We start from the raw sequence: 57,671 nt of genomic DNA on the forward strand, positions 1-57,671 counted from the left end.
GCAATTTTCCGGGTGTGGCAGCGGCTGGTAATATCTTGCCCACCTTTGCCCTGACCTATGGCCTGGTGTTCGTGACCTGCCCGGTAGAGCCGATGGCTTACCAAATCGGGAGGATGATATCATTCGCTTAGAAGACACCTACAGTCGCGTTCGAGAAACCGCCGGAGAAGTACAATGACCAGGAAGATCGCACTCATCACCGGCATCACTGGCCAGGATGGCGCCTATCTGGCGGAACTTTTGCTGGCAAAGGGCTATGACGTCCACGGTATCAAGCGGCGTTCATCGTCGTTCAACACGGGTCGCATCGATAATCTCTACCAGGATCCGCATGAGAAGGACGTAAGGCTGTCGCTGCATTATGGCGATATGACCGACGCGACGAATCTCATCCGTATCGTCCAGGAAGTGCAGCCAGACGAGATCTATAATCTCGCGGCGCAATCGCATGTTCAGGTGAGCTTCGAGACTGCAGAATATACGGCGAATGCTGACGCGATAGGTACACTACGCCTTCTGGAAGCCATCCGGCTGCTTGGTTTGACAAAGAAGACGCGCTTCTATCAGGCATCAACTTCTGAGCTTTACGGGAAGGTTCAGGAGATCCCACAAAAGGAAACGACGCCCTTCTATCCGCGATCGCCCTATGCCGCAGCAAAGATCTATGCCTACTGGATTGCGGTAAATTACCGGGAGGCTTACAATATCCATGCCTCCAATGGAATTCTGTTCAACCATGAAAGCCCGATGCGCGGGGAAACATTTGTGACACGCAAGATCACACGCGCGGCTGCCGCGATCAGCCTGGGCCTCCAGGACAAACTCTATCTCGGCAATCTGTCTGCCGAACGAGATTGGGGCCATGCCCGCGACTATGTCGAAGGCATGTGGAGGATCCTTCAGCAGGATGCGGCCGACGATTATGTCCTCGCTACTGGAATGAAAAACTCGGTCCGCCGATTCGTCGAGCTTGCATTTGGCGAGGTTGGGACCGAGATCCAATGGGTCGGTTCCGGCATCGACGAAAAAGGCATTGATGCAAAATCCGGCAGCGTTCTGGTCGAGGTGGATCCGCGGTACTTCAGGCCCACCGAAGTGGAGCTTTTGATCGGCGATCCCTCAAAAGCAGAGCGCATTCTCGGGTGGAAGGCGACAACGTCGCTAGCTACAATGGTCCAGGAAATGGTCCAGTCGGATCTCAAAACGGTAAGACGAGAATCCGAGCACCGGCGCTTGGACGAGGATCGCATTCGTGTTGCGGCACAGTGAGGAGCGTTGGACCGAGTCGACATGAAAATCTCGGTTTTAACGGTCTGCTGGAACTCGGCCGCAACAATCAGGTACACGATCGATAGTTTCTTTGCCCAGGACCATCGGGACAAAGAGTTGGTGGTCGTCGATGGGGGGTCGGCGGACGAAACACTGACAATCGTTCGATCGTATCCCCAAGACCAGATTCAGTTGCTCAGCGAGCCTGACCGCGGCATGTATGATGCATTGAATAAAGGGCTGCGCCTGTATACCGGACAAGCAGTAGGCGTGCTGAATTCTGATGATTGTTTCCACGATCACACGGTGCTGAGTCGGATTTCGGCAGGCCTCGAACATGCCGATATCGTGCATGGCAATCTGAATTTTGTCGAAAACCATTTCAACAAGCGGGTCGTACGACGTTGGCGTGCTGTTGCCAGGCCGGCCAAGGGTTTTCGGACCGGCTGGATGCCAGCGCATCCGACGTTCTACGTCCGGCGAAAGGTGGCCGATGCGGTAGGTGCGTTCGACGTTAACCTGAAAGTCGCGTCGGATTACGATTGGATGTTGCGTGCTGTTGAGCTCTACGAATTCAAATCTGCGACGAGCGATCATATTTTGATAGATATGATGGTTGGGGGGGCCAGCACGAACAGCATCATGTCGTACGTCAGGCACAACATGGAGGCGTTACAATCGAGACGCCGATGGCTCGGATCAGGTACGATTGACTACGCATTGGTCGCGAAGCCGGCGCGCAAGTTTGGCCAACTTGTTTTCACTCTTAGGGCCAAAGGCTAAGATCGATCGCAACCTGACAATCAGTTCCAGTTCCCGCCCTGCGGATTCTCCACCAACTTCAGCTGGCCGCAAATCATTCACCACCCATTTTGTTAGCGTAGAAAGCCTCCCAGAGACTACATGTGTGTCTATCCAAAACCTCGTAGTCAGCCCGAAAAAGCCCGGCGCTGGTATCAGCTTCCTGAGGGTTAGTGAGTCCTCTCAAGTGAAGTCAAAGACCTGCGTACAATGTATAGTCAAAATTCAGGATGGAAATTGACGTGAGAAAACTGTATAATAGTAGAAAGCGGATCCTGGTGACTGGCGGTGCAGGTTTTCTTGGTTCGCATTTAATAGACAGATTGCTCGGTGAGGGGGATGAAGTTGTTTGCGTTGACAATCTCTTTACCGGAAGCAAGAGAAATATAGACCATTTACACGGGAATCCTAGGTTTGAATTTCTTCGGCATGACGTTTGTTTTCCGCTTTACGTAGAGGTCGATGAAATATACAACCTTGCTTGTCCAGCATCTCCGATTCACTACCAGCATGATCCGGTACAGACGACCAAAACGTCTGTACATGGCGCGATCAATATGCTTGGACTCGCGAAGCGGCTTAAATGCAAGATTTTGCAGGCTTCGACGAGTGAAGTTTATGGAGATCCCGCCGTGCATCCGCAGATTGAAGAGTATTGGGGTAACGTAAACCCCATTGGGCCCCGCTCGTGTTACGATGAAGGCAAACGGTGTGCGGAAACTCTATTCTTCGATTACCATCGACAGCATGATTTGAAGATAAAGGTAATGAGAATATTTAATACATACGGGCCTCGTATGCATCCGAACGACGGTCGCGTTGTTTCGAATTTTATAATGCAGGCGCTGAAAGGTGAGCCCCTAACTATTTACGGCGAAGGCGACCAGACCAGATCGTTTTGTTATGTCGACGATCTAGTTGACGGGATGATTCGCCTGATGAACTCTAGTGATGATATCACTGGGCCAATTAACATTGGTAATCCGGTCGAGTTCACTATAAAGGAGCTTGCGAAGGAGATTTTAGAAAAAGTTGAATCAAAATCGTCTCTTGTTTTTGTACCACTTCCTCTCGATGATCCAAAGCAACGGCAGCCGGACATTTCCAAAGCTAAGGAATTACTCAACTGGCACCCGAAAATTCGGCTAACTGACGGGATAAAGTCTACAGTCAGTTATTTTGAATCGTTGCTCGACAGGGCAGCTAATTAAGAATGGTAAAAGCGAGGCCTCTAGGCAGTGGACTAGTTAAGAGATATCCATGCGCTCAGTTCTGAATACGATAAATTTTATTGTGGCACATCCCCTTTGCTCAGGGAGGCCACTGAGCGCGCTATGGCGATATGTAAGATGGCAAGCCGAAAGCGCGATACGCCACGAGCTAGAGTTCCAATGGATAGCGGGAGCGAAGTTGGTAGTGCGAAAAGGTATGACCGGCGCTACTGGCAATATCTATTGCGGCCTGCACGAATTCTCAGATATGGCGTTCGTCCTCCATTTCCTGCAACCACTCGATAACTTTGTAGACGTTGGCGCTAACGTTGGGAGCTATTCTGTCTTGGCGTCGGCTGTATGTGGAGCGCGAACGGTTGCACTTGAGCCCGACCCGACCACGATTGAATTTTTAACGCGCAATGTGAATGTCAACAGAATTCAAAGCCGTGTTACAATCATTGACGCCGCGTTGGGTGCAACACAAGGGACAGCAGATTTCACCATCGGACGCGACACTAGAAACAAAATGGCTAAAGCAGACGAGCATGAAACACGCGTTGTCAGAGTTGATACCCTAGATGAAATTGTTCGCGATGCAACGCCAATATTGGTGAAGATTGATGTCGAGGGCTTCGAGGCCGATGTTATCGCGGGTGCCAAAAATACGCTTGGAAGGCCAGAATTAATGGCAATCCTGATTGAAACTGTTGATGACGATGTTCGCCATACACTAAATTCCCACGGTTTTGTCGAAGTGCACTATGAGCCTCGCTCCAGAGTCTTATCTCAAACAGAAGATCAGGCTGGGAGAGGGGCGAATTTCCTTTTTGTGCGCTCCATAGAGGCTTGCACTGAGCGTGTAAAACGTGCGCCCCAGCGACAAATTCTCCACCAACTAATATGAATTAGGGCAATCCGATGCTAGTTCATCTGTAAGCGATTTTGTCCATGAAGGACAACAAGCTGGACGCGTCGATCCTTGAGGCCTACATCGAGTCCGAATTCCTTGAGACGCAGCACGGCCATGGGTCGCCTTGACCGGCCCGATCCAACTGGAAGGGCCGGGTTCTCGCTGCCATCATGAATGGCGAGATCCCTGTCGACCTCGACGCAAGGGACCTCGTCGCAATCGCATAGCCGTTAGTCGTACTCGGTCGTGCGTGCAATTGTTGCAAAGTCGGCTCTCGGGGTTTCACCCAAGAGTGCGGTAGCCATTGTTGGAGCCGCAGGATGTCGGTAGACGTGGCAGTGGAAAACTGTTGGTGGCCTTTGCGGATGATCGGTTAACTGGTTAATGGCTTCGGGAATTTGAATACCTCCACTATCAACCTGCCGAACCAGAGGCATCTTCTGCTTCGGATGCGCTTTCAGTTGCTTGGTGGATTGACGTTCGCGATCTTGCTCCCCGCGATCGTCCGTATGTCGTTTGATCAACAAGTGATCTGGTCAACGAATATGCAAGTTACGATTTTCGCTGCGTTCGTCGCTCACACGTCGGGCTACCTGCTTTACAAGCGCATCGGCAATTTTCCGGGTGTGGCAGCGGCTGGTAATATCTTGCCCACCTTTGCCCTGACCTATGGCCTGGTGTTCGTGACCATCTTCTTTTTCAGGTTTGACTATAGCCGGTTCCAGGCCGCCGCGAGTTTCTTTCAGTCGACATTGTGGTATTTTGGTCTGAGCTTGGCCACGCGACGGCTCGACCCCTACCGGTTGGCAGTGATCCCCGGTGGGAACGTCGATAGGCTGGAGAGCATACCTGGTGTCAGTTGGCACAGGATTCATTCGCCCGAGACGATCGTCGAATATGCTAGCGGTGTAGTGGCCGATCTTCGAGCCGATCTTTCGGATGAATGGGAACGATATATCGCTGATCGCGCGCTCTCGGGAACGCCGGTCTATCATGTCAAACAAATCAGTGAGTCGCTCACGGGCCGAGTGGAAATAGAGCATCTTTCCGAAAATACTCTGGGGTCATTGAATCCAAACCACGCATATTTGAAAATAAAGCAGGTTATTGATTGGACTTCAGCTCTATTCATACTTCTCCTTCTCTCACCATTGCTTTTGTTTGTTGCAATATTTGTAAAACTGGATTCTAAAGGTCCTGTTTTATTCAGGCAGAAGAGGATGGGGTACAGAGGAAATATCTACGAGGTCTACAAGTTTCGGACGATGATATTCAGTGCCACTGTTGGCGATGAAAAGGAAGAGGCCATCACAAAGGCAGGCGATACGCGGATCACTCGCTTAGGACAGTTCTTGAGGAAATCCAGGATCGATGAGTTGCCGCAAGCCATCAACATCTTGCGCGGCGAGATGAGCTGGATCGGGCCGCGTCCGGAGGCCCTCGTTCTGTCAAAATGGTATGAGGCAGAGCTGCCATTCTATCGGTATCGGCACATCGTCCGGCCTGGCATTACCGGATGGGCGCAAGTCAACCAGGGCCATGTTGCCGCGGTGGACGACGTTCTGGAAAAGCTTCACTATGACTTCTACTACATCAAGAATTTTTCTCCTTGGCTCGATGTGCTGATCGTGTTTCGTACTGTCCGAACCATGCTGACAGGGTTTGGTGCACGTTAAATCGTCGGGTAGTGTTTCTCCCTGGTGGTTGCAAGCAGCGGGGTGGGGTGGTTACAAGGTCCAGCTCCTTATGCGGGCCGTGTTGTAGTTCGTGGCGCGGAAAACAGTAATAGGTTGGAATATGCAAACCCTATATCTTATGCAATCGATGGATGTTCCATCGGGTGATTGGAGCCTATTGCAGAGCGCGTTGCACGGTTCGTGGACTGGTATCTCGACCACCATGGAGATAAGCCGGTTAAGAAGGCGGTGTCATTCGGTCCAAGAAAGAACTCGCTTGGGATGTCAATTGCTGACCGAGTTCGGTGCAAGATAATGCTCCACTCGCAATCAGAGGAGGTCGCTTTCTCGTGGCATGGACTTCCGCAATACGCGGCTCGACTCATACGCGCGGCTGCGGCACGGCTGGATAGGCCATGCGTGGTCGTGGGGTCCCGCCCGGTGGTCCCAATTGATGGAATGGAGCAGGTGCTCGGCCGACCGGTCCAGTGGATAGACCCGGGAAAGCCTACTTCCTGGTCTGAGATCGGCCTGAAAATTCCGAAGTTCTATATCCAGTCCGGCTGGTCTTATCCTGCTTTTTCAGCACTTGGCCGCGAGGTCAAGGAGGCTGGCGGATGCGTAATCGGGCTGAGCGATGCAAACTGGAGGGGTGATCTCCGCCAGCTTCTGCTTGGCCCGGCCGCTTTTCGGCTTCGCCACCGCCGGCACTTCGACGCAATTATAGTGCCCGGGCACCAGGGAGAGCGCCTTCTGCGTTATTTTGGGATGCCGCGTCACCGCATCCGCATGGGATTGTATGGCGCTGACCCCACGCTTTTCTCCCCGGGGCCGCCGCTTGCTGAACGGCCACCCGAGTTCTTGTTTGTCGGACAGCTAATCCGCCGCAAGGATATTCTCGGTTTGACGAGCGCATTTGTCGAATTTTGCCGACAGCGGCCCGAATGGACGTTGCGAATCTGCGGGAGCGGCGAGCTGAGGAACCAAATACCCGTTCATCCCAAAATTATTGTCGAGGATTTCGTACAGCCCCAGGAACTCGTCAGCCGCTATTATTCGGCACGGTTTTTGGTGCTGCCGTCCCTGGTTGAAGCTTGGGGGCTCGTGGTTCACGAAGCTTCGCTCAGCGGTTGCGGTTTGGTTTTGAGTGATGCTGTTGGCAGTGCCGACGACCTTGCATCGGATCGCAACGCGATGCGATTTCGAGCCGGGTACGAACGAGAAATACTGGCCGCACTTCATTCGGCGGCAGACTCAAGCCCTGACTGGCTCGTCGGAGCCGGATTTGAATCGAGAGCATTGGCGCAGAACTTCGGTCCGGAGCGCTTTGCTGTGGAGGTGTCAAGTCTGATTTCGTCTTTCGCCGGCAATAGCTTTTGATCGGGAATCCGGCGAAGGCCTAGCGTGTTCTCGGCTGGAAAGCCTCCATTTCCTTCGAAAGCATTGTTAGCGAGATGGTGGAAACGGACCTCCAGGCGGTCAAGCGGGAGGCGCAGCACCGGCGACTTGAGCGCAGTCGACGCCGCGCAGTAGCGCTAGGTCGAAGCTCGTGAAGATTTCAGTCGTCACCGTTTGCCGGAACGCCGCCGCTACGATCCGGCATACGCTCGACAGCTTCTTTGCCCAGCACCACGAGGACAAGGAGCTAGTCATCATCGACGGAGTGTCGACCGATGAAACGCTTTCGATAGTGGCAATAAGAAAATGACATTGCTTAAAGCACGCTTGGAGAAGTTAGATTGTTAACAATAGCTGTGGAGAATTCTACGTGGAACAATATGGGGGATGCATTCTATCAGACATCTTTACAACGCCTTTTACAGGCGCAATTGCCGCAACATCGAGTTGTCTCGTTTGATGGGCCAATAAAACGCGGGTTTCGGCCAGGACGTTTTGGGCGGCATAGCTTCGATGTAAGGACTTGGACCCACGCCGATCACTATGTCTTTTCTGGTCCGATTTTTCACCGCTTCGTTGAAACATATGGTGATTTAATAAAAGCGATAGTTGATAAAGGATCGACCTACAGCTTTATAAGTGTTCATTCAAATACATATGACTGGGAGCTGCCGAACCTTCGATCTTTCTTGACGAGTTACCCTCCAAAAGCGATTCATACCAGAGACCGTTATACATATGATAAAATTGGAGACTTAGCAAAAGAAAGCTTGGATGGAATATGCTTTGCCTTTTTTGTCAGGTACTTGGACGGTATACCTGACTTGGCTCCAAGAGATCCATATTTATGCTCAAGCTTTCATAGTATTAGAGAACCGGTGCTAACGTGCGATCCCGCGCCGGCTGAAAAGAGCTTTGTTGGATCGGGGGTGTCATTTGAGTTGAAGAAGGCCAATATACCTTGGCGATGGGATCGCCACCTGGACTTCAAGCGAGCTTACCCAATCAAGCTCGGTCATTGGAGTATAATAAGGCCAGTGCATGGCCTTTACGGGTTCTCGCATTTGGTTTTTAGCCGTCCTAATTCGTATGTTACCTACAATCCTCTGAATTTCCTATCTATTTACAAGCACTGTGACGGGGTGTTGACCGACCGCGTGCATGCCGGCGTGGTCGCCCTCTCCTTTGGTCGTCCTGTGCGCTTGTTGGCGGTTGACAAGAGATCTGAATTGTTTTCGAACGCACCAATAACCCGCACTGACGGTATATTCGAAATTGATAATAGCGAGCTCGCAAAGCAGTATGAGCGACACACTGATTGGATTCGAAACAATCTTTTGAGCGCAATATTGACGTGAGTAGGCCCATCAACTCAGCGGCATGGGCGCGATTCATCTTCGGATCATTTGTTGCCTCCGGTGTTGTGCTCCTACTGACCCTCGTGTCAGGGATGGTTACGGCTCGCGTATTAGGCCCAGAAGGGCGAGGTATTTTGGCGATTATTTTGACCTGGTCTGGCTTGCTTACGGCCTTGGTACAATTGCCTATTTCAGATGCCATTGTTCTTATCAGTGATCCCAAGGCGAAGAGCTCGGTGGAAGCCTCTGGGCTTTATATCTCCCGCGCGCTATCGATCTTGCTTGCGTTGTTGTGCGGCGTTATAATGTACGGCGCAATGAGCAGATACGAAGCCGTTCCTGTACTAGTCGCATCACTATTCGCGTTCTCTTCATCAATGGCGGGTATTATTGGTGACGTTTATAGAGGTATATTAAGGTCTAGGGGAAGGTTTTTCGCACTGCAGGCGTTCTACGTCTCTCAGCCGTTTATATATTGTGGGCTATGCTTGCTGTCGGTTTTTATTTCTCCTACTGTAAATTATTTCGTTATTTCACAGATGGTTAGTATAGTCCTGATATTTATCATTCGGGCCGCCATTATAAGTATACCGGTCAGGGAATGGTGGGACTGGCGCATCGCGCAGCGTTTGTTGGCGGTCGCTACACCGCTTCACGTAAGCGCTGTGGTTAGGATGTTTACAGGTCAAGCTGATAGATTTGCTGTAGTGCTGATTGGGCAACCCGAGGCAGTCGGACAATATGCTGTAGCGATTACGCTCTCGTCGCTGTTCGGTGGGGTTTTTAGTACTGCGATAAGGTCCGTGGCCCTTCCTGCGCTGGTTAACAGGACAGACGCGGAACTCTCCAGAATTATTCTTAGAGTTATGAGGCTTACGTGGCTTGCCTCCATCGTTGGAACGGTCGCCACTTGCCTATTTGCACCCTTGGCTGCACCACTTCTATTTGGAAAGGCGTTTGTAGTTGCTGGGACGTTGGCGTCTTATCTGGCTATAGCCTACTTATTTACACCGGTGAAAGACGTACTATTTGAAGCCTGCAAGCTAGCTAGCCTGAATCGGGTTATTATCACGTCGCATATCATATTCATTTCTTTGTTTGCGGGAGTAGTAGCGACGCAGTACCGATATATAGGGATATATGCTGTAATTGTTGCTTTTTTCGTCGCCAACTCTGTTAGTCTAGTCTATGTGTCGGAGCGCCTCGGTAGACTGTTGCCTGCGGTGAGAATTAGAAACTGGATACTGCCGACTTTTTACACACTGCGTGAGTGCTTCACGATGTTTGCAGCCATGTTCGGTTGGAAGCGATGACAGGAGCGAGCACCGATGCCCCATAGCGCGCCAAGCCCACGCCAGCCTCGAGACTTAATAGGACGTGAGTTGCACCGGTTCATTCCCCAAGCCCAGCTCGCTATTGTGATTGCCGACCCCGGAAACTCGCAGTAGGACGCGTCATTATGATGGCCGAATCAGTATCCTTCCTTATCTTGCTAGTCACGACATGCGGAATCCTAATTGGGGCATTCATCCAGCCCCATGGTTATCTTAAACTGCCTCCGTTGTGTGCGGCTGTATATGCCGGCTGGCTCCTTCCTCAGCTGTGGCAGTTGCGAGGGCAGCTCGGCAACTTGGATGCGACGTATTTAGCTATATTGAACCTGTTCTTCGCCGCTTGCTTGTTTAGCGTTCACATCGGCTGGCATTGGGGCGTCCGCGCGGAAGCGTATCAACTCGCGAGGACCCCGGTGCGGGTATTCGCGTCTCAGAGAGATATTAATCGCGTGACGGGCTTGGTGACCCTGGTGGCATGGTCAATGTGGATCGCCATGGGCATGCGCAGTTTGGATGAACGCAATGAGACGATGTGGAGCGGTCCTTTAACAATTATGTACTTTTTCCTCAATTTGAAAATGCTTTCGATGTTTCTTTCCACTTACCTCCTTCTACGGTTTAAGAGTCGCGTGGCAGTGCTACTTTTCCTGGCCAACGCCGCACTGTACTTTCCTCTGGTTCTCGTCTATTTTCGGCGAAGGGCTATGTTAGAGCTGTTTATAGCTCTTTCACTTGCATTCTGGTTTGCAAGACGCGCCGTTCTGCCGCGTGTAGGCGTACTGCTCGGAATGCCGGTCGGAACTATTGTTGTTTTCGCTGTAGGTGCATTGAGAGGACTTGCGCGCGGGGACGGGACATTGGAATGGAGAATGCCCAGCTTTGCAGATATATCTGCAATTGATTTTTGGTCACAAACTCCTTTTGTTTCGGACCAACAGTCTCCGGAGGTGACGAACGCCTTCTATCTTGTACGTCTATCTTCGGAACTAGGATATCACACCTTTGGTGCCTCAAGTTGGAACAGGTTGGTATTTCAATGGGTTCCGGCGCAAATCGTCGGAGCAGATCTGAAGAATGCCCTAATGATTGACGCCGACGTCGGAAGGGCTTTGGTTAATACGTTTAACTACGGCGGGCGCACTGGCTCGACGTCGACCGCTATGGCGCAAGCATATGTGGAATTCGGTCCGTTTGGGATCGTTTTTTTCGTAGCAACTGCTTACGTATTGGCGAGGTGGTGGGTGAGAGCGAACCGAGGGAGCGTTTGGGCGATGACGCTCTATGCTTGCGCTCTTCCATTAGCCGTCATCATGCCGACATCCTATCCCATTGTAGTTCTCAACTTTATGCTTCTCTACGGCGGCGCTCTCTGGGTGACCCGCTTTATGATGACAGACAGCAGCTCTGAACGGAGGCACCAGAGGCATGTCGGTCGAGAATATTGCGATGTTAAATAGTCAATTGACGATTTGTTACTTTTCGCAACCATCGGTTGCTCCGCATCAGAATATGATGCTTCGCTATTTGAAAGAGGCGCATTCAGGGCACCGACATCGGGTCGAAGAGATTCCCATACCTACGTCCAGGCGGATGATGGGCGTCATTGGGTTCGTTTGGACTGTCATAAAGAAATGCGCCTTTGCGCGGCACCAGGTGTTGTATTTTTCAGGATTCGCGAGTGCTCGATATGCATTTCTCGCGTACATGCTGCGACACCCTCGCATAGTATATCATTCGCAAGATTGGATATTAGACCGGCGAGACTTTAGAGCTTTCGCTGAAAGGCGTGTCGTTAGGAACGCAGCACTTGTAGTCTGGAACGAGCGAACCCGCGCGAGAGCCGCGTCGCGGCTAGCGAGACGGACGGGTAAGCTGCTCATCGTCCCCACGTACTTACCCTGCACATATCCGCTTCCAAATCCTGACCTTGGCTTAAGGGAAGCTATTCGCAACCGAGGAATCAGTTGTACGGATGATACCCCAATTATTTTCGCTGGAGGGTATTCTGACGAACGATTATCTCCCACTCTATTACAAGCGGCACATGGCCGGAATTGTGTTATTGTGTTTACTGGCCCTAACCGAGTGCCGGAGTCTGCTCCGAGAAACGTTGTGGACTTGGGTAACCAAAGTTTTGAGAGGATGCTGTCAATAATGGCTGCTTCAGATATTGGTGTTTTACTGTATGACTACAGGAGAAGCTTTGGTAATAGGTTTCAGCAGCCTGGTAGGCTAACGGAATATCTTCGCGCGGGACTCGCTGTGATTTCGACCCCATTTCCCAGCGCTAAGAGAATTGAGCGAGACCTTACTAGCTATGTATGTGTCGGTGGTCACGATATACAAGAATTAGGACGGGCACTTGAGAGCTTGTTTCATCAGGTCGGAAAAGGTGAAGTTTCGCGGGAACGTATTAGGCACTATGCCGAGGACAATCTTTCATACGAGCCAGCCGCCGATACTGTATACTGGCACGTTATGGATTTAAAATGATTAGCCAAAAAGTAGTCGTGCAACAAATTGGTGCGCGAATGGATTATGCGGTTCCACGTGCATTGTTCCGGGAGGGAATACTTGGTAAGTTTGTAACAGATCTACACTTTAGTTCCCCGCTGAGTGCGCAGGTGGCGACCTTGCGGCGATATAGGTCTGAGATACCAGATGAATATGTTATCCGGAACCTGAGAAGTGGATTCGCGTACCGTCTACTCTTGCGCTTCAGGCGAGGAGAGGCATGGCCGCATCAATTTGCATCTGAAGCACTTGCTGGAGCTACTGTGCAGGCAATAAAGGAGACTGGCGCAAACATTTTGTATGGCTTTGATACCGCGTTACTTCCAATATTGTCTGTGGTGAATGAGCTTAGGTGCAATGTGATTTTGGAACAATGCATAGCGCCACGAATGCAAATGATTAAGTTAATTCCAGCGCTGGAGGAACGTGTCGCAAGAGAGGGCATTTCGTCAAGCGAGAGTGGACTCGGCACATTGCTAGGATACCTTGAAGTATTATCCGCTATTGAGCAAGCCGAATGGAGACGATCTGCCCTCATTGTATGTCCGTCGCGATTTGTTCGCGATGAGTTGATAGGACTCGGTGTGTCTGAATCGAAGACGATTGTCATTCCATACGGTGTAAACATAACATCTGATGCAGAGCCAAGGCGTTCCCCAGAAAATCGTAAGCTGAAGGTCGCCTTTGTAGGAGCTTTTTCATATCGAAAAGGCGCTATTGACTACTGTCAATTGGCATCGAAGTACCATAATCACTCTGAGTTTCATATATTTGGGTCAATAATGCTACCAGATGCTGTTATGAGCAGACTTTCTAGAGATGTCATTGTGCGCGGGCATCTTTCCCGGGAGGATCTCTTTCGCGAATTGAAGGAGTTCGACGTGTTGGTTCTCCCATCTTATTCGGAGGGTTCTGCTACCGTCATCTACGAATGTATGGCGTTGGGACTTGTTTGTATAGTCAGCCACGCGTCGGGTTCTGTGATAACCTCCGGTGTTGATGGGGTTATATTTGATGCGGGTGATGAGAATGGAATGCATCTCGCATTTGAGAATGTACTTGGGTCACCCAGCCTTCGACGCAGCATGTCAGAGGCCGCGGTCGAGACATCAAAAGAAAACACGCGTGACAGCTACGGGGCGCGTGTTGTAAACGCGATTGAAAAGTTCAGTAAGGGCCTCGAACGGTCACCGTTACCCCAGAACTCAATATGACCCGGGCTTCAAACACTCAGCGGCATCTCTCGTTGGCGATTGTGACCGGAAGCCTATCGAGGTCGGGAGGGGGATTATATAATTCAGTTCGTCGATCCGCACAAACTTTGCAGGCATTCAATAATGACGTGTCAGTCATGGGATACGCTGACCGATACACGGCGCAAGATATTACCTCGTGGTTACCGATAGTTCCTCTCTCCGCCCGGTATTGCGGTATTTCGTCGATCAAATATGCGCCTTCGATTGGCAAGGCTTTGGGGCAGACGCACTTCGATGTAGTACATCAGCACGGGATCTGGCATACGACTTCAGCGCAGGTGTTGGCTTGGCGACGGCGAACCGGGGGCAAGGTGATGATTTCGCCTCGAGGAATGCTGGACCCTTGGGCTTTGCGAAATTCGCGATGGAAAAAGAAGACTGTAGAATTCCTCTTTGAAGGGGCGAACTTGCGAGGCGCATCTTGCATCCATGCCCTGAACCGATCCGAGGCCCAAGCGATCCGCAGTTACGGACTTGCCAATCCGATCGCAATTATCCCCAATGGGATAGATCTTCCTGATTGGCAGAGAGGCGATGCCCGATCGGCGGAATGTTGGTGTGCGGACGGGCGGCGTGTCCTGCTTTTCCTAGGCAGACTCCATCCGAAAAAAGGAATCGAAGAATTGATTGAGGCCTGGTCGATACTCCGGAGCGATGGCGTTTCGGTAGTCGATTCGTGGCGGCTAGTTTTTGCGGGATGGGACGACGGGGGCCACGAGCAGCGCCTACGGGAATTGGTGAAGAAAAAAGGTCTTCAGCACGATGTATTGTTCCTAGGCCCGCTTTACGACGAACGAAAGGACCTCGCGCTGCGGCAGGCCGATGCCTTCATACTGCCGTCCTATTCGGAAGGGCTGCCTATGTCGGTGCTCGAGGCATGGGCCTACCGACTTCCGGTATTTATGACTGACGCATGCAATCTACCAGAAGGGTTTACCGAGTCGGCGGCAATACGGATCGAGACGAATCCGCCTGTCCTTGCGGCGAGACTTGCCCAGGACCTGGTTCGCCCTGATTTGCAGGATTATGGTACTTCTGGCCGGAACTTGGTGGAAGCGCGATTTGTTTGGGATGAGATAGCCCGTAGCCACATTGAGGTCTACCATTGGATCCTCGATGGGGGTAATCCACCTTCATGTGTTGAAATTGATCAATGAAGTGCGATGATCCGCTGTCCCCGGCACAAACTCGACCAACTCGTGTGAAACTTGACATCGTAGGAAACCGCGCCGCAGCGAAATGGAGCCGCCGAGAGCAGGTCGGTCGGGTGTTATGGTCTGTGGCTTGGCCATTCTTCCGCTTCTCGCCGCGGCCATTTTGGAGGTTCCGATGTTTGCTTCTGCGGCTCTTCGGTGCCCAGGTGGGTATATGTGTTCATTTGTATCCCACCGTCCGGATCACGATTCCCTGGAATCTTTCCATCGGAGATCATTCCGCCATAGGCGACGGTGCCATTCTTTATGCCTTGGGTCCGATAACAATGGGGGCCAACGTGACCGTCTCGCAGGGGGCTCACCTGTGTGCGGGGACGCATGATTTCAGGTCGCCCTCAATGACGCTCGTGAAAGCGTCTATCAAGATAGGGGATAGCGCGTGGATTTGTGCAGACGCATTCATCGGACCGGGGGTCGAAATAGGTGCAGGAGCTGTTGTCGGAGCGCGGGCTGTCGCAATGCGAAGCGTCCTCCCGGCGCTCGTGGTGGCTGGCAATCCTGCCCGAAAGATCGGGGAGCGACAATCTCATCTCGGCTGGAAAGCCGACGCCGCAGGCCTTAGGGACGATAAATCCTTGGGTACAACCCCTTCCAAACTGGGCGATAAGTGAAGGCACGATGACGCAACGCGATGTGGCTTCCTATAGCGATGACTCCCCAGTTGAGACACGGTCCGCCAAAGACAGGTCGGAAGCAGCCCAACTCCCGGTGACTGTCGTCATTCCGGTCAAAAATGAAGAGCAGAACCTTCCACAATGTCTCGCCAGATTGCAACGGTTTGCTCAGGTCGTCGTAGTTGATTCGGGAAGCACTGATCGAACAAAGGAAATAGCAACGAATTCCGGGGCCACGATTCTCGATTTTGTGTGGAACGGCGAGTACCCAAAGAAGCGAAATTGGGTCCTTATGAACTACAAGTTCAACACGCCTTGGGTTCTATTCCTTGACGCAGATGAATTCATTTCGGTACCCTTCAGCAACGAACTCGAGCGGGTCATTCATTCAACTGATAATTCTGGATTTTGGCTGCGCTATACTAACTATTTTCTAGGTCATGAATTGCGTTACGGGTTGCCGCAGCGTAAGTTGGCCCTTTTTAGAGTAGACGCTGGCCTTTATGAAAGAATCGAAGAATCCAACTGGAGCAATCTTGACATGGAGGTGCATGAGCATCCTGTTTTGATCGGAAGGATCGGAGAGATAAAAACTCCTATACGTCACGAAGATTACAAGGGGTTGGACCGTTTTCTTGAGAGGCACATCAATTATGCTAGGTGGGAATCTAGGCGTTATAAAATATTAAGAGAACAAGGCCATGAAAATCTCACTGACAGGCAAAAAGTAAAATACAGGTACATTGATAGATGGTGGTTTCCCTGGGGTTATTTTTTTTACACCTACATAGCTAAATTTGGGTTCCTTGATGGCCGTCCCGGTTTTTCCTATGCGTTTTACAAACTTTGGTACTTCTTTTCTATCAGGAATTTGATCCTTGAGGATTTGGCTATTCAAAGCTAGTTGTTCTAGATGGATTCGAGGGAAATTAGGCAGGCGAAGGATGGTCGAATCTGATTTCCGGGGGAGCAATCAAGAATGTTGAGGCCCGGATCGCAAAGCAGGACGCCGTTCGGCATATGCTGACTGTCGTGACAACACTGGACCGGCACGCAGTTGTCGAGAACTGCACGCGATTCGCTACCATTTCCAGGCTGGTGCATGCGATTGGGCCAGCCAATGCTCGTGTGGCCCTTGGCCTCGAATGCTCCGGACAACGACTGCCCCAGTTGGAAGGCGCCACTTCGTCGCAGGGCGCCCACATTGTGGAACCGGACATTTTAGAAATATATCGCCGACTAGCTGCGTCGACTTCTCGTTGTTACCATGGCTTCATAAGACCAAAGCCCGCCCGAGCCGCGTTAGGGCTAGGTTAGCTTCCATGATAGGTCAACTCGCTGGAATGCCAAACCGCAAACGATAAGGTATATTGCATGAATAAAGGCTTGAAAGGATTTATAAAATCCGTCCTTCGCAGATGCGATATTGCCGTGATTCGGCACGAGACCTTACTATCCCTTGAAGAGAGCAGATCAGCTACCTCTGACCTCGATTTCATTCGTGCATTGCCCGCCGAATACGTCGCATCCGCATTGGCGGTTTTGCGTGAGTCGAAGTCGCAACTCCGACAAGATCTTTTTGTTCTGTCTGAAACAGGGTTTAAAGAGAACGGTTATTTTGTGGAATTCGGCGCCACTAACGGTGTGAATCTGAGCAACAGCTATTTGTTGGAGAAGTGCTTCGGTTGGAGTGGTATTCTCGCGGAACCTGCGAAGGTTTGGCACGACAGTTTGAGGCGAAGGCGCGGCGTACACGTCGAAACCCGATGCGTCTGGAGCGAGTCGGGTTCGATCCTGAAGTTCAACGAGGTTGAAAACGCTGAATTGTCCACGGTCCACGCCTTCAGTGACTCAGACACGCGAAGAAGAGAAAGGAATACCGGTCGCTTTTATGACGTCGAAACTATTTCTCTTAACGATCTTCTCCAAAAGTTTAATGCGCCAAAGGTAATAGACTACTTATCGATTGATACTGAGGGGAGCGAGTTTTCGATATTGAAGAATTTTGACTTTAACGCTTACCGGTTTAACGTTATTACGTGTGAGCACAATTATACCCCAGCGCGTGAAGAAATCTATCGGCTTCTGAGCGGCAATGGCTACGTGCGGAAGTTTGAACAGCTTTCTAAATTTGATGACTGGTATATCAAAGCGGGGTAGGAGTGGCGCTTCTCTTGAGAACTATTGTGCATGAAATCAGGAGGCGATCTTGGTAGACCTCGGAGGAGGCGGATCTTACGACAGAGTCGACTGGATTTGAGCGAGCTGTTGCGCTCGCCAAATCGGTTTGCAAGGACGGCAATCTGCATTAGAGGCGGGCTCTATGTATAATTGGACAACTTGATCCCTTGCCTCCCATTTCGGACAAGCTTCTAAATCAAGCCACGAGGTCATCTGCGCTTCGGCGTCTTGTTCCTGAGCTGCAGACCCATCTCGTTGTAAAGGCGATAGATTCGCTTCGGGTTGACCGCCCATCCTCCGGCGCAACAGCACATGGACGCGCCTGTAACCGTAGCGCACCCGCGTCTGGGCGATCTCCCTGATCCTGTCTTTGAGGTCGGCCTGCTCGCCGCGCTTCCACTTGTAGTGATACTTGTAGTGATAGAGCGACGTATCGATCAGAAACGTCGCGCATGCCGGCGGATCGACACCTTCCAGTCCGCCGGAACCTCATCCACGAGCCGCCGGCGACGGGCAGGCCTCATAGTTTTCGGCGCACGACATCCCGCAGCATGGCCTTGTCGAGTGTCAGGTCGGCGACGATCTTCTTCAGCCGGTTGTTCTCATCCTCGAGCTGACGGATGCGCTTGACCTCCGACGGCGTCAGACCGCAATAGCGCTTCCTCCAGTTGTGGAACGTCGCATCCGAAATGCCCGCCTTGCGGCACACCTCCTCTGCCGGCGTCCCTTCCTCGGCCTGGTGTGCAGAATGATGCGATCTGCGCCTTCGAGAACACGGACTCCTCCATCTCCCGAACCCGGGGTCATAAGTAGAAAATTCCAGCCCAGAACGGTCCGAATCCGGGGAGCACGTCACCGGATGAGGAGAAAGGCAATGAAGCGATCGAGATTTCTGACGAACAGATCATCGGCAATTTTGAAGAGACACCAAGCAGGGCTCTCGACGACGGAAATCCGTTGCCAAGTTGCCCCGGCGTTCCCGGCATCATCTAGAATTTGATCACGCCATCATGCTCGCCAGGCGCCCGATCTGCTTGCCGGTCGAATTTGCGAATAATCTGCCCCGCCGGCGCGCTAACAAGGCTTAGGACTCGCGCGTCCATCTAATAGGGTTGGGCGGCCGACCACAGTGCCCAAGCCAGTACTTGTCCAGCAAGGTGCTGTATCGATCTATTTGTCCTCCGATCATTTATGCCGAGAGCCGCCCAAAAGATCCCGAATAGCTCTTCGATAATTGCCAATTACGGCTGGCGGCTGCCACTGAGTGTGTCAAATGAAACACAGCGGAAACCAAAAAATATCTCGCAAATGCGAACGCAGGTTGGAATAGAAGCAGAAAGCTGCTACGCGCTTGTTCAATGCCTTAGTGCTTGGGCGGGGCCGAGGTACGGCGGGACAAAAAGGATCGAAACGAATGAACCTTACTGTAAAAATTGCGTTGGCCGGATTTGTCGCCTCGATCGGCTTCGGCCCGGTTTCGACTTTCGCTCAGGATGCGTCTTGCACCTGTATGACACCCTATCAGGCAGCGGCGAATTCGATTGGTTCCATCGGGCAGGCCAATGGCGACGTAATGGTTTCGCAAGCCGCTGGCTATGGCCCGGCCAAGGCGGGAAATGCTCTGGATTTCGGCAGCCGCATTGTGGTCGGGGCCAAGGGGGCGGCCTCCGTTAATGTCGGCGGCTGCAACCTGGATGTGCCGGCGAATTCAAGCCTCGACATTTCCCGTGTCGAGAACAGTATCTGTCTGAAAGTTGTGGGCTCTGAGCATACGGCTCAGATTCCCCCGGGTGACGATGACGACGACCTTACCCCGCTCTATATTTTTGGCGGCATGGCTGGTGCGGCTGCCATTCTTGCTGCAACGCAGGATGACGGCGACCCCGCCAGCCCTTAAGTCGCCCAGTAGACAATATAGCAGGGGCGTGTGACTGCCTCTGCTGTATTGCCGGTGTCGCAGTGTCTTCGCGCACTGGCTGGAGCCGGAGGTGTTGATGGAATTCATTCACCATGCCGCTCGCTGTCAGCGAATAGCTTGAATTTGGCATCTACTGCATTGCATGAACTTGACAAATGCGTCATGCGCTATCGTGCGGGTGGCGCATTTACCTTTTATTCGGGAGAAGTCGTCAAGTTGCTTCAGTGCGGCCACAAAAGTCAATGATCGACCTGCATTCCCATATCTTGCCTGGTCTTGACGACGGCTCGCGCAGCCTTGCTGAATCGCTGGAAATGGCGCGGCTGGCGGTGGCCGACGGAACGACCCATATGGCGTGTACGCCGCATATCGTGCCAGGCATGTATGAAAACGGATCGGCAAATATTGCCCGCGCGGTTCAAGAGTTGGAGCAGGCGCTGAGCCGCGCCGCAATACCGCTTGCTCTTTACGTCGGCGCCGATGTGCATATAGCGCCGGATCTGCCGGAGCAATTGGCGCTGGGTAGCGTGCCGACCTTGAACAGATCTCGCTATTTTCTATTGGAGCCGCCGCATCACGTCTTGCCGCCAAAGCTGGAAGATTTTGCTCTGCGCCTCATAAACGCCGGGTTCGTTCCGATTCTTACCCATCCTGAGCGACTGACCTGGATCAAGGCAAATTACGATGTTGTTGAGAAATTGAATGCAGTGGGTTGCCTAATTCAACTTACCGCAGACTCGATTGTTGGTGCTTTTGGACGCACGGCGCTTTACTATTCGGAAAAGCTGATCGACGAGGGTAGAGTAGATATTATCGCTTCGGACACCCACGGCGCCACCCGCCGGCGACCTGGGCTTTCGCAGGCGATTGCCCTTGCCGCGAAGCGATGTGGGGAAGATGAGGCCCGCAATATGGTGTTGAAACGCCCAGGCGAGATATTGGCGAACCGGCCCCTCGAGCCGGTCGGAAAGGCACGCTCGAAAAAGCCAAGCCCCGGCAACGTCGGTCGCTTTGCAGGATTGGGTCGCCTGTTGAAGGGTGGGGCAGCGTAATGGGCGTGTTTCATTTCGCAAAAAATTATACGGGCGCGACATGTGCCTTACTCGCTTCGCTCTCGATGTCTGCCTGCACGAGCACCTCGTCGACGACATCATCGTCTTCGCCGACATCGGTTGATGCGCTGCAATTGGCCTCAACGCCGGCGCCGCTTTCGGGCGGCGGTGCTCTGCAGGTCGTAAAGGACTTGCCTGCGCCGCAGAACACGCAGAATGGCAACGAGCAGCCTTTGTCTCCAAACGACGTGCTCGAGGTGAATGTGTTCCAGGTCGACAACCTGAACAGAATCGTTCAAGTCGACTCCGGCGGGCAGATTTCGCTTCCACTTATCGGGACCGTTACCGCGGCAGGAAAGACCGTCCGTCAGCTGGAGCAGGAAATCGAAACGGCTTACGGGGCGAATTATCTGCAGTCGCCCGATGTGTCGGTCTACGTCAAGGAATCGATTGGACAGCGCATTACAGTCGATGGCGAAGTCACTAGGGCCGGTATCTTTCCGGTGTCGAGCAATTCTTCTCTCATCGATGCGATCGCCCTTGCTGGAGGGTTCAATCCCGTTGGCGATGCGGGAAAGGTCTTTGTCTATCGCAATATCGGCCAAAATACTTTGGTGGCAAATTACAATGTGGAGCAGATTCGTGCTGGCAAGAGCCGCAATCCACGCATCTATGGTGGCGACAAGATTGTCGTCTTCGCGTCGAAATCGAAAATTGCGCTGAACAATCTCAAGGACGCCCTCGGTGTCGCCTCGAGTGCAGCCCGCATTGCTGTGATCCCGTGATCGTAAATCGCAACCGGTCAGACAATCCTAGGATTACCTCGCGCCATGCTCGATCGTAACAGGCAGCATCAAATTGCAGGCCCAGGACATGGCCAAGCCTTGTCCCCCGACCTGTATTATGACGGTGCGCAAAACTATAGCTCATATGGCCGCGATTACTCGGAGCCGGACGACCGCTTTAATCCGCTCAAGCTGCTCTTTTACGTTGTCCAATATCGGTGGCTGATTGTCATGATGGCGGCAGCCGGGCTGGTTGCCGGCGCCATCGTTACCATGATGCAGACGCCAAAATATCAGGCAACAACGCAGTTGGAAGTGTTGGTTCCTTCAGCCAAGGTCTTCCAGGACATTGAGGTGGTTTCGGAAGACAGCGATGTCCGAGCGTTTCTGACCGCCCGAGAAAAGCTTAAAAGCCGCGCATTGGCGCAGCGTGTCGTGTTCCAATTGGGGCTTAGCGAAAAGCCAGACTTCTTGTTCCCGACGCCGGACTTCTCCATTAGCAACATTTTCTATCGTGCGTTCGGAATTTCCAAATCGCCTTCCATAGAAGAAAAGACCCCAGAGCAACGCGAAGCAATTGCGATCAGTCGGGTTCTCAGTAACCTCACGGTCAATCTGGTCACCAACACGAGCCTGCTTTCGATTTCGTTTGCCGACCAGAAGCCGAAATATGCAAGTGATATAGCCAATCAGGTCGCGCAAAGCTTTATCGATCAGCGACTCGATCAGACCGGCGAAACCTCCGACCTGGCACGGCAATTTATCCAGGAACAGGTTTTGCAGGTAAAGCAAAAGCTTCAGCGGTCTGAGGAGGAACTCGTCGCTTATGCCAAGGATGCAGGCATTACGACAACCGGCGATGACAAATCGCTGATAGGATCGAACATCGAGGCGCTGAACACTGCGCTTGCGACAGCAATCCAGGATCGTCTCGATGCTGGACGGGCCGTAGACCAAATCGACAAAGGTCGTGGGTCGAGCCTCGGTCCAGTCCTGGAAAGCGAAGGCCTACAGAAGCTCAACGAGAAATTGGCGGATTTGACCAGCCAGTATCAGCAAAAGTTAGGCATACTGAAGCCTGGTTTTCCAGAAATGCAGCAGCTTCAGTCGCAGATCAAGGAGTTGCGGCGGCTTTATGACAATGGCGTCTTGGCAATAACAGATTCATTGCGGCTGAAGTATCAGGAAGCTCAGAACAAGGAAGCGGACCTTAAGTCGAAACTTGAGGAAATGGAAAGGCAGCAGGTCGTATTCAACGACAAGAATATCAAATACACGATCCTGAAGCGGGAGGTCGATTCAAACCGATCGCAGTATGATAGCCTGATTGCCAAGCTAAATGAGGTCGGTGTGAGTTCGGAGCTCAAGACACAAAGCGCGGCAATCGTCGATTTCGCGGCGCAACCGAACATCCCTTATTCTCCGCGTCTGAGCGTTAATCTTGTTGTCGCTCTGGCCTTTTTCTTAGCTCTGAGTGCATCAATTATTTACATCATCGAGTTGTTGAACAATAACTTTACCAATCCTGAACAGATCGAAAAGGAATTGGGATTGGCGATGCTCGGCATCTTGCCGCTTGTCGATGACCGGGAACTCATAGCCAGCATCGCCGATCAGAAATCAGGACTGTCCGAAGCCTACCGTTCGCTTCGAACGTCATTGCAGTTCTCCGGCGCCGAAGGCGCGCCGCGATCGCTGCTGGTCACGAGTTCGGAACCCTCCGAGGGCAAGTCGACCACCTCGTTCAAGCTCGGACAGGATTTTGCCGCGCTCGGTGCCAGAGTTCTCATTGTTGACGGCGATCTTCGAAAGCCCAATCTTCATCGGCTGTTTGGTCTCGACAACACAATCGGACTGAGCAATCTCCTGACAAACACCGTCCGCAAGGAGGATTTGGCCAATATTTTCAGGGCGACGAAATATCCTAATGTGACCGTCCTGACCTCTGGAACGATCCCGCCCAACCCTGCGGACTTGCTCTCTTCGCCGAAGATGGCACTAATCCTTACCAATCTTGGCAAGCGCTTTGATCTTGTCATAGTCGATGCTCCGCCGATCGTTGGCCTCTCGGATGCCCCCATTCTCAGCCGGCTTGCCGAGGGCACGTTGATGGTCATCTCTACCAATCAGGTGACACGCAAGTCAGCGAAGACGGCGTTAAAGCGCCTGCGAGCTGCCGGCGCGAACGTGGTCGGAGCCGCGATGTCGAAGTTTGCAGTGAACAAGTTCGATTACAACTACGCCTACAAATATATGAATTACCAGTATTACGACTACGGCACCCCGAAACTTGAGGGCAAAGTCGATGACGGAGCAGACCAGCCCGCTTATGCGAAATCTACGGCGTTCAGGCGTTTGGTTCGCCGCATCCGTTCTAGTGTTGGCGGCTTCGTCGATCGGGCTAAGTCGGTTTCTTGAAAACGAAACACCAACCGTTTCCCTCGCGCTGGATCCGTTGAACGTCAATGCGTTGATAGGCGAGATCACTCACGACCTGAACGATACAAGCAATGCTCCCGATCTCGACGCATTGCTTGCCAAGGCCGAAAGCGCGCTTCGTTTTGACCTTGCGGACGCACGGCTCTACAGCCTGATCGGCGAGATCAAGTACCGAAAGGGTGAAAAAGACCAGGCCAATGAGTTTTTCGATCAAGCCCGAAAACTATCCAAGACAGAAATCCATGCGCTCCAGAGGTCCATTGGCCACTCGATCGAGACAGGCGATCTGTCAAAGGCTGTCGGCGAGATCGATATATTGTTACGGCGATGGCCGGAACAATTTCCGGCTGTCGCCGAGGGTCTGCCGACAATCCTCTCGAGCCCCGATGGATACCAGGCTGTTCTGGCAGCCATCAAAGCGGAGGCGCCCTGGAGAACCAGTCTGTTCGCCACTCTTGGCAGAACTCCCGAAGGGCTCGATTCTGCAAACCGGCTGCTGCTCGATTTGACAGGCTCAGGAGCGCCACCAAAATCGCGAGAATTGTCCACCATCATCAACGGCTATATTGGCCAGAAGGAATATGAACCAGCCTATCGGCTGTTTCTTTTCAGTTTGTCTGATGAAGAACGGAAATTGGGCGGGTACATTTTCAACAGCACCTTTGAGCCAAGCTTCAGCGGCAAGCCTTTCGATTGGGAACTCCGCGATCAGTCAGGTTTGGAAGTTACCTTTTCAACATCGCAAGATGCGGTCGAAGGCGACGGGGGCGCAACGGTCCGCTTCCTGAATACGCCGGTTAAGAACATTGCTCTTCAGCAGCTTATTGAACTCCCTCCCGGTTCGTACAAGATTTCTCTGATTGCCTCTGCGAGAAACCTGAAGCTTCCAAAGGAATTATTCTGGTCGATCATGTGTGTGGATCCAGCAGGCGAAATAGCGCGGTTCAACATTTCGGAGGGTACCTACAATCGTCAGAGTCTCAGCCGGGAGTTTTCGGTAGGACCGGCTGCATGTCCCATGCAACTGTTGCGGCTGCAGACGGCTGCCATTGCTCAGAGCTGGCGCTTTCGCTATGTCGGCACGTTGGTAATGCACAAATTGAGCATCGAGAGACTTTCATCTTGAGCGATCGACCCTCGGAATGGGATAAATATTTCCTTGGATCGGTTCTGTTTTTATCGCTGCTGATCGGCGGAGGGACTGCAAGCGGCCTCTATACTGACACGCTGATTGAGGTCGCGGCAGTCATTTCGGCGGCGGCCGTCTTTTCACAGACCTCAGGCCAGAGAATCCCCCATTCTGTTCTGTGGCTGCTTATCTTCGCTGTGGCATTGGTGATTTTACAAATCGTCCCGCTGCCTGCTGCTATATTCAACGGGTTGCGACCGGAGCTGTTGCTCGGAGATCCATGGCTGGCGGGAGAAAGCGGTTTTCGCTTCGTCAGTGTCGGAGTTGGACGGACGGTCGAATGTCTATTGTATCTGGCGGCCTCAGCAGCGTTTTTTTTGAGCGTATTGCGATTGCGCACCGAGCAGGTGCAAGGCCTTCTGCCGTTCTTTTTTATGGGTGTCATCTGCAACGGCTTGGCGGGAGCGATTCAATATTCGCTCTCAGACGACATCGTCATAGAGGGATTGTTGCCTTTTACGATCACTGCCGGGCTTTTCGCCAACCAGAATCATTTTGCGGCTTTGCTTTTTGTTTCTATTCCCTTCGTCGTTTATTACGGTTTGTTCCGCGGACATCTTTTATCCGGATCGCTCGGGCTGGTCACGCTTTTACTGCTCCTTTTGGCAGCCGGTTCGCGTGCCGGTGTTCTGATTGGATTGGCGATTACTGTACTGTCGATTGTCTTTCTTGCAGCACGTTCGAAGGTGAGTGGATTGAGCATTCTGGCGATTTTCGTAGTGCTTTCAGTCTACACGATAGGCGCATGGACGAAGATCGACGCCGATGCGATTGATCCAGCTTTCGGGCGGAGAGAATTTGCGCGTACCACTGTTGAAGGGATCCAAGACAATTTGGCAACGGGTGTCGGATTTGGAAACTTTCAAAAGGCTTATCAGATATACGAAAGAGAAGAGATGATTTTTAGCAAGTATGTAAATCATGCTCATAATGACTATCTGGAAATAGCCTTCGAGGGTGGCGCTCCTGCCATTCTGTTAATGATATTATATTTCATATTGCTTTTTGTTGCGCTTTCTAGAATTCGCCGTGATCCGCTCCAGAAGGCGGCGTTCCTCTCGGTGTCCTTTCTTCTCATTCACTCACTGGTTGATTATCCGCTGCGGACCGAAGCGCTTGCAATGACGTTTGCCTTTATGAACGCCATTATCTTCCACAAAGGATTTGCAACCCGCCAGAAGAGTGAATTGATCGAGATCGACCACAACGGTGACAAGCTGTTCGTTCCCATCGGAACTTCGTCATATCAGACTGGCGACCCGCGACCGACACTTGCCGCACCTTCATTCGGGTGGCACTGAACTCTTCGGCAAAAAGCAATCAATCCCTGGTGTCGAAATGCGTTGCACACGCCGACGCTCACCGCCACCGAGGTATTCGCACGACACTTTTGCGTGAGGAGGGCGGGATGAATTTTCTGGTGACCGGAGGGGCCGGGTTTATCGGCTCAGCGGTGTGCCGGCATTTGTGCAGCAATCCGGCCTACCGGGTGACCAATATCGACAAGCTCACCTATGCGGGAAACCTTGCCTCGTTGCGGCCAATCGAGAAGGCCCACAACTACAGATTCGAGCACGCCGACATCTGTGACAACAGGACGATTCTGGAAGTGCTGCATCGCGACAGCATCGACATCGTTATTCATCTTGCAGCTGAAAGCCATGTCGACCGGTCGATCGACGGGCCCGCCGCGTTCATCGAAACCAATATCGTCGGCACCTACCGAATGCTCAATTCGGCGCTGGAATATTGGTGCAGACTTCCCGACGAGAAAAAACTCAGGTTTCGTTTCCACCATGTTTCGACCGACGAGGTGTTCGGCGATCTGCCCTTCGACAGCGGCATTTTCACCGAACAGACGCCCTATGCACCATCTTCTCCTTATTCCGCGTCGAAGGCCGCATCCGACCATCTGGTGCGAGCATGGCATGTCACCTACGGCCTGCCAGTCATCCTGTCGAACTGCTCGAACAACTACGGTCCGTACCATTTCCCCGAAAAGCTGATCCCGCTCGTCATATTGAACGCGTTGGAAGAAAAACCGTTACCGGTCTACGGCGCCGGCGCAAACATACGCGACTGGCTTTTCGTCGAGGATCATGCCCGCGCGTTGGCTATGGTCGCGACCCAGGGCGCAGTCGGCGAGAGCTACAATATCGGGGGAGGCTCGGAACGCACCAATCGGGCGGTGGTCGAAGCGATTTGCGACATCCTCGACAACAGGCGGCCGCGTTCCGCCGGCCGGCGCTATCGCGATCTCGTCACCTTCATTGCGGACCGCGCAGGCCATGACCGGCGCTACGCAATCGACGCTTCGAAGATTGAGCGCGATCTCGGCTGGACGCCGCACGAGACCTTCGACAGCGGCCTCGCCAGGACCGTCGACTGGTATCTTCAGAACGAGTGGTGGTGGGGTCCGATCCGCCGCGAGCGCTACGCCGGCCAGCGGCTGGGCGAAGCGCGCAAGGGTGCCGCGTGAGGCTTGTCGTCATCGGGTGCGAGATCTATAGCAACAACGTTGTAAGCGGTCGCCGGGCGTCTTTCTTGACCCTAGCAATGTTTTCCTGACGTTCGCAACGCCATCGCCCGCTGAGCAGGAATTTCCGAGTTCTGGCCGCTGGGTGGAAAATTCATTCCCGAACCACTCCAGGGCAGGCCTCTCTCGCATTGTTATAAACCATGGCGATCTGCTAGAACGCCTGCACGAAAATAAGATTGTCCAGAAGTGAAGCTTGAACCGGGCGGCTGAAAATTGCGCCTGATGCAGCGATGCGAGGTCTCTGGACGGCACGAGAGAACGCTTAAAGTCCATGAACATCGCGCTTACGCACCTTCAGCGGCTTGAAGCCGAATCCATCCATATTTTTCGCGAAGTTGCGGCCGCGTTCGCCAAGCCGGTGATGCTCTATTCGGTCGGCAAGGATTCCTCGGTGCTGATGCACCTTGCGATGAAGGCGTTTTATCCCGCCAAGCCGCCCTTTCCCTTTCTTCACGTCGACACCACCTGGAAATTCCGCGAGATGATCGCCTTTCGCGATCAGATGGCGCAAAAGCTCGGTTTCGATCTCCTGGTCCATGTCAACGGCGATGGTGTGCGCGACAACATCAATCCCTTCGACCACGGCTCCAACACGCATACGCATGTGATGAAGACGGTTGCGCTGCGGCAGGCGCTCGACAAATACGGCTTCGATGCAGCCTTCGGCGGGGCGCGGCGCGACGAGGAGAAATCGCGCGCCAAGGAGCGGATCTTCTCTTTCCGCAATGCCCAGCACGTCTGGGATCCGAAGAACCAGCGGCCGGAGATGTGGAACATATTCAACTCCCGCATCGCGACCGGTGAATCGATCCGGGTCTTTCCGTTGTCGAACTGGACCGAACTCGACATCTGGCAGTACATTCTCCAGGAAGACATCCCGATCGTGCCGCTGTATTTCGCCAAGGAGCGGCCGGTCGTCGAACGTGACGGCATGCTCATTCTGAGAGATGACGACCGCATGCAGTTGCGTCCCGGCGAGACGGTGGAGAACCGGCTGGTGCGGTTCCGCACGCTCGGCTGCTATCCGCTGACCGGCGCGATCGAATCGGCCGCCGACACGCTGGAGGCCATTGTCGGCGAAATGCTCACGGCGCGCACCTCGGAACGGCAGGGCCGCCTGATCGACCGTGATGAAGCCGGCTCGATGGAAAAGAAGAAGCGCGAGGGGTATTTCTGAGCATGCGCCACATCACGGCCGAGAGCCTTGCCCCCACCGACGGCATTCGCGACTATCTGGCGGTGCAGGAACAAAAATCGCTGCTGCGCTTCCTGACCTGCGGTTCCGTCGACGACGGCAAGTCGACGTTGATCGGGCGCCTTCTGTCGGACACCAAGCAGATTTTCGAGGACCAGCTTGCTGCGCTTGAGCGTGATTCGCGCAAGCACGGGACGACGGGCGACGACGTCGATTTCGCGCTGCTGGTCGATGGCCTCGAGGCCGAGCGCGAGCAGGGCATCACCATTGATGTCGCCTATCGCTTTTTCGCCACGCCAAAACGGAAATTCATCGTTGCCGATACGCCTGGCCACGAACAATACACGCGCAACATGGCGACGGGCGCGTCGACCGCCGATCTGGCCATCGTTCTGATCGACGCCCGGCAAGGCGTGCTACGCCAGACAAGGCGCCACTCTATCATCGCCTCGCTGCTCGGCATCCGGCACATAGTGCTCGCCGTCAACAAGATCGATCTCGTCGGCTTCGACAAGGCGGTGTTCGAACGGATTGTCGCAGACTACGCCCAGTTCTCACGTGAACTCGGTTTCCAGTCGATCGTGTCCATTCCGATGTCGGCCCGCTATGGCGACAACGTTACGGGCCGTTCCGATAAAACAGAATGGTTTTCCGGCCCGACGCTGATCGAACATCTGGAAGCCGTGTCAGTCGATGAAGCCGTTGTCGAACTGCCGTTCCGTTTTCCGGTGCAGTATGTGAATCGCCCCAATCTCGATTTTCGTGGTTTTGCCGGCACGATTGCGTCCGGCTCCGTCTCTCCAGGCGACGAGGTCGTTGTCGCCAAATCCGGCAAGTCCGCTCATGTCAGGCGCATCGTCTCGCATGGCGGCGATCTGAGCCAGGCGGTGGCGGGCCAGGCCATCACCCTTGTTCTCGACGACGAGGTCGAGGTCTCGCGCGGCAACATGCTGGTGTCACCTGCGGCGCGGCCGCAGGTCGCCGACCAGTTCGCCGCCAACATCGTCTGGTTCGACGAGCACGCGCTGCTGCCGGGCCGCTCCTATATCCTGCGGACCGAGACCGACCAGACCAGCGCTACCGTCACCGACCTGAAATACCGCGTCAACGTCAACGATTTTGCCCATGAGGCGGCCAAGTCGCTCGAAATGAACGAGGTCGGCAATTGCAACATCTCGACGCGGGCGCCGATCGCCTTCGATATTTTCGCCGAGAACCGCACGACCGGCGCCTTCATCCTGATCGACCGCATCACCAACGCCACGGTCGGCGCAGGCATGATCCTGCATTCGCTGCGCCGCGCCGAGAACATCCACTGGCAATCGCTCGATGTCGGCAAGCACGGCCGCGCCGATCTGAAGAACCAGCGGCCCGCCGTGTTCTGGTTCACCGGGCTCTCTGGGTCGGGCAAGTCGACCATCGCCAACCTTTTCGAGAAGAAGCTGTTCGCGACCGGCCGCCACACCTACATCCTGGATGGCGACAATGTCCGCCACGGGCTCAATCGCGATCTTGGCTTCACCGACGCCGACCGCGTCGAAAACATTCGCCGGGTGGCCGAAGTGGCGCGCCTGATGGCCGATGCCGGGCTGATCGTCATTGTTTCCTTCATTTCGCCATTCAGCGCCGAAAGGCGCATGGCCAGGGAATTGATGGCCAGCGGTGAATTCGTCGAGGTGTTTGTCGACACACCCTTTGAGGAATGCGCCAGACGCGATCCGAAGGGCCTCTATGCGCGGGCGTTGAACGGCGAAATCAAGAATTTCACCGGCGTCGATTCACCGTATGAAGCCCCGGAAAATCCCGAAATCCATCTCAAGACACTCGGCAAGTCGGCCGAGGAGATGGTCGAGGCCCTGGAACTCTGGCTGAACGAGCGCGACATTGCCGAAAACCAATACGATAGCGGCGGCGGCATCTGACGACGAATCGATGCTCGGGGTGTTCGAGCGCCTTGCCCTGGGGGCGGGGCGAGAGGTGATGCGTGTTTTTGATGCCGGCTGCGCGGTCGACCAGAAATCAGACGCCTCGCCGGTGACCGAAGCCGATCGCGAGAGCGAAAAGATCATTCTCGCCGGGCTGCGCGCCGCCTTCCCCGATATCCCTTGCGTGGCTGAGGAAGAGGCATCGGCCGGCATCGTGCCGCCGGACCTCGACGACGCCTTCTTCCTGGTGGACCCACTGGACGGCACCAAGGAATTCGTCAACCGCAGGACCGACTTCACCGTCAACATCGCGCTCGTTCGCCACGGCGTGCCGGAGATCGGTGTGGTCTTTGCGCCATGCACCGGACGCTTCTTTTCCGGCCGGCCGGGCAGGGCGGAAGCAATCGATGTCAATGGCGATTACCAGATCATCGGCCGTCGGCCGATTTCGGCCAGAACGGTCGTGGAGCCACTGACCGTCGTCGCCAGCCGGTCCCACAATACGCCCGAGACCGAAGCCTATATCCGCACGGTGGGCGCTGCCGAGATCGTCTCGGTCGGCTCGTCGCTGAAATTCTGTCTTGTCGCCAGCGCCGAGGCCGACGTCTATCCGCGCTTCGGCCGCACCATGGAATGGGACACCGCGGCCGGCGACGCGGTGCTGCGCGCTGCCGGCGGCATGACGCGCGGCCTCGACGGTGAGCCGCTCGCCTACGGCAAGCGCAACCAGAGCGATGACGAGGATTTTGCCAATCCGCATTTCATCGCCAGCGGCAAGGTGGCCAGGCCAACCTGACGCCTTGCGTGGCGCGTCCTCGAAATTGCTGACGGAACCCCTCCCACAAACCTTATGCTCTCCTGATGGACGGTTGCCATCACGTGTTGGCGTTATTATATTCACGTCTACACACAGGAGAATTCGCTATGCCCCTCAACATTCGCAGTGAAGAGGTAAACGCGCTTGCCGAAAAGCTGGCAGCGCGCACGCGCTTGAACAAGACGGCTGCCGTGAAGCTGGCCCTGGAGAACGAATTGCGCCGCGCCGAAGAGGCGATCCCTCTGTGGGAGCGACTGAAGCCTTTGCGCGCGAAGATCGCGGCCTATCCAGACACCGGCCTTGCGGCGGACAGGGCGTTTTTCGATGACCTCAGCGGCGACTACTGATGTTCGTCGATGCGTCTGCAATCATCGCCATTATGACGGAAGAGCCTGAGGCCGAGAACCTTGCGGCCGCGCTGGATGCCGCACGCTCTCCGCGGCCGATCACATCGGTCGTGGCTGCATGGGAGGCGACAGTTGGGCTGTTTCGCAAAAAGCGCATTCCCATGGCAGAAGCTGAAGCACGAGTGCAGGAGTTCCTTGAAGCGGCTGGGGTCCAGGTGCTGGCGATTTCGAGCCGCGAGTTGACCGCCGCGCTGCAAGCCTTCGATCGCTATGGACGGCACCGCTATCCGGACGCTGAACGGAATAGTGCGCTCAATCTTGCCGACTGCTTCCATTACGCGACTGCGAAATCCTACCAAGCGCCGATCCTGACCATAGATGCGGGATTTGCGCTTACCGATGTCACGACTGTGGGTGTCAAGATCTGATATCTCGGAAGGGATCTGGTGGCCGAACTCGCGCAAACCAGGTGGCCGTCATTGTCTTCTTTTCCCGCTTCGACGCTCTCTACGCGATACCAAATCGGCGTATTGCTGGAGCGTATACCGGTGCTCGCGCGTGGCTCTACGCGGCGGCGATTTGCGCCGAATTCGAGCCGATATAATTGCGGATCGTCTCGATGATCCGGTCCTGGTCGGCCTCGCTCAGATAGGGATGCATGGGCAGGCACAGGATACGCTTCGGCAGTTCCTCAGAAACGGCAAGACCTGTCGGCGTGCGCGGATAGTCGCGGTAGGCGATCTGGCTGTGCAGCGGCTTCACATAATAGATCACCGACGGGATATTTTTTTCCCCGAGATGCGCCTTCAGCCCGTCGCGCTTCGGCGTCTCGATGGCATATTGCGCCCAGGCCGAACGGCCGCCGTCCAGGTTGCGCGCTGCCTTGACGATGTCGCCGAGGCCTTCGGCATACCGTTTGGCGACCGCTTGCCGGGCAACCATTTCGTCTTCAAGAATGGCCAGCTTCTCGATCAGGATCGCCGCCTGCAGAGTGTCGAGCCGCGAATTGATGCCGACGCGGACGTTGTCATATTGGGTTTCGCCTTTGCCGTGGAAGGCGAACGAGCGAAGTTGCTCGGCCAGCGCATCGTCATTGGTGAACATCGCGCCGCCGTCGCCATAGCAGCCGAGCGGTTTTGCCGGGTAGAAGCTGGTCGAGCCGACCGCGCCGAACGAACCCAGCATCTTGCCGTCGCTCGAGCCGCCGATCGCTTGGGCGGCATCTTCGATCACCATCAGCCCTTCGCGGTTGGCGATGGCCATGATCGCCTCGTAATCGGCGGCGAGCCCGAACAGGTCGACGGGAATGATCGCCCTTGGCTTCAGCCGGCCTTCCGCCTTGATCATGGCGATGGCGGCTTCGAGGCTGGCGATGTCGATATTGTAGGTCTGCGGATCGACATCGACGAAAACCGGCTCGGCCTTGGCCAGCGCCACCACTTCCGCCGTGGCGGCGAAGGTGAAGCTCGGCACGAACACCGCGTCACCTGGACCGATGCCGGCCGCAAACAGCGGCAGCAGCAGCGCGTCGGTCCCGTTGGCGCAGGCTACGACATGCTTGGTGCCGACATAGGCGGCGAGCTTGTTTTCGAATTCGGTGACCTCAGGTCCGAGAATGTAGCGACCCTCGTCGACGACGCGGTCGATGGCGGCTTTCAGCCTGTCGCGGATTCGTTCGCGCTGCGCGCCTAGATCGATGAACTGCATGTCGGCCTCAAAACGGGGACTAGCCAGATAACCGGCCGCTGGTATCAGACTTGGCGCGGCCGAGAAAGCTGCACGGACCAAACCACGAATTGCTCAAATGTCGCAGCCTGTTACCTCTCAGTCCGACAGGTCCGCATCAGACGCCGGAAATCCGGGGCTTTGTTACGCACGATATGGCCTTCGTGTCGCACGCGCTCGGCTGGGCGAAACATAAAGTGATCGATATTTGCGCATCCTCAGCGCATCGCCGTCCAATCAGGCGATTTCATGCCGCCAGGGCGGATTGGCGCCGGCCCGCGACACGGTTACCGCCGCAGCCTTGGCGCCGAGCGCCAGCGCCTTGTGGATGGCGTCGTCCGACAGATTGGCGACCGCCTCCTTCGACAGCAGGCCTTGCTCGTGCAGCGAGGCCAGGATGCCGGCGTTGAACGTGTCGCCGGCGCCGACCGTATCGACCACCTCGACCTTGTCCGGCACGACCGTGACCTTGTGATCCCTGGTGTAGCCGATGGCGCCTTCGCTGCCATGGGTGACGACGATCAGCGTCGGGCCGCGCTCCAGCCAGTTGCGGACGACGTCCTCGTGCGAGCCGGCTTCGCCGAACCAGTTGAGGTCCTCGTCCGACAGTTTCACGATGTCGGCCATGGCCATCATCGAGCGGATGCGCCTGAGATGCTTGGCCTTGTCCGCTATGAAATTCGGCCGGATGTTGGGGTCGAGCATGATGACGCGGCGGCTGTGCTCGCGCCGCATGAATTCCTCGTAGGCGGATCCGGCCGGCTCCGAGATCAGGCTGATGGCGCCGAACAGCATGGCTTCGATCTCGCTGCCGAGTTTCGGCAGATCGTCGATGGTCAGCATCCGTCCGGCTGTGTTTTCATCGTAGAACGTGTAGGTCGCCTGGCCGTTGTCCAGCCGCACGAAGGCGAGCGTGGTCGGCCGGGGCGATGTGTGCGCATAGGTGGAACTGACTTGGCTTGCCCTCAGCGCGTCCTTGAACTGGCTGCCGAACAGATCCGTCGACAGGCCGGAAAAGAAACCGGCGGGCGCTCCCAGCCGGCCGAGCGCTATTGCCGTGTTGAACACCGCGCCGCCGACATAAGGGGCAAAGGCCGGCTCGCCCTCAGTCGTGGTGCGTGGCAGCATGTCGATCAGGGCTTCGCCGCAACAGAGGATCATGATTTTCTGGTCTCCGGCGGATAGATCACACCCTTGCGGATGATGATGTTGGCGTAGAGCCGCGGCTCGCTTGTCGCGACGATCGCGTGTGCGGACCTGACCCGTTGATAGAAGTCGGCGCCGCCAAGCGCAACCACCTTGCGGCCCGGAGCACGCTCGGCGCAGATCGCCTCCATCTCGTGATGAACGGGATCGGCAAGCTGGGGATCACCTTTGACCGAGGCGCGAAACAGCGCCTCCGGCACCGCGTCATCGACAGGCAATACGCTGAGGATGGCGTCGAGCATCGGAGCAAGATGATGACCGTCGGCGCGGATGAGCCGGTGTGCCTGCTCCTTCGCCGGGTAGTTTCCGTCGACAAGGGCGATCTCGTCGCCATGACCCATGGCACGCAGCGTCGCCAGCAGCTGTGGACCGAGCAGCACCGGGATTCCGATCAGCATCGCTCAGGCACTCCTGGAAATCGTGGTCGAGCCGATGAGGAAGCGCTCGGAAAGCGGCAGGCTGGCACCGCCCAGGGCACGTGCATGAATGCCGACAGTCCCCTCGCGCACGGCCGGAAGCTTCAGGCCTTCACCGTCGATCTTGCCGATAGCATCGATAACGGCATCGACGAGCCGGCGCCGCACGGCCTTCGGCATCCATCCGTCGATCACCGCCGCCTCGAAATCGATAACCGATGACGCCGCCACAATGGCATAGGCGAGCGCCTGCGAGGCGCAGGCGATCCAATCGTCGAGCTCGACGCCGATTTCGCCCCAATCCTCCGGTGACGTCCACAGATGTGAGGCTTCGACGCCGCGCGCGTTGAGTGCCTTTTCCAGCATGGCGATCGACGCCACGCCGATCAATTGGGTCGGCTTGCCGTCCGGTCCAGGCACCGGCATCGAACCCAGCGCGCCGGCATTGCCGGTCGGTCCGCCGAAAAGGTGACCGTTCAGCACGATGCCGCCGCCGGCGAAGGCACCGATATAGAAATAGACGAAGTCGCGTGCCGTGCCCGCTTTGCCGAACACCAGTTCGGCGCCGCATGCAGAGGTGGCGTCATTTTGCAGGTAGACGGGGAATTCGCACTGTGCCTGGATGTCGGCGCGGATGTCTCGGTGGCGCCATTCGTCCATGACGTCGCGCGGCGCACCTGCCGTATCGGCCCAACTCCACAATTCGAACGGCATGGCGATGCCAAGTCCGGCAATGCGCTTGTCCTGCGCCGGGGTGAGTTCGCCGCGCATCGTCTTCATGCCGGAGGTGACGAACTCGACCGTCTCGCGCGGTGCCGGATAGCGGTAGGAATGCTGCAGCATCGAACGCACATTGCCGAGAAAATCGATCAGAACGAGTTCGGCGCTACGACGGCCGATCTTCAGGCCGATGAAATAGGCGCCATCGGGATTGAGCGCCATCGGAATGGAAGGTTGGCCGATCTTGCCGCGCAGCGGCGCCTGGCGGACAAGAAGGTTGTCCTCCTCGAGTTCGCGCATGATGACCGAAACGGTTTGGGCCGAAAGTCCGGTCATGCGCGCAATGTCGGACTTCGCCAGGCTGCCGTGCTGACGCACCAGCGACAGCACCAGCCGCTCATTGTGGTCCCGCATGCCGCTCTGGTTGGTGCCGCGGTGAATGCGGCTTTTGGCTGCCTCGGGCGAACCGTGCCTTGGTATGCCGGTCTCCACCCCTTCTCCTCCCGTCGTTTCCCTAATGCTTTTGGCCAGAATGAGTGACCGACGCCACGCTGTCAATAATAAATAAGAGTGATTTAATTATTGACAGGAACCTCAGTCTGGTATTCTCTTGGCGCAAGCGTCCACGCCGGGAGAAGTTGCTGGATGCTCATGCGATGCCGGTTGGCCGGCATCCGAACTGGTCCCACTGGGAGGAAAATCGTGACCAAGACAGCACTGCTAAGATCCACCGTTTTTGCCGCGGCCGGACTGGGTCTGATGGCGTTCACCTCGGCTGCGTCCGCCGCCGATGTCGGCGCCTGCCTGATCACCAAGACCGACACCAACCCGTTCTTCGTCAAGATGAAGGAAGGCGCGAGCGCCAAGGCCAAGGAACTCGGCGTCGAACTCAAAGCCTACGCCGGCAAGATCGATGGCGACAGCGAGAGCCAGGTGGCGGCGATCGAAAGCTGCATCGCCGACGGCGCCAAGGGCATCCTGATCACCGCGTCGGATACCAAGGGCATCGTCCCGGCGGTGAAGAAGGCACGTGACGCCGGTCTGCTGGTGATCGCGCTGGACACGCCGCTTGATCCGCTCGACGCCGCCGACGCGACCTTTGCGACCGACAATCTGGAGGCCGGCAAGCTGATTGGTGCGTGGGCCGCAGCGACGCTCGGCGACAAGGCGAAGGATGCCAGGATCGGCTTCCTCGACCTGACGCCCTCGCAGCCGACGGTCGACGTGCTGCGCGACCAGGGCTTCATGATGGGCTATGGCATCGACGTGAAGGACCCCAACAAGATCGGCGATGAGGACGATCCGCGTATCGTCGGCCACGACGTCACCAACGGCAACGAGGAAGGTGGCCGCAAGGCGATGGAGAACCTCCTCCAGAAGGATCCCGGCATCAACGTCATCCACACCATCAACGAGCCGGCAGCCGTCGGCGCCTACCAGGCGCTCAAGGCCGTGGGTCTCGAAGGCAATGTGCTGATCGTGTCGGTCGATGGCGGCTGCCCCGGCGTGAAGTCGGTCGCCGAGGGCGTGATCGGTGCGACCTCACAGCAATATCCGCTGCAGATGGCGGCACTCGGCATCGAAGCGATCGCCGCTTACGCCAAGGACGGGACGAAGCCCAAGCCGAGCGAAGGCAAGGATTTCTTCGACACCGGCGTCAACCTCGTGACCGACAAGCCCGCGGAGGGCGTGAAGTCCATCGACACCAAGGAAGGCCTCGCCAAGTGCTGGGGCTGATGCCGGTCTGACAGGCAACAGACCGAAGCGGCCAGGGGCTTGATCCCCGGCCGCTTCGGGTGGACGATGCGGAAATCGCAAGCGCGAACAATTCCGGCGGCAGATCGGGAACGGTTGGACGGGCTTCGGCGCGTGGCTGAAGCCTCATGGGAGGAAACATGTCTCAGGTTCAGGAATTCGAAAAGGCTCTCGCGAACAGCGAGACAAGCGTTGCTGCTTTTGACGAGCATGGCACATCGCTCGTCAAGCGCATCCAGCATTTCCTGCATTCCACTCCGGCTGCGGTGCCGCTGATCGTGCTGGTCCTGTCGATCGCTGTCTTTGGCATCACGATCGGAGGACGGTTCTTTTCGTCCTACACGCTGACGCTGATCCTGCAGCAGATCGCCATCGTCGGTATTCTCGGCGCCGCGCAGACGCTGGTCATCCTGACAGCCGGCATCGACCTGTCAATCGGCGTGATCATGGTGATTTCGGCCGTGATCATGGGCAATTGCGCGGTCACCTATGGCCTGCCGACCTTGCTTGCCGTGGTGATCGGGCTTGCCGCCGGCGCGGCCTGCGGGCTGCTCAACGGGCTGCTGGTCGCCTACATGAAGCTGCCGCCCTTCATCGTCACACTCGGCACCTGGAACATCGTCATGGCCACGAATTTCATCTATTCGGCCAATGAGACGATCCGTGACGCCGACGTCGACGTCCAGGCCCCGCTGCTGCATCTGTTTGGCCTGAACTTCAAGGTCGGCACGGCGGTGCTGACGTTCGGCGTCATTGCCATGGTCGTCCTGGTGCTGTTCTTGTGGTACGTGCTCAATCACACGGCATGGGGCCGTCATGTCTACGCTGTCGGCGACGATCCGGAGGCGGCGAAGCTGTCGGGCATCCAGACCAAGAAGGTGCTGATCTCGGTCTACACGCTTGCCGGGCTGATCGCCGCTTTCGCTGCCTGGGTCTCCATCGGCCGCAACGGCTCGATCTCACCGTCCGCTGCCGTCACCGACTACAATTTGCAGGCGATCACCGCGACGGTGATCGGCGGCATTTCCCTCTTCGGCGGGCGCGGTTCGATTCTGGGCACGCTGTTCGGCGCGATGATCGTCGGCGTCGTGTCGATGGGCCTCAACATGCTGGGCGCCGATCCGCAATGGAAAGTGCTGCTCACCGGTGTGCTGATCATCGGCGCCGTGGCGATCGACCAGTGGATCAGAAAGGTTTCGGTGTAACCATGACCCAGGAGCCCATCCTCACCGCGCGCGGCCTCGTCAAGCGCTACGGCCGCGTCACCGCACTGAACAGCTGCGACTTCGATCTCTATCCGGGAGAGATCCTGGCCGTGATCGGCGACAATGGCGCCGGCAAGTCGACGCTGATCAAGGCGATCTCGGGCGCCGTTGTCCCGGACGAGGGGATCATCGAGTTGGACGGCAAGCAGGTGCTCTTCAAGTCGCCCATCGAAGCGCGCGAAGCGGGCATCGAAACCGTCTACCAGAACCTGGCGTTGTCGCCGGCGCTGTCGATCGCCGACAATATGTTCCTCGGTCGCGAGATCCGCAAACCGGGTTTTCTGGGCGACTGGCTGCGCATGCTCGACCGCCCGGCAATGGAAAAGCGCGCCCGCGACAAACTTACCGAACTTGGCCTGATGACCATCCAGAACATCAGCCAGGCCGTCGAGACGCTGTCGGGCGGTCAACGCCAGGGCGTGGCGGTGGCGCGCGCCGCCGCCTTCGGCTCGAAGATGGTCATCATGGATGAGCCGACGGCGGCGCTAGGCGTCAAGGAGAGCCGCCGCGTGCTCGAACTGATCCTCGACGTGAAGAAGCGCGGCCTGCCGATCGTGCTGATTTCGCATAACATGCCGCATGTCTTCGAGGTGGCCGACCGCATTCACATCCATCGGCTGGGCCGTCGCCTCTGTGTCATCGATCCCAAGCAATATACGATGTCGGACGCCGTCGCCTTCATGACCGGAGCGAAGCTTCCGCCGGAGGCGGCACTGGCGGCCTGATGCATGTCGCCCAAAAGCATGCCCTCGGGCGCGAACCGAGGGTGCGCTGCGGTCTTGGGACGATATGCACATAACTAAGAATCTAAGATGCGTCGCAGACGCCGCCCAAACGCGACGCACTTCAAGTTGCTAAACTGCCGCTGGGTAAGCTTCCCCGCGGCAATCTAACTCGATTGAACGCATAACAATATGCGCTAGCATGGGCTGGGAGGAATGGTGAAAGCCGGTATGATCATGGCAACCGCACGAGAGGCAGCATGACGCGCGCGATGACATCCAAAACTCCCATTCTCGAAAACTCCGATCCCAAGGCGCTTGCCGACGAAGTCTTGAAGGCCCTCAAATACAGGCTCGGCAAGGGGACCAGCGTCGCGACGCAATACGACTGGCTCACCGCCTCGATAAAGGTCGTGCGCGACCATATCGTCGATCATTGGATGCAGGCAACGCAAGAGGCCTACGCCCATCAGGAAAAGCGCGTCTATTACCTGTCACTGGAATTCCTCATCGGCCGCCTGATGCGCGACGCCTTCTCCAATCTCGGCCTGATGGACAATATGCGCGAAGCGCTGCGGTCTCTCGGCGTCGACCTCGACCTCATCGCGGCCCTCGAACCAGATGCAGCGCTTGGCAATGGCGGTCTCGGCCGGCTCGCCGCCTGCTTCATGGAAAGCATGGCAACCGTCGACATTCCCGCGCATGGCTATGGCATTCGCTACGCCAATGGCATGTTCCGGCAGGAAATCCATGGCGGCTGGCAGGTTGAGCTGCCCGAGACCTGGCTCGATCACGGCAACCCCTGGGAGTTCGAGCGGCGCGAACGCTCATTCGAGGTCGGTTTCGGCGGCTCGGTGGAATCGATCACCTCGAAGGACGGCAGGCTTGAGCGCCACGTCTGGAAGCCGATCGAACATGTTCTGGCGGTTGCCTACGATACGCCGGTGGTTGGCTGGCGGGCCAACCGCGTCAACACGCTGCGGCTCTGGTCCGGCATGCCGATCGATCCGATCCTGCTCGACAAGTTCAACGCCGGCGACCACATCGGTGCGCTCGCCGAAAGCAACAAGGCCGATGCCTTGTCGCGCGTCCTTTACCCTGCCGATTCCCACAAGGCCGGTCAGGAGCTGCGGCTCAGGCAAGAGTATTTCTTTTCCACCGCATCGTTGCAGGATATCATTCAGCGTCATCTCAGCCAGTATGGCGACCTGCAGTCGCTGCCCGACAAGGCGGCGATCCATCTGAACGACACCCATCCGGCCATCGCCGTGCCCGAGCTGATGCGCCTGTTGATGGATGTCCACGGCATGGATTTCGATCAGGCCTGGAGCATCACCAAGCGCACTTTCGGCTACACCAACCACACGCTGCTTCCAGAGGCGCTCGAAAGCTGGCCGGTGCCGCTGTTCGAGCGGCTGTTGCCGCGCCATATGCAGATCGTCTACGCCATCAATGCCGAAGTGCTGCTGGAGGCGCGCGCCTCCGATCAGTTTTCTGACGAGCAGATCAGCCAGATCTCGCTGATACAGGAAAACGGCGAGCGCCGGGTGCGCATGGGCAATCTGGCGTTTGTCGGCTCGCACTCGATCAACGGCGTCTCTGCCCTTCACACCGAGCTGATGAAAGAAACGGTGTTTGCCGAGCTCCACCGGCTCTACCCCGACCGCATCAATAACAAGACCAACGGCATCACGCCGCGGCGCTGGCTGATCCAGTGCAATCCCGGTCTCACCGCGCTCACCCGTGAGGCGATCGGCGATCGCTTCCTCGACGATATAGACGCGATCAAGGAGCTCGATGCCTTTGCCGACGACGCCGCCTTCCGCGACAAGTTCGCGGCAGTCAAGCGGGCGAACAAGGCCAAGCTCGCCAATCTCGTCGCTGACCGCCTCGGCATCAGGATCGATCCCTCGGCGCTGTTCGACATCCAGATCAAGCGCATCCACGAATACAAGCGCCAGCTCCTGAACATCCTCGAAACAGTCGCCCTCTACGACCAGATCCGCTCCCATCCCGAGCGCAACTGGATGCCACGCGTCAAGTTCTTCGGCGGCAAGGCGGCGCCCAGCTATCACAATGCCAAGCTGATCATCAAACTCGCCAACGACGTCGCCAAAGTCATCAACCGCGACCCGGCCGTTCGCGGCTTGCTCAAAGTGGTGTTCGTGCCGAACTACAATGTCAGCCTGGCCGAGATCATGATCCCGGCCGCCGATCTTTCGGAGCAGATATCGACCGCCGGGATGGAAGCCTCCGGCACCGGCAACATGAAATTTGCGCTGAACGGTGCGCTGACCATCGGCACGCTCGACGGCGCCAATGTCGAGATCAAGGAATGCGTCGGCGACGACAACATCTTCGTTTTCGGCCTGACCACCGAAGAGGTCGCCGAGCGGCGCAGCAACGGCTACGATCCGCGATCGGTGATCGAAGCCTCTCCCGAACTGGCGCAGGCCGTGGCTGCCGTTTCGACGGGCGTCTTTTCGCCTGACGATCCGGAACGCTATCGCGACCTGATGAACGGCCTCTATCAGAGCGACTGGTTCATGGTCGCCGCGGATTTCGATGCCTACGCCTCAACCCAGCGCGATGTCGACGCCGTCTGGCGCGACAGCCCGGATTGGTACGCCAGGGCAATTCGCAATGTCGCCCGCGTCGGCTGGTTCTCGTCCGATCGCACGATCCGCCAATATGCGAAAGAAATCTGGAACGTGCCCGTCTGATATGATTGCATGAGGCCACGAACAACGTGGTCCGGGTGCCGGGGAGGGTCACTGCCTGATGAGGAAGCCGCGCGCGACCGCTGCGACAAGCGGGCCGGATGGACTGGCGTCAGCCGGTGATGTCGCGGCAATTGTCGCCGGCACGCATGGTGATCCTTTCGCTGTCCTCGGTGTGCACGAGGTCGACAAGGGCTTTGTCGCCCGCTGCTTTGTCCCTCATGCCGAGTTCGTCACTGCCTATACGCTGACCGGCAAGAACGCCGGCGAACTCTCCAGGCGCGACGAAGGCGGCTTCTTCGAGGGCAGCCTGTCGCTCAGAAAGCGTCAGCCGCTGCGCTATCACGCGCGCAATGCCGGCGGTGACTGGTGGCTGACCGATCCCTATTCGTTCGGTCCGGTACTGGGTCCGCTGGACGACTATTACATCGCCGAAGGTTCGCACCTCAGGCTGTTCGACAAGCTCGGGGCGCATCTCATCGATCACGAGGGTGCATCCGGCGTGCATTTCGCCGTCTGGGCGCCCAATGCAAGGCGCGTTTCGGTGGTCGGCGACTTCAACGAATGGGACGGCCGCAGGCATACGATGCGCGTCCGCCGCGACACCGGCATCTGGGAGTTGTTCATCCCCGACATCGGCGCCGGACGGCCATACAAATACGAGATCATCGGGCCCGATGGCGTGAGGCTGCCGCTGAAGGCCGATCCGTTCGCTTTCAAGTCCGAACTGCGACCGGCCACCGCTTCGGTGACGGCGCTTCCGCCGGCGCATCAATGGGGTGACGAGGCGCACCGCAATTTCTGGCGCAGCGCCGACGCCCGCCGCGAGGCGGTGTCGATCTATGAGGTCCATGCCGGCTCCTGGCAGCTTCACGACGACGGCAGCTTCCTGTCATGGGACGAGCTTGCCGACCGGCTGATCCCGTATGTCGTCGACACGGGTTTCACCCATATCGAATTCATGCCGATCTCCGAACATCCCTATGATCCGTCCTGGGGCTATCAGACGACGGGCCTCTACGCGCCGTCGGCCCGCTTCGGCGATCCGGACGGTTTTGCCCGGTTCGTCGACGGCGCCCACCGCGCCGGCATCGGCGTCATCCTGGACTGGGTGCCGGCGCATTTTCCGGTGGACGCGCATGGCCTGGCCAATTTCGACGGCACCGCGCTCTATGAGCATGCCGACCCGCGCAAGGGCTTCCATCCCGACTGGAACACCGCGATCTACAATTTCGGCCGGCGCGAGGTGGTCTCGTTCCTGGTCAACAATGCGCTGTTCTGGGCCGAAAAATACCATGTCGACGGTTTGCGCGTCGATGCCGTCGCCTCGATGCTCTACCTCGACTATTCGCGCAAGGTCGGCGAATGGATTCCCAACGAAAAAGGCGGGCGCGAAAACCTCGAGGCGGTCAGCTTCCTCCAGAGGATGAACAAGGAAGTCTATGGTCATCATCCGGGTGTGATGACGATCGCCGAGGAATCGACCTCATGGCCAAAAGTTTCGCAGCCGGTGCATGAGGGCGGGCTGGGTTTCGGCTTCAAGTGGAACATGGGCTTCATGCACGACACGCTGGAGTATTTCTCCAAAGAGCCGATTTTCCGCAAGCATCACCACGGCGACATCACCTTCGGTCTGGTCTACGCCTTCTCAGAGAATTTCGTGCTGCCGCTCTCCCATGACGAGGTCGTGCACGGCAAGGGGACGCTGCTTGGCAAGATGGCCGGCGACGACTGGCAGAAATTCGCGACGCTGCGCGCCTACTACGCCTTTATGTGGGGCTACCCCGGCAAGAAGCTGTTGTTCATGGGGCAGGAATTCGCCCAGCGCCGCGAGTGGAGCGAGGCGCGCGCACTCGACTGGAACCTGCTCGATTTCCGGGCCCACCGCGGCGTCTGGCAGACGGTGCGCGATCTCAACTATCTCTACCGCTCACGGCCGGCGTTGCATGCGCGCGATTGCGAACCGGAGGGGTTTTCCTGGCTGATCGTCGACGACAGCGCCAACTCGGTCTTTGCCTGGCTGCGCAGCGCGCCGGGCGGAAACCCGGTCGCCGTCATCTCCAATTTTACGCCGGTGCCGCGCGACAATTACCGCGTGCCGTTGCCAATGGCTGGAAGATGGCGCGAGATCATCAACACGGACGCCTCCGACTATGGCGGTTCCGGCAAGGGCAATGACGGTGCCGTCGAGGCTCGCAAGGAAGCAGGAGGCATCTCGGCGACGATGCTGTTGCCGCCGCTGTCGACGATCATGCTCGAATTTGCTCCGGACTAGGCGATGTCTCGCAGCGCGTAACTTGGGAGGATAAGAATGGCAGAGATAAAACGGACCCAGCCGCTGGCGCGCGATGCCATGGCCTATGTTCTGGCCGGCGGCCGTGGCAGCCGCCTCAAGGAATTGACCGACCGGCGCGCCAAACCAGCGGTCTATTTCGGCGGCAAGACGCGCATCATCGATTTTGCGCTCTCCAATGCGCTCAATTCCGGTATTCGCCGCCTCGGCGTGGCCACCCAGTACAAGGCGCACTCGCTGATCCGCCACCTGCAGCGCGGCTGGAACTTCCTTCGGCCCGAGCGCAACGAGAGCTTCGACATCCTGCCGGCCAGTCAGCGCGTATCGGAAACGCAATGGTATGAGGGCACGGCCGATGCCGTCTACCAGAACATCGACATCATCGAGGCCTACGGGCCCGAATACATGGTCATCCTGGCCGGCGATCACGTCTACAAGATGGACTATGAGCTGATGCTTCGCCAGCATGTCGACGCCGGCGCCGACGTCACCGTCGGCTGCCTCGAAGTGCCGCGCATGGAGGCGACCGGCTTCGGCGTCATGCATGTCGACAAGAAGGACACCATCATCTCCTTCATCGAGAAGCCCGCCGATCCGCCCGGCATTCCCGACAAGCCGGATTTTGCCCTGGCCTCGATGGGCATCTACGTGTTCAAGACCAAGTTCCTGATGGAGCAGCTGCGCCGCGACGCGGCCGAACCGGGCTCAAGCCGTGACTTCGGCAAGGACATCATCCCCTATGTCGTCGAGCACGGCAAGGCGATCGCCCATCGCTTCGCCAAATCCTGCGTGCGCTCGACCGCCGAGAACGAAGCCTACTGGCGCGATGTCGGGACCGTCGACGCCTATTGGGAAGCCAATATCGACCTCACCGACATCACGCCCGAGCTCGATCTCTACGACCGCGACTGGCCGATCTGGACCTATGCCGAGCTGAAGCCGCCGGCGAAGTTCGTGCATGACGAGGATGGTCGCCGTGGCTCGGCGGTATCCTCGCTGGTCTCGGGCGATTGCATCGTCTCAGGCGCGTCGCTGAAGCGAAGCCTGATCTTCACCGGCGCGCGCATCAACTCCTATTCGACGCTCGAGGACGTCGTCATGCTGCCCGACTGCCAGGTCGGCCGCAGCGCGAGATTGAAGCGCGTGGTGATCGATCATGGCGTCAGGATTCCCGAAGGGCTCGTGGTCGGCGAGGATCCCGTCCTCGACGCCAAGCGCTTCCGCGTTTCCGAAAAGGGCATCTGCCTCGTCACGCAGGCCATGATCGACAAACTGGGATTGTCGTGAATGCAGGTCCTGTCGGTCACGCCCGAAATATTTCCTCTGATCAAGACTGGCGGGCTTGCCGACGTGACCGGCGCATTACCGGTCGCGCTCGCCGGCAAGGGCGTGACGATGCGCACGCTTGTCCCCGGCTATCCCCAGATCATCGATGCCTTCAAGAAGAAAAAACCCGTTCACCACTATCCGCTGCTGCAAGGCGGCAAGTCTTCGGTCCATGCCGTCCAGATCGCCGGGCTCGACCTGTTCGTGCTCGACGCGCCGCATCTGTTCGATCGCCCCGGCGGCCCCTATGGCAATGCCACCGGCGCCGACTGGCCGGACAATTGGCGGCGTTTCGCGGCCCTGAGCCAGGTTGGCGGCGACATCGCCGGCGGCGCCGTCTCGGGCTACCAGCCGGACATCGTCCATGCCCATGACTGGCAATCGGCGATGACGCTGGCCTATATGCGCTACGGCAAGGCGGTCGGCACGCCGTCGATGATCACCGTCCACAATCTCGCTTTCCAGGGCCAGTTCGGCGCCGGCATCTTTGGCGAACTCGGTCTGCCGGCGGCGGCCATGGCGCTCGACGGCGTCGAATACTATGGCGGCGTCGGTTTCCTCAAGGCTGGCCTGCAGGCCGCCTGGGCCATCACCACAGTCAGCCCGACCTACGCGCAGGAGATCCGCTCGCCGGAATTCGGCATGGGGCTCGATGGCCTCATCAACATGCGGTCCGTCGATCTCTATGGCATCGTCAACGGCATCGACACCGAGATATGGAACCCTGAAACCGACAAGCATCTGGTCTCCAGCTACACGGCCAGGACATTGAAGGCGCGGCACCCCAACCGGACCGCCGTCGAGGATCGTTTCAACCTTGACCGCGACGACAGTCCGATCGTCTGCGTGATCAGCCGGCTCACCTGGCAGAAGGGAATGGACATACTGGCAACGGTCGTCGACGGGATTGTTGGGAGGGGTGCCCGCCTGGCGATCCTGGGGTCCGGCGACGCCGGCCTCGAAGGCGCGCTGCTGGCCGCCGCCGCCCGCCATCGCGGTCGCATCGGCGTCGTCGTCGGTTATGACGAGGCGCTTTCCCACACCATGCAGGGCGGCTGTGACGCAATCATCATCCCGTCGCGCTTCGAGCCTTGCGGACTGACGCAGCTTTACGGCCTGCGCTATGGCTGCGTGCCGGTCGTCGCCCGCACCGGCGGTCTTGCCGACACGATCATCGACGCCAATGAAGCGGCGATTTCGGCAGGTGTGGCGACCGGCTTCCAGTTCGCACCCGCCGATGCCGGCGCCTTGCTGCACGCCGTCCGCCGGCTGGTCGCGGCGCACGCCAACCCTGCGATCTGGACGTCGATGCAGCGGCAAGGCATGAAGGCCGATGTCTCGTGGGATAAAAGCGCAGAAAAATACCTCGAACTCTATCGCTTGCTGCTTTCGAAAAGGGCTTGACGCATGATACGCACCGTCGCCACCAAACCTTATCTCGACCAGAAGCCCGGCACATCCGGGCTGCGCAAGAAAGTGCCGGTGTTCCAGCAGGAGCACTATGCCGAGAACTTCATCCAGTCGATTTTTGATGCGCTGGACGGGTTCAAGGGCAAGACGCTGGTGATCGGCGGCGACGGCCGCTTTTACAACCGCGAGGTCATCCAGAAGGCCATCGCCATGGCCGCGGCAAACGGTTTCGGCAAGGTGATGGTCGGGCAGGGCGGCATCCTGTCGACGCCGGCCGCTTCCAACATCATTCGCAAATACAACACCTTCGGCGGCATCATCCTGTCGGCCAGCCACAATCCGGGCGGCCCGCACGAGGATTTCGGCATCAAATACAATGCCGGCAATGGCGGCCCGGCACCGGAAAAGCTGACCGACGCGATCTTCGCCAGGACCAAGATGATTTCGAGCTTCAAGACCGCCGATATCGGCACGGTCGACCTCGACACGATCCGTACCGTCGAGGCGGGCGGCATGACCGTCGAGGTGATCGACCCGGTCGCCGACTATGCCGAGCTGATGGAAAATCTGTTCGATTTCGATGCGTTGCGTGGGCTGTTCAAGTCAGGCTTCCGCATGCGCTTCGACGCCATGCATGCCGTGACCGGTCCCTATGCCAAGGAGATCCTGGAAAACCGGCTCGGCGCGCCGAAAGGCACCGCCCGCAACTTCGTTCCCCTGCCGGATTTCGGCGGCCACCACCCAGACCCGAACCTGGTCCACGCAAAGCACCTCTATGACGAGATGATGGGACCGGATGCGCCGGATTTCGGCGCCGCTTCCGACGGCGACGGCGACCGCAACCTGATCATCGGCAAGGGCATTTTCATCACCCCGTCGGATTCGGTGGCTATGCTCGCCGCCAATGCTCATCTGGCGCCGGGCTACAAGGCCGGCCTGAAAGGCATCGCCCGCTCGATGCCGACCAGCGGTGCAGCCGACCGCGTCGCCGAAAAGCTCGGCATCGGCATCTATGAAACGCCGACCGGCTGGAAATTCTTTGGCAATCTGCTCGATGCCGACATGGCGACGATCTGCGGCGAGGAAAGTGCCGGAACCGGCTCCAACCATGTCCGCGAAAAGGACGGGCTGTGGGCCGTGCTTTTGTGGCTCAATATCCTCGCTGCCCGCGGCGAAAGCGCCAAGCAGATCGTCACCGAGCACTGGGCCGCCTATGGCCGCAATTACTACTCACGCCATGACTACGAGGAGGTCGAGACCGACCGCGCCAATGCGCTGGTCGACGAATTGCGGGCCAGGCTCGCTTCCTTGCCCGGCACCAGCGTGCGCGGCATGAAGATCACCAGCGCCGACGATTTCGCCTATCACGACCCGGTCGACGGCTCGATAGCCAGGAACCAGGGCATCAGGGTGCTGTTCGAAGGCGGATCGCGCGTCGTCTTCCGTCTCTCCGGCACCGGTACCTCGGGGGCGACGCTGCGCGTCTATATCGAGCGCTACGAGCCGGACAAGTCCAGGCACGATCTCGACACGCAGGAGGCGCTTGCCGACCTGATTGCGGCAGCCGATGATATTGCCGGGATACGCAGCCATACCGGCCGCGCCGAGCCGAGCGTGATTACGTGAGTTTGGTTGACAGCCGGCCGTCTGAGTTCGGCCTGCGTTGCGAGGCTCCCCCGTCTCCCCTTGTGGGAGAAAGTGGCCGAGCGAAGCTCGGTCGGATGAGGGGTGTTCCAGCTTGGCGCACACCTTTGCCCAAATCGCCCATGCCTCGTTTCTTCCAGCACCCCTCATCCGTCTCGGCGCTGCGCGCCAATCCACCTTCTCCCACAAGGGGAGAAGGGGTCGCTGAGGTCGCCGCGTGAGTCAGCTCGGTGCCACCGTCACCCGCGGCGGCATCCGCTTTGCCGCATGGTCGTCCGCGGCCAGCCGGCTCTGGGTCTCGATCTTCGATGAGCAGGGAGAGGGGGAGATCGACCGGCTCGAACTCCAGCCGGAAGGCGAGGGCGTTCACGCGCTTTTCGTCGCCGGCCTCGCCGCCGGCACCCGATACGGATTTCGCGCCGATGGCGATTATACGCCCGAGAACGGGCTTTGGTTCGATCCCGACAAGCTGCTGGTCGACCCCTATGCCGTCGAAATCGACAGGTCTTATGTCTATGACGTCAGGCTCGCCGCGCGCCGGGGCGAGGGCACGGACACTGCGCCGCTGCTGCCGAAGGCGATTACCGCCACCCTGCCGCGGCCGGTGCCCGTCTTGCCGCCGCTGTTCCAGCCCGGTGGCCTGATCTATGAAGTGCCGGTGCGCGCCTTCACCATGCTGCATCCGGACATCCCGAAGCACCAGCGCGGGACGGTTGCAGCCCTTGCCCACCCGGCTATCGTCGAGCACCTGAAAAAGCTCGGGGTCGGGGCGGTCGAACTAATGCCGGTGACGGCATCGATCGACGAGCGGCATTTGCCGCCGCTCGGGCTGCGCAATGCCTGGGGCTACAATCCCGTGACCTTCATGGCGCTCGACCCGCGCCTGGCGCCCGGCGGTCTCGCGGAATTGCGGCAGACGGTTGCCACGCTGCGTGAGGCCGGTATCGGCGTCATCCTCGATCTCGTCTTCAACCACACCGGCGAAAGCGACAGGCTTGGGCCGACGCTGTCGCTGCGCGGTCTCGACAGCCGCGCCTACTACCGGCATCGGCCGGACGGCAGCTTGATCAACGACACCGGCACCGGCAACACCGTCGCTTGTGATCATCCGGTCGTCCGGGAAATGGTCCTCGACACGCTTCGTCACTTTGTCCGCCATGCCGGCGTCGATGGTTTCCGCTTCGACCTGGCGCCCATTCTGGGGCGGGTCGATGGCGCATTCGACGCCGCTGCGCCACTGCTCATGGCTATTCGGGATGATCTGCTCCTTGGCGACCGGGTGCTCATCGCCGAGCCATGGGATATCGGCCCGGACGGCTATCAGCTTGGCAATTTTCCGCCGCCCTTCCTCGAATGGAACGACAGATATCGCGACGACATCCGCCGGTTCTGGCGCGGCCACAGCGGGATGGTCGGCGCGCTCGCCACCCGGCTTGCCGGCTCATCCGACGTGTTTGCCAAGCCAGGCCAGCAGACGAGCCGCAGCGTCAATTTCATCGCCGCGCATGACGGCATGACGCTGGCCGACATTGTTGCCTACGAGCACAAGCACAATGAGGCCAATGGCGAGCAGAACCGCGATGGCCACGATGACAATCTGTCCTGGAACAATGGCGTCGAGGGTGAGACCGGCGACCGGGCGATCGTTATGGCACGTTTCGATGACCGGTGTGCGCTGCTGGCCACGCTGTTTGCCTCACGCGGCACGATCATGCTGACCGCCGGAGACGAATTCGGCCGCACCCAGAAGGGCAACAACAACGCCTATGCGCAGGACAACGAGATCACCTGGCTCGACTGGTCCGGGCGCGATCGGGCGCTGGAACAATACGCCGTTTTGCTCGCCGCGACGCGTCGTTGCGTGCCGGCGCTTTCCGACACGCGCTTCCTGACAGGAGAGCCGCCGCCCGGATCAGAGCAACCGGACGCGGTCTGGCTCACTGAAACCGCCGCGCCGCTCGACGAGGCAGGCTGGCGCGATCCGGGGCGGCACCGCCTGGTCATGATGCTCGACAGCGATGATTGCCGCCTTGCCGCGGTCATCAATGGCGATCGCCGGGGGTGTATGTTCACGCTGCCGGAGCGCGACGGATTTCGCTGGCAGCCAGCCATCGAAGCATCGGACGGCGCAGCCGGAATTTCACGGCCGGTGCCGGGGCGAACGGTGATTTTCATGATCGAACACGAAGCCGCGCAGGCTCAGATAAAGGAGAACCCGAGTGGCAAGTGACCACGCCGAGTGGTGGCGCGGCTGCGTCATCTACCAGATCTACCCGCGCTCCTTTCAGGACACGACGGGGGACGGCAGTGGCGATCTGCGTGGTATCACATCGAGGCTGGCGCATGTCGCATCGCTTGGCGCTGACGCCGTCTGGCTATCACCGTTCTTCAAGTCGCCGATGGCCGATATGGGCTACGACGTATCCGACTATACAGCCGTCGATCCGATGTTTGGAACATCAGCGGATTTCGATGCGGTGGTCACCGAGGCGCACCGTCTCGGCCTGAAAGTCATTATCGACCAGGTCCTGTCGCATTCGTCCGACCGGCACGAATGGTTCGTCGAAAGCCGTACGAGCCGCGATAACCCCAGGGCGGACTGGTATGTCTGGGCCGATCCGAGGCCCGACGGCACCGCGCCCAACAACTGGCTGTCGGTCTTCGGCGGCCCCGCCTGGGAGTGGGACGCGACCCGCAGGCAGTATTACATGCACAATTTTCTCGCCTCGCAGCCGGACCTCAATTTCCACAATCCGGAGGTTCAGGACGCCCTGCTGGAAACGGTGCGGTTTTGGCTGGAGCGCGGCGTCGACGGGTTTCGCCTCGATACCGTCAACTACTATGTCCATGACCGCTGGCTGCGCAGCAACCCGCCCCTGGCGTCAAGCGTCGCAGGCACCAACACCGAAACCAATCCGTACCTCTATCAGGAGCATTTGTTTGACAAGACGCAGCCCGAAAACCTGGCTTTCCTCAAGCGGTTTCGGGCGCTGCTCGACGAATATGAGGGCCGCGTCGCTGTCGGCGAGGTCGGCGACGAAGCCCGTTCGTTGCAGACGCTCGCCGCCTACACCAGCGGCGGCGACAAGCTCGACATGTGCTACACATTCGACCTGCTCGGTCCGCAATTCTCGGCGGCGCATGTGCGTGGCTGCGTCGAAGCGTTCGAGAGTGCTGTCTCCGACGGCTGGGTCTGCTGGGCGTTTTCCAACCACGATGTCGTTCGCCATGTGACGCGATGGACAAGGCCCGGCGGCGACCCGGAAAGGACGGCGAAGTTCTCCATCGCGCTGCTGTCATGCCTGCGTGGATCGATCTGTCTCTATCAGGGTGAGGAACTCGGGCTGGAGGAGGCGGAATTGGCGTTCGAGGATCTGCGCGATCCTTACGGCATCCGCTTCTGGCCGGGGTTCAAGGGCAGGGATGGCTGCCGCACGCCGATGGTGTGGGAGAAGGGCGCCAACAATGCCGGCTTTTCAATCGGCAGGCCGTGGCTTCCAATCCCGGAAAGCCATCGCGCCCGCGCGGTCGATATCCAGAACGGCGAGGAAAAGTCAGTTCTGGCCAGCTATCGGGCGATGCTGGCGTTGCGCAGGCGGCATGCGGCGCTGGTACAAGGTTCGACCCGTTTTCTCGATGCCGAGGGCGAAGTGCTTGCCTTCATTCGCGAAGGCGGCGGCGAGAAGCTGCTGTGCGTTTTCAACTTCGCCGAGGACCCGGCCAACTGGCCGTTGCCGCAGGGTATCGATGTCGCGGAGACGATCGACCTTGGCGCTGGTGCCGCCTTGCAGGAAAAGATTCTGTCGCTGCCGCCGTTGGGCTGCTTTCTCGGACGGGCTGGCTGATCTCTCCAACTCACTGAACAAGCACAGAGCGCCCGCAAGTCGCGCCCATGACCCGGACATCGGCCTCGCCGACGCGCACGCCCAGCGCCCCAAGCACGTTGTAAACCAATTCGTCGACCGGCGCCGTCACGCCGTTCAGCAGCGCCACCACTGCCGGCTTCACGGTTCCGAGCAAGGCGGTTACATCAAGCCCGAGGCCCAGCGCACTGACCGAAAGCGACAAATTGTTGACCAGCGACGTGGTGAGAGATTGCGTCAGGTTCTTCGTCGAGGCGTTCTTTATCGTCTTGCTTGCGATGTCGGTGCTGTTGAAGGTCAAGATCGTCGGATCGTTGTTGGCGATCTCAACGGCTGCAGAACCATTCACGCCGATCAGATTGAGGGTGAGAAACAGAAGCTTCACGCTGACCTGCGCGATTTCGGCATTTTGAAACGACTGTGGGTTGCTGAAATCGGCGAAGGCGGAGGGGCTGTTATCGGCATCGCTGGCGCCAAGGTGCAGCGAGGCAAGGCCCGGACGTGCGGCAATGGTAACTTTCAAACTGTCGGGGTGCCCCGTCGGGCAGCTGATGTCGGTCAGTTTGGCTTCGGCAGAGGCCACCTCGACATGCAGCGGCAGTTTGACGGCCAGCAGGCTGATGCCGCCACCGAGGTTCGCATTGCTGCCGCCGATGGACGCCACCAGCTTGATCCGCGTCTGCGCCGTACGCACCACAGCACCCTTCTCGCCGACTGTCAGCCATGGCGAGAATTGTGCAGGTTCGCCGATTGCAATCGCAAGCGTGGTGGAGGCAAGCCCCGGAATGGCGGCTCCGAGATTGAGCTCGACCTGCTTCGAGCCGTTGGCCAGTGCAGCAGCGGTGGTCAGCATGCCCATGGCGCTGGCGTCGACCGAAAAGCCGGGCGACTTTTGCCCGAGGCCCAACTGGCCCATTGATCCAAGATCGACAAGATGATTGAGCGGTATCTTGACCGTGTTGGTGGTCCTTGACGCGATTGTCTGCAAAGCCAGCTTGCTGGTGCTGCCAACGGGTGAAACATTAGCCATGGCGGTCGCTATCTCGCCCACCGTCGCCTTGGAAGCCAGCACCTCCGAATAGCTGACACCCGTCAGCTGCATCTCAACGGCAAGGGCATCGATGAACGAAAGCAGGTTCACGTCGGCAGCGATCAGAGCGTTGTAGTCCATGACGCTGAGCGCGATGTTGCCGCCCAGGAACTTGCTGAGAAGAGCGTTGAGGATGCCGCCATTGACGCTGAGAAGCCTGGACCCGACCGAGAACATCGCCTGCGGCGCTATGCTGGCCACGGCTTGGGTGCCGATCACCGGCGTAGGGATAAGCGAACTCGCGAAATAGCGGGCAGGAACCTTTTTCAGCGTGACATGAACCGCGTTGTAGGGCGTTTTGCCGGCCTCGAAGCGCTTGTCGACGCCGAGCGACGACTCTGCTGAATATCGGCCGGGGGTGACCGACACGATAGTCTTTCCAAGGGCAGGGGTGATCGTCTGCCCTGCCTTCTGAACAACGATACCCGGCATTCCGTTGTCGCCGAGCGTGGTCACCACCGCGGCGTCAATGTTGTTGATGTTGGAGGCGGCGGTGATTGCCGCCAGATCGACCAGCGACTGAGCCTCCCGGCGCTCCACATAGATCGAGCCTTCATCGATGGCGAAGGCGGCCAGCGCCAGCGCGAACGGTGCGCACAGCGCCGTCATGACGGCGAAGTTCGCCGTCAGGTCGCCAAGCATCGAGCGGGCGACCCGGCCGATCCTGCCCGCCAAAGTTTGCGACATTCAGATGCCTCCAACCCGGATTGTCGACTGGCGTGAGATCGTGGTGCCAGGCATGGGCAGTGCCGGGAACAGATTCCAGACCGGCAGGTTGCGGGCATCATATTGGATGGACACGACGAATTGGTTTCCGTCGGCCGTGCTGTCCTTGGCCTGGTAGGTCAGCTTGTCGGAATCGACGAATGGATATCCCGCGGCATTGGTGGTGACGAAACTGGTCACCAGCGCCTGGCGCTCATCTTCGTTCAGCCCGGCAATCGCCGTGCGTGCGGCGTCCGCTGCGATCTGCTGCACGGAGTGACTGGCGCCAAAATAGATGCCATATGCAACCATGCCAAGCAGAAGCAAGATGAAAATGGGCGCAAGCAGTGCAAATTCGATCGCGGACGTTCCGGACGGTTCTCGAAACTGATGTAATTTGCGTTTTAGCTGACGCGTATTGCGCCGCTTTCTAGCGATTGTCCCAGTTTCCGCGCTGTTCATGTCCGTCGCCTATCAAGACATACCGAAGCCCGCAAAAGATGTAATCCGTGGTTGCTTAAAGGCGGCTTAAGACATTCTGGCAAAGTGGAATCGACGACAGATTTCTTGCCGGAAACGAATGCTTGAAGCGGTTCTTCCGCCAAGTCGTGGAATTCATCAGCCGACGCGGCGCCCCGCTTCGACGCCCGACTTCTTCAACAAAAGCGGCGCAACCTGCTCGTTGCAGAGAAAGCGCCGTCGATCCCATCGACCACAACGTAGGGTTTAGTTAGTAAGGGACCCCATTGACTTGCATCAATATCATGCGATCCGCTGCAGGCTATTGCCCGTCCCAACTTCCCACGAGGTGCAAGGGTTTTCGCGCAATGTGTAGGATCTGACGTGCGGGTTGTGTCAAAATTGCTGCCGCTAGTTGTAACTTGTGTTTACCACTCACGGGTTAGGGTTATCCAAAGGCAGTTGGCGGAATGACGGCATCAGATTATCTCCTGACACGCTTCGGGAAGCTCTCGCTGTTCAGGCAGACCTGCGTCGTGGTTCTGGCAGCCATCATCGGTGCGGATACACTCACCCTCGTTTTCTATGGTATCTTCTTTGCCGACCGCCTCCTCTTGGACTTGTTCTTGACAACGGTCATCACCGTCGCGGTTGGATTTCCGCTCGGCTATTTCTTCCTGAGACAGCAGTTGAAGCTCGCCTTGATGGCCGCCAAGCTCGACCGGGCAGCACGCATCGACCACCTCACAAGCCTCGCCAACAGGAAAACCTTCTTTGAGGAGGCCGAGGCAATCGTGGGTTCCGAGGCCTTTAGGGAAGGCGCCGTGCTGTTCATCGACGCCGACCATTTCAAATCCATCAACGACACCTTTGGTCATGCCATCGGCGATGCCGTCCTCCAGGAGATGGGCAGCGTTATTCGCAACTCGATTCGGGAAAGCGACTTGGCGGCGCGCATCGGCGGCGAGGAGTTCGCTGTGTTCCTGGTCGAAGCTGGCCGCGACAAGACATTGGAAGTGGCCGAGCGGATCAGACAGAACATGCGCGGTGTCAGACGGGCAGTCGGCATCGAGGACCGAGAAATCACCGTCAGCATCGGGATTTGCCTGCACGGACCAGGCCAAACCTTGAACGACATCCTGCTGCGCGCTGATCAGAATCTCTATGTCGCAAAGAACAGGGGGCGCGACTGCATCGTCGCAACCACCGGGTTCGGACCGGTATTCGCATGATCGTGACTGGCACGATTGCTCCACCGGTATCTGCGAATCATCGCTCGGCCGAGGCGTGGCCGAACTGCTTTTGCGTAGCTGGAAGGCTCGGTCCATGGTTTCGACCGCTGTTCTGCCGGCCGCGCAGTGGCTGTCGCTGCCCCTTACTTAGGGTGACCTCACGAGTCTGTTGAAATAAAAAATCACCACGTTACTGTTTGGCCACCAGCTGCCGGAAAGGGAACCGGCGGCGCGCTCAAAGGGGCCAGCGAATCGGCTTCGGGGCGTCAACACTCAAGAGGCGCAGCTGAACGGCCGCCTCGACAGGGAGAACTTCATGCTGAAAAACATGCTGAAGGCGACGGTGTTCGCCACAACCATGGCTTTGGCCGCCGGCACGTTCTACACGCCAGCCTTCGCCGAGGTCGTCTACAACCGCGGCACCGCCGCCGAATCGGAGTCGCTCGACCCGCACAAGACCTCGACAATATACGAAGCCGCTGTATTGCGTGACCTGTTCCAGGGGCTGGTCATGCAAGACCAGAAGGCGAACGTCATTCCGGGCGCCGCCGAAAGCTGGACTGTATCGGACGACGGCACCGTCTACACCTTCAAGCTGCGCAAGGACGGTGTCTGGTCGGATGGTAGCCCGGTCACGGCAGATGACTTCGTCTACGCGTTTCATCGGCTGGAAGATCCGGCCACCGGCGCCGAATATGCTTCGATGCTCTATCCCGTGAAGAACGCCGAGGAGGTGAACACCAAGAAGGCGAAGCCGGAGGAGATGGGCGTCAAGGCAATCGACGCAAATACCCTGGAAGTGACGCTGAAGGCGCCCACGCCCTATTTCCTTGAAATGCTGACCCACCAGGCGACTTATCCGGTCAGCAAGGCGTCCATTGACAAGCTCGGCGCCGATTGGATCAAGCCGGGCAATCTGGTCTCCAACGGCCCCTTTACCCTGACGGAGTGGGTTCCCAACGACCACATCAAACTGGTCAAGAATCCGAAATTCTGGGATGCTGCGAGCGTCAAGCTCGACGTCGTCAACTACATCCCGACCGAAGATCGTTCGTCGGCGATAAAGCGCTTCGAGGCCGGCGAACTCGACAGCTACGACGACCTCCCGACCGAGCAGCTCGCCGATCTCAAGGCCAAGTTTGGCGATCAGATTCGCGTTGGACCTTACCTCGGCA

General features: G+C 57.5%; 45 protein-coding genes and 2 pseudogenes (1 of these 47 cut by a window edge). 39 read left to right on the top strand and 8 right to left on the bottom strand.

Going from position 1 to position 57,671, the window contains the following annotated elements; all coding sequences use genetic code 11:
* Positions 1-174 precede the first annotated feature (174 nt).
* The 15 genes and pseudogenes from gmd (at position 175) to AC0L2A_RS00460 (ending at position 17,718) form a co-directional block, all read left to right on the top strand.
* Positions 175-1,269 carry a GDP-mannose 4,6-dehydratase gene (gene gmd / locus AC0L2A_RS00390; RefSeq protein ID WP_473607095.1) on the top strand — a complete coding sequence of 365 codons (1,095 nt, stop codon included), beginning with the start codon at positions 175-177 and terminating at the stop codon, positions 1,267-1,269.
* Positions 1,270-1,290: 21 nt separating this feature from the next.
* Positions 1,291-2,052, top strand: a complete 762-nt coding sequence (locus AC0L2A_RS00395) for a glycosyltransferase family 2 protein (protein ID WP_473607096.1) — start codon at positions 1,291-1,293, stop codon at positions 2,050-2,052.
* A 260-nt stretch (positions 2,053-2,312) separates the two neighbouring features.
* A complete protein-coding gene (locus AC0L2A_RS00400) occupies positions 2,313-3,281 on the top strand; it encodes a UDP-glucuronic acid decarboxylase family protein (RefSeq protein ID WP_473607097.1) in 969 nt (322 codons plus the stop codon).
* 217 nt (positions 3,282-3,498) lie between these two features.
* Entirely contained in the window at positions 3,499-4,188 is a 690-nt protein-coding gene (locus AC0L2A_RS00405; RefSeq protein WP_473607098.1) for an FkbM family methyltransferase, read from the top strand.
* 404 nt (positions 4,189-4,592) lie between these two features.
* Positions 4,593-5,870, top strand: coding sequence for a sugar transferase (locus AC0L2A_RS00410; RefSeq protein WP_473607099.1), 1,278 nt, complete (start codon positions 4,593-4,595; stop codon positions 5,868-5,870).
* A 459-nt stretch (positions 5,871-6,329) separates the two neighbouring features.
* Entirely contained in the window at positions 6,330-7,250 is a 921-nt protein-coding gene (locus AC0L2A_RS00415; protein ID WP_473607100.1) for a glycosyltransferase family 4 protein, read from the top strand.
* Between the two features lie 169 nt (positions 7,251-7,419).
* Positions 7,420-7,578: a glycosyltransferase gene (locus AC0L2A_RS00420; RefSeq protein WP_473607101.1), complete on the top strand. Its 159-nt coding sequence runs from the start codon at positions 7,420-7,422 to the stop codon at positions 7,576-7,578.
* A gap of 70 nt (positions 7,579-7,648) precedes the next feature.
* Positions 7,649-8,626, top strand: a complete 978-nt coding sequence (locus AC0L2A_RS00425; RefSeq protein ID WP_473607102.1) for a polysaccharide pyruvyl transferase family protein — start codon at positions 7,649-7,651, stop codon at positions 8,624-8,626.
* Entirely contained in the window at positions 8,587-9,939 is a 1,353-nt protein-coding gene (locus AC0L2A_RS00430) for an oligosaccharide flippase family protein (RefSeq protein WP_473607103.1), read from the top strand. The genes AC0L2A_RS00425 and AC0L2A_RS00430 overlap by 40 nt, the downstream gene beginning before the upstream one ends.
* A gap of 146 nt (positions 9,940-10,085) precedes the next feature.
* Positions 10,086-11,417 carry an O-antigen polymerase gene (locus AC0L2A_RS00435; RefSeq protein WP_473607104.1) on the top strand — a complete coding sequence of 444 codons (1,332 nt, stop codon included), beginning with the start codon at positions 10,086-10,088 and terminating at the stop codon, positions 11,415-11,417.
* Between the two features lie 1,032 nt (positions 11,418-12,449).
* Entirely contained in the window at positions 12,450-13,688 is a 1,239-nt protein-coding gene (locus AC0L2A_RS00440) for a glycosyltransferase family 4 protein (RefSeq protein ID WP_473607105.1), read from the top strand.
* Entirely contained in the window at positions 13,685-14,887 is a 1,203-nt protein-coding gene (locus AC0L2A_RS00445; protein ID WP_473607106.1) for a glycosyltransferase, read from the top strand. The genes AC0L2A_RS00440 and AC0L2A_RS00445 overlap by 4 nt, the downstream gene beginning before the upstream one ends.
* 395 nt (positions 14,888-15,282) lie before the next feature.
* A pseudogene (locus AC0L2A_RS00450) lies at positions 15,283-15,354 on the top strand (hypothetical protein); the annotation flags it as partial.
* A gap of 13 nt (positions 15,355-15,367) precedes the next feature.
* Positions 15,368-16,462 (top strand): glycosyltransferase family 2 protein, encoded by a 1,095-nt coding sequence (locus AC0L2A_RS00455; protein ID WP_473607107.1) that lies wholly within the window; start codon positions 15,368-15,370, stop codon positions 16,460-16,462.
* A 470-nt stretch (positions 16,463-16,932) separates the two neighbouring features.
* Entirely contained in the window at positions 16,933-17,718 is a 786-nt protein-coding gene (locus AC0L2A_RS00460) for an FkbM family methyltransferase (protein ID WP_473607108.1), read from the top strand.
* Between the two features lie 233 nt (positions 17,719-17,951).
* Here AC0L2A_RS00460 and AC0L2A_RS00465 read toward each other — a convergent pair.
* Positions 17,952-18,527, bottom strand: a pseudogene (locus tag AC0L2A_RS00465) (transposase); the annotation flags it as partial.
* A gap of 626 nt (positions 18,528-19,153) precedes the next feature.
* Between AC0L2A_RS00465 and AC0L2A_RS00470 the strand changes: the two are divergent.
* From AC0L2A_RS00470 to AC0L2A_RS00525, 12 genes are all read left to right on the top strand, one after another.
* A complete protein-coding gene (locus AC0L2A_RS00470; protein WP_473607109.1) occupies positions 19,154-19,636 on the top strand; it encodes a hypothetical protein in 483 nt (160 codons plus the stop codon).
* Between the two features lie 263 nt (positions 19,637-19,899).
* Positions 19,900-20,709: a tyrosine-protein phosphatase gene (locus tag AC0L2A_RS00475; protein ID WP_473607110.1), complete on the top strand. Its 810-nt coding sequence runs from the start codon at positions 19,900-19,902 to the stop codon at positions 20,707-20,709.
* Complete coding sequence (locus tag AC0L2A_RS00480) at positions 20,709-21,494, top strand: polysaccharide biosynthesis/export family protein (RefSeq protein WP_473607111.1); 786 nt, start codon at positions 20,709-20,711, stop codon at positions 21,492-21,494. The genes AC0L2A_RS00475 and AC0L2A_RS00480 overlap by 1 nt, the downstream gene beginning before the upstream one ends.
* Positions 21,495-21,539: 45 nt before the next feature.
* Positions 21,540-23,912: a GumC family protein gene (locus AC0L2A_RS00485; protein WP_473607112.1), complete on the top strand. Its 2,373-nt coding sequence runs from the start codon at positions 21,540-21,542 to the stop codon at positions 23,910-23,912.
* Positions 23,800-25,059, top strand: a complete 1,260-nt coding sequence (locus AC0L2A_RS00490) for a tetratricopeptide repeat protein (RefSeq protein ID WP_473607113.1) — start codon at positions 23,800-23,802, stop codon at positions 25,057-25,059. Before AC0L2A_RS00485 ends, AC0L2A_RS00490 begins: the two co-directional genes overlap by 113 nt.
* Positions 24,945-26,423 (top strand): O-antigen ligase family protein, encoded by a 1,479-nt coding sequence (locus AC0L2A_RS00495; protein ID WP_473607114.1) that lies wholly within the window; start codon positions 24,945-24,947, stop codon positions 26,421-26,423. The genes AC0L2A_RS00490 and AC0L2A_RS00495 overlap by 115 nt, the downstream gene beginning before the upstream one ends.
* 107 nt (positions 26,424-26,530) lie before the next feature.
* Positions 26,531-27,601, top strand: coding sequence for a dTDP-glucose 4,6-dehydratase (gene rfbB, locus AC0L2A_RS00500; RefSeq protein ID WP_473607115.1), 1,071 nt, complete (start codon positions 26,531-26,533; stop codon positions 27,599-27,601).
* Positions 27,602-27,932: 331 nt separating this feature from the next.
* The gene (gene cysD / locus AC0L2A_RS00505; protein WP_473607116.1) at positions 27,933-28,838 is read left to right on the top strand and encodes a sulfate adenylyltransferase subunit CysD; all 906 of its coding nucleotides are present in this window, start codon (positions 27,933-27,935) and stop codon (positions 28,836-28,838) included.
* Between the two features lie 2 nt (positions 28,839-28,840).
* Positions 28,841-30,778: a sulfate adenylyltransferase subunit CysN gene (gene cysN / locus AC0L2A_RS00510; RefSeq protein WP_473607117.1), complete on the top strand. Its 1,938-nt coding sequence runs from the start codon at positions 28,841-28,843 to the stop codon at positions 30,776-30,778.
* A gap of 10 nt (positions 30,779-30,788) precedes the next feature.
* Positions 30,789-31,577: a 3'(2'),5'-bisphosphate nucleotidase CysQ gene (gene cysQ / locus AC0L2A_RS00515; RefSeq protein WP_473607307.1), complete on the top strand. Its 789-nt coding sequence runs from the start codon at positions 30,789-30,791 to the stop codon at positions 31,575-31,577.
* Between the two features lie 128 nt (positions 31,578-31,705).
* The gene (locus AC0L2A_RS00520) at positions 31,706-31,945 is read left to right on the top strand and encodes a type II toxin-antitoxin system VapB family antitoxin (protein WP_091589846.1); all 240 of its coding nucleotides are present in this window, start codon (positions 31,706-31,708) and stop codon (positions 31,943-31,945) included.
* The gene (locus AC0L2A_RS00525; RefSeq protein WP_473607118.1) at positions 31,945-32,373 is read left to right on the top strand and encodes a type II toxin-antitoxin system VapC family toxin; all 429 of its coding nucleotides are present in this window, start codon (positions 31,945-31,947) and stop codon (positions 32,371-32,373) included. Before AC0L2A_RS00520 ends, AC0L2A_RS00525 begins: the two co-directional genes overlap by 1 nt.
* Before the next feature lie 136 nt (positions 32,374-32,509).
* Here AC0L2A_RS00525 and AC0L2A_RS00530 read toward each other — a convergent pair whose 3' ends face one another.
* From AC0L2A_RS00530 to AC0L2A_RS00545, 4 genes are all read right to left on the bottom strand, one after another.
* Positions 32,510-33,652, bottom strand: a complete 1,143-nt coding sequence (locus tag AC0L2A_RS00530) for a DegT/DnrJ/EryC1/StrS family aminotransferase (RefSeq protein ID WP_287049910.1) — start codon at positions 33,650-33,652, stop codon at positions 32,510-32,512.
* 255 nt (positions 33,653-33,907) lie between these two features.
* The gene (locus AC0L2A_RS00535) at positions 33,908-34,831 is read right to left on the bottom strand and encodes a carbohydrate kinase family protein (RefSeq protein ID WP_473607119.1); all 924 of its coding nucleotides are present in this window, start codon (positions 34,829-34,831) and stop codon (positions 33,908-33,910) included.
* Complete coding sequence (locus AC0L2A_RS00540) at positions 34,828-35,274, bottom strand: RbsD/FucU family protein (RefSeq protein WP_473607120.1); 447 nt, start codon at positions 35,272-35,274, stop codon at positions 34,828-34,830. The genes AC0L2A_RS00535 and AC0L2A_RS00540 overlap by 4 nt, the downstream gene beginning before the upstream one ends.
* Before the next feature lie 3 nt (positions 35,275-35,277).
* Positions 35,278-36,504, bottom strand: a complete 1,227-nt coding sequence (locus tag AC0L2A_RS00545) for an ROK family transcriptional regulator (protein WP_023802793.1) — start codon at positions 36,502-36,504, stop codon at positions 35,278-35,280.
* A 267-nt stretch (positions 36,505-36,771) separates the two neighbouring features.
* Here AC0L2A_RS00545 and AC0L2A_RS00550 point away from each other — a divergent pair, with 267 nt between their 5' ends.
* The 10 genes from AC0L2A_RS00550 to bglA all read left to right on the top strand — a co-directional run bounded on the left by AC0L2A_RS00550 (position 36,772) and on the right by bglA (position 52,992).
* Entirely contained in the window at positions 36,772-37,749 is a 978-nt protein-coding gene (locus AC0L2A_RS00550) for a sugar ABC transporter substrate-binding protein (protein ID WP_287217565.1), read from the top strand.
* A gap of 158 nt (positions 37,750-37,907) precedes the next feature.
* Complete coding sequence (locus AC0L2A_RS00555; RefSeq protein WP_287217426.1) at positions 37,908-38,972, top strand: ABC transporter permease; 1,065 nt, start codon at positions 37,908-37,910, stop codon at positions 38,970-38,972.
* 2 nt (positions 38,973-38,974) lie between these two features.
* Positions 38,975-39,757: an ATP-binding cassette domain-containing protein gene (locus AC0L2A_RS00560; protein ID WP_023802796.1), complete on the top strand. Its 783-nt coding sequence runs from the start codon at positions 38,975-38,977 to the stop codon at positions 39,755-39,757.
* Positions 39,758-40,014: 257 nt separating this feature from the next.
* Positions 40,015-42,477 carry a glycogen/starch/alpha-glucan phosphorylase gene (locus AC0L2A_RS00565; protein WP_473491662.1) on the top strand — a complete coding sequence of 821 codons (2,463 nt, stop codon included), beginning with the start codon at positions 40,015-40,017 and terminating at the stop codon, positions 42,475-42,477.
* A gap of 58 nt (positions 42,478-42,535) precedes the next feature.
* On the top strand, positions 42,536-44,749 hold the full coding sequence (gene glgB, locus AC0L2A_RS00570; RefSeq protein ID WP_473607121.1) for a 1,4-alpha-glucan branching protein GlgB: 2,214 nt from the start codon (positions 42,536-42,538) through the stop codon (positions 44,747-44,749).
* Positions 44,750-44,785: 36 nt separating this feature from the next.
* Complete coding sequence (gene glgC / locus AC0L2A_RS00575; protein ID WP_077381220.1) at positions 44,786-46,054, top strand: glucose-1-phosphate adenylyltransferase; 1,269 nt, start codon at positions 44,786-44,788, stop codon at positions 46,052-46,054.
* Positions 46,055-47,497, top strand: coding sequence for a glycogen synthase GlgA (gene glgA / locus AC0L2A_RS00580; protein WP_473607122.1), 1,443 nt, complete (start codon positions 46,055-46,057; stop codon positions 47,495-47,497). It begins immediately after the preceding gene.
* 3 nt (positions 47,498-47,500) lie between these two features.
* Positions 47,501-49,129, top strand: a complete 1,629-nt coding sequence (locus AC0L2A_RS00585; RefSeq protein ID WP_091589859.1) for an alpha-D-glucose phosphate-specific phosphoglucomutase — start codon at positions 47,501-47,503, stop codon at positions 49,127-49,129.
* Positions 49,130-49,364: 235 nt separating this feature from the next.
* Positions 49,365-51,377, top strand: a complete 2,013-nt coding sequence (gene glgX / locus AC0L2A_RS00590; protein ID WP_473607123.1) for a glycogen debranching protein GlgX — start codon at positions 49,365-49,367, stop codon at positions 51,375-51,377.
* Complete coding sequence (gene bglA / locus AC0L2A_RS00595; protein WP_473607124.1) at positions 51,367-52,992, top strand: beta-galactosidase BglA; 1,626 nt, start codon at positions 51,367-51,369, stop codon at positions 52,990-52,992. The genes glgX and bglA overlap by 11 nt, the downstream gene beginning before the upstream one ends.
* Positions 52,993-53,002: 10 nt before the next feature.
* On the opposite strand, the gene AC0L2A_RS00600 is transcribed toward bglA, so the two are convergent.
* From AC0L2A_RS00600 to AC0L2A_RS00610, 3 genes are all read right to left on the bottom strand, one after another.
* On the bottom strand, positions 53,003-54,787 hold the full coding sequence (locus AC0L2A_RS00600; RefSeq protein WP_236473085.1) for a pilus assembly protein TadG-related protein: 1,785 nt from the start codon (positions 54,785-54,787) through the stop codon (positions 53,003-53,005).
* A complete protein-coding gene (locus AC0L2A_RS00605; protein ID WP_473607125.1) occupies positions 54,788-55,267 on the bottom strand; it encodes a TadE family protein in 480 nt (159 codons plus the stop codon). It lies immediately after the preceding gene.
* A 476-nt stretch (positions 55,268-55,743) separates the two neighbouring features.
* Entirely contained in the window at positions 55,744-56,112 is a 369-nt protein-coding gene (locus AC0L2A_RS00610; RefSeq protein WP_473607325.1) for a hypothetical protein, read from the bottom strand.
* Here AC0L2A_RS00610 and AC0L2A_RS00615 point away from each other — a divergent pair.
* The gene (locus AC0L2A_RS00615; protein ID WP_473607308.1) at positions 55,999-56,496 is read left to right on the top strand and encodes a GGDEF domain-containing protein; all 498 of its coding nucleotides are present in this window, start codon (positions 55,999-56,001) and stop codon (positions 56,494-56,496) included. The two genes, AC0L2A_RS00610 and AC0L2A_RS00615, sit on opposite strands and share 114 nt — an antisense overlap.
* Before the next feature lie 316 nt (positions 56,497-56,812).
* Positions 56,813-57,671, top strand: the 5' portion of a protein-coding gene (locus tag AC0L2A_RS00620; RefSeq protein ID WP_473519745.1) for a peptide ABC transporter substrate-binding protein. It continues 734 nt past the right edge of the window; the window shows 859 of its 1,593 coding nt (coding positions 1-859); it begins with the start codon at positions 56,813-56,815; its stop codon lies off the right edge, out of view.

The sequence above is a fragment of the Mesorhizobium sp. WSM4844 genome, from assembly GCF_055811775.1.

What these genes read in the sequence shown, in the direction of transcription:
- gmd (WP_473607095.1), top strand. Translation starts at nt 175, where the DNA reads ATGACCAGGAAGATCGCACTCATCACCGGCATCACTGGCCAGGATGGC.
- AC0L2A_RS00395 (WP_473607096.1), top strand. Translation starts at nt 1,291, where the DNA reads ATGAAAATCTCGGTTTTAACGGTCTGCTGGAACTCGGCCGCAACAATC.
- AC0L2A_RS00405 (WP_473607098.1), top strand. Translation starts at nt 3,499, where the DNA reads ATGACCGGCGCTACTGGCAATATCTATTGCGGCCTGCACGAATTCTCA.
- AC0L2A_RS00415 (WP_473607100.1), top strand. Translation starts at nt 6,330, where the DNA reads ATGGAGCAGGTGCTCGGCCGACCGGTCCAGTGGATAGACCCGGGAAAG.
- AC0L2A_RS00425 (WP_473607102.1), top strand. Translation starts at nt 7,649, where the DNA reads ATGGGGGATGCATTCTATCAGACATCTTTACAACGCCTTTTACAGGCG.
- AC0L2A_RS00435 (WP_473607104.1), top strand. Translation starts at nt 10,086, where the DNA reads ATGATGGCCGAATCAGTATCCTTCCTTATCTTGCTAGTCACGACATGC.
- AC0L2A_RS00440 (WP_473607105.1), top strand. Translation starts at nt 12,450, where the DNA reads ATGATTAGCCAAAAAGTAGTCGTGCAACAAATTGGTGCGCGAATGGAT.
- AC0L2A_RS00445 (WP_473607106.1), top strand. Translation starts at nt 13,685, where the DNA reads ATGACCCGGGCTTCAAACACTCAGCGGCATCTCTCGTTGGCGATTGTG.
- AC0L2A_RS00460 (WP_473607108.1), top strand. Translation starts at nt 16,933, where the DNA reads ATGAATAAAGGCTTGAAAGGATTTATAAAATCCGTCCTTCGCAGATGC.
- AC0L2A_RS00470 (WP_473607109.1), top strand. Translation starts at nt 19,154, where the DNA reads ATGAACCTTACTGTAAAAATTGCGTTGGCCGGATTTGTCGCCTCGATC.
- AC0L2A_RS00475 (WP_473607110.1), top strand. Translation starts at nt 19,900, where the DNA reads ATGATCGACCTGCATTCCCATATCTTGCCTGGTCTTGACGACGGCTCG.
- AC0L2A_RS00480 (WP_473607111.1), top strand. Translation starts at nt 20,709, where the DNA reads ATGGGCGTGTTTCATTTCGCAAAAAATTATACGGGCGCGACATGTGCC.
- AC0L2A_RS00485 (WP_473607112.1), top strand. Translation starts at nt 21,540, where the DNA reads ATGCTCGATCGTAACAGGCAGCATCAAATTGCAGGCCCAGGACATGGC.
- AC0L2A_RS00490 (WP_473607113.1), top strand. Translation starts at nt 23,800, where the DNA reads ATGACGGAGCAGACCAGCCCGCTTATGCGAAATCTACGGCGTTCAGGC.
- AC0L2A_RS00495 (WP_473607114.1), top strand. Translation starts at nt 24,945, where the DNA reads ATGTCCCATGCAACTGTTGCGGCTGCAGACGGCTGCCATTGCTCAGAG.
- rfbB (WP_473607115.1), top strand. Translation starts at nt 26,531, where the DNA reads ATGAATTTTCTGGTGACCGGAGGGGCCGGGTTTATCGGCTCAGCGGTG.
- cysD (WP_473607116.1), top strand. Translation starts at nt 27,933, where the DNA reads ATGAACATCGCGCTTACGCACCTTCAGCGGCTTGAAGCCGAATCCATC.
- cysN (WP_473607117.1), top strand. Translation starts at nt 28,841, where the DNA reads ATGCGCCACATCACGGCCGAGAGCCTTGCCCCCACCGACGGCATTCGC.
- cysQ (WP_473607307.1), top strand. Translation starts at nt 30,789, where the DNA reads ATGCTCGGGGTGTTCGAGCGCCTTGCCCTGGGGGCGGGGCGAGAGGTG.
- AC0L2A_RS00520 (WP_091589846.1), top strand. Translation starts at nt 31,706, where the DNA reads ATGCCCCTCAACATTCGCAGTGAAGAGGTAAACGCGCTTGCCGAAAAG.
- AC0L2A_RS00525 (WP_473607118.1), top strand. Translation starts at nt 31,945, where the DNA reads ATGTTCGTCGATGCGTCTGCAATCATCGCCATTATGACGGAAGAGCCT.
- AC0L2A_RS00530 (WP_287049910.1), bottom strand. Translation starts at nt 33,652, where the DNA reads ATGCAGTTCATCGATCTAGGCGCGCAGCGCGAACGAATCCGCGACAGG.
- AC0L2A_RS00535 (WP_473607119.1), bottom strand. Translation starts at nt 34,831, where the DNA reads ATGATCCTCTGTTGCGGCGAAGCCCTGATCGACATGCTGCCACGCACC.
- AC0L2A_RS00540 (WP_473607120.1), bottom strand. Translation starts at nt 35,274, where the DNA reads ATGCTGATCGGAATCCCGGTGCTGCTCGGTCCACAGCTGCTGGCGACG.
- AC0L2A_RS00550 (WP_287217565.1), top strand. Translation starts at nt 36,772, where the DNA reads ATGGCGTTCACCTCGGCTGCGTCCGCCGCCGATGTCGGCGCCTGCCTG.
- AC0L2A_RS00555 (WP_287217426.1), top strand. Translation starts at nt 37,908, where the DNA reads ATGTCTCAGGTTCAGGAATTCGAAAAGGCTCTCGCGAACAGCGAGACA.
- AC0L2A_RS00560 (WP_023802796.1), top strand. Translation starts at nt 38,975, where the DNA reads ATGACCCAGGAGCCCATCCTCACCGCGCGCGGCCTCGTCAAGCGCTAC.
- AC0L2A_RS00565 (WP_473491662.1), top strand. Translation starts at nt 40,015, where the DNA reads ATGACGCGCGCGATGACATCCAAAACTCCCATTCTCGAAAACTCCGAT.
- glgB (WP_473607121.1), top strand. Translation starts at nt 42,536, where the DNA reads ATGAGGAAGCCGCGCGCGACCGCTGCGACAAGCGGGCCGGATGGACTG.
- glgC (WP_077381220.1), top strand. Translation starts at nt 44,786, where the DNA reads ATGGCAGAGATAAAACGGACCCAGCCGCTGGCGCGCGATGCCATGGCC.
- glgA (WP_473607122.1), top strand. Translation starts at nt 46,055, where the DNA reads ATGCAGGTCCTGTCGGTCACGCCCGAAATATTTCCTCTGATCAAGACT.
- AC0L2A_RS00585 (WP_091589859.1), top strand. Translation starts at nt 47,501, where the DNA reads ATGATACGCACCGTCGCCACCAAACCTTATCTCGACCAGAAGCCCGGC.
- AC0L2A_RS00600 (WP_236473085.1), bottom strand. Translation starts at nt 54,787, where the DNA reads ATGTCGCAAACTTTGGCGGGCAGGATCGGCCGGGTCGCCCGCTCGATG.
- AC0L2A_RS00605 (WP_473607125.1), bottom strand. Translation starts at nt 55,267, where the DNA reads ATGAACAGCGCGGAAACTGGGACAATCGCTAGAAAGCGGCGCAATACG.
- AC0L2A_RS00610 (WP_473607325.1), bottom strand. Translation starts at nt 56,112, where the DNA reads ATGGTCGGCGTCGATGAACAGCACGGCGCCTTCCCTAAAGGCCTCGGA.